Origin of the sequence: Phaeobacter sp. JH20_37, assembly GCF_048056015.1 — a bacterium.
In the GTDB taxonomy this organism is placed as follows: domain Bacteria; phylum Pseudomonadota; class Alphaproteobacteria; order Rhodobacterales; family Rhodobacteraceae; genus Phaeobacter; species Phaeobacter bryozoorum.
Genome location: NZ_JAYMWW010000011.1, coordinates 1 through 54,572, shown reverse-complemented (window position 1 = coordinate 54,572; position 54,572 = coordinate 1). Strand labels below are relative to the sequence as shown.

Here is a 54,572-nt window from a genome sequence, read left to right as displayed (position 1 = left end):
TACCCTGCCCACCTTGATTGCGCCGGTTTCGGCTTTGGTGATGGGGGCCTGGGTGCTTCAGGAACCTCTTAAAGTGGAGCATCTGGCGGGCATGGCTGCGATCTTGCTCGGGCTGGTGATGATCGACGGCCGTTTGGTTGGCAAAATCCGGCGCAAACCCGCGCTCTGAGGAAAATCAACCTTTTGGTTGAATATGAGTTTTCAGGGTGAGTTTCACGGGGCCGCTACGAAAAGTCATCCGCGGCCAAGAGGGGTTGTCTTTAATATTTATTATTTTCAGTATCTTGCGCGTCCTGCCGTAGTGCAATCTGCGTTGTTGACTCTGGACCTAGGACTCCTTAGCACCGCATCAGAATTCACGTGAGGATGGCGCCCGTGTCACAAGAGCCGGAAAAGCAGCGTTTGGCGCAGCTCGAGGCCAGGCTGGCAGAGGCGCGTAAGGCCCATGAGCCCAAGCCGCGTGTGGACGAACATTATTCGACGGCAAGCGATGCCTGGAGAATGGTGATTGAATTGGTGGCCGGTCTGATGATCGGCTTTGGCATCGGGTACGGTTTGGATCTTCTTTTTGGGACCATACCGATCTTTCTGGTGCTGTTCACAATGCTGGGTTTGGCGGCCGGGGTAAAGACAATGCTCCGCAGCGCGCAAGAGATCCAGGAAAAGAAACTGGCCGAAATGGCCGAACAAGATGCGCAAGACCGGGATTGATCCCCCGGCGACAGGAGAAACGGGACAATGGGCAAACTAATCTTTGGTGCAGCTTTTCTGCTGGTACTTGCGTCTGGGCTGTTCTTTGCGCCCGCTATTCCGGGGCTCCAGATTCACCCGACTGACCAGTTCCTGGTAAAGCCGCTGGGTGGCGCAGCAGAGCTGAACTTCTACACCCCGACCAACGTGACCCTGTGGATGGGGCTGGCGATTGTCGCAATCTTCGCTCTGATGGTACTGGGATCGTCCAAGCGCGCGATTGTTCCGTCGCGCATTCAGTCGGTTGCTGAACTTGCCTACGGGTTCATCTACAAGATGGTCGAAGACGTCACCGGTAAAGACGGTCTGAAGTTCTTCCCCTACATCATGACCCTGTTCATGTTCATCCTGACCGCGAACATGCTGGGCCTGATCCCCGGCAGCTTCACGACCACCTCGCATTTTGCCGTAACTGCGGTTCTGGCGATGCTGGTTTTTGTGACCGTGACCGTGACCGGCTTTGTGCTGCACGGCACCAAGTTCCTGGGCCTGTTTTGGGTCAGCTCCGCACCGCTGGCGCTGCGCCCGGTGCTCGCGATCATCGAACTGATTTCCTATTTTGTGCGCCCCGTCAGCCATTGCATTCGTCTTGCAGGTAACGTGATGGCTGGCCACGCGGTTTTGAAGGTATTCGCAGGTTTTGCAGGCGCATTGGGCCTGTTCAGCTTCCTGCCGATCTTTGCCATCACCGCGGTTTACGCACTCGAAGTTCTCGTGGCCTTCATTCAGGCCTACGTGTTCACAATTCTGACCTGCGTGTACCTGAAGGACGCGCTTCATCCGTCGCATTAAGTCGCGGTTAGGTCCGAACAACAAGATCCTCAACTTCCAATCGTAAGGAGATACACAATGGAAGGCGAACTCGCACACATCGGCGCTGGCCTGGCTGGCATGGGTACTGGTATTGCTGCACTGGGTGTTGGCAATGTTGCTGCTAACTTCCTGGCAGGCGCTCTGCGCAACCCCTCCGCGGCTGCTTCCCAGACCGCAACCCTCTTCATCGGCATCGCATTTGCAGAAGCTCTGGGCATCTTCTCGTTCCTGGTCGCTCTGCTGCTGATGTTCGCCGTCTAAGACCCTTCGGAACCATTTTCCTTACGGCCGGGCGGTGTGGACGACTGCGCCGCCCGGTGTAACGGCAAGTTCCCTAGGAGGACGACATGGCAACTCAGACGCAGGACGCAGGTCACGGTGCCGCAGAGGCTGCCCACGGTTCGGGCGGCATGCCGCAGCTGGACTTCTCGACCTATGCGAACCAGATCTTCTGGCTCGTGGTCACGCTCGTCGTGATCTATTTTATCCTGTCGCGCATCGCGCTGCCCCGCATTGCGGCAGTGTTGGCCGAGCGTCAGGGAACCATTACCAACGACCTCGCCGCGGCTGAAGACCTGAAGGCCAAAGCCGTTGAGGCCGAAACCGCTTACAATCAAGCTCTGGCGGATGCCCGTGCCGAGGCTCAGCGCATCGCTGCTGAGACCCGTGCGGAAATCCAGGCAGATCTGGATGAGGCCATTGCCAAGGCAGACGCACAGATATCGGCCAAAGCAACGGAATCAGAAGCCGTCATCGCCGAGATCAAGGCCGGTGCCATCGCCAGCGTCGAAGCCGTCGCTGTAGATACCGCCGCCGAAATCGTCGCCGCATTTGGTGGCAAGGCAGACGAAAAAGCCGTCGCAGCCGCGGTTGCCGACCGGATGAAAGGATAAGAACATGCGCTCAGTATTGGCTCTTGCTCTGACCTTTGGTGCCACCAGCCCCGCGTTTGCGGCGTCTGGCCCGTTCCTGTCGATGAGCAACACCGACTTTGTCGTGACGCTCGCGTTCCTGCTGTTCGTCGGTATTCTGCTCTATGCCAAGGTGCCCGGTCTGCTGGGGGGTCAGCTTGACGCCCGTGCGGAAGGCATCAAGAAGGACCTCGAAGAGGCCCGTGCCCTGCGTGAAGAAGCCCAGACCATTCTGGCGTCTTACGAACGTAAGCAGCAGGAAGTTCAGGCGCAGGCTGACCGGATCGTTGCTTCGGCACGTGAAGATGCTGCCAAGGCGGCTGAGCAGGCCAAGGCGGATCTGGAAGTCTCGATCGCCCGTCGTATGACGGCTGCCGAGGAGCAGATCAAGGCAGCGCAGGATTCTGCGGTGAAAGAAGTACGCGATCAGGCCATCCTCGTTGCTATCGCGGCGGCGGATGCTGTGATTTCGAAGCAGATGACAGCGACAGAAGCCAACAAGCTGATCGACGCTGCTATCGCTGACGTGGACGCCAAGCTGCACTAACCTGCACTTGTTATCGGCGCGTATTAAAAAACCCGGCTCATGTGGCCGGGTTTTTTTGTTCGCCCAGCTGTGGGCTTGGCCATTGGAGTGGCGCGATTGCTGACCTAAATGGTGGATCGGACGCGGGCCGAACGATAGAAGTGAACCAAGATCCCGAGCCGGAGCTCGGGCCTCTAAGTCCCGAAGGAGACTCACATGCGCGCCCACCCGACGGCCATTGTCAGCCCCAATGCCAAGATTCACCCAAGCGTGGAAATCGGTCCGTTCTCGATCATCCATGACAATGTCGAGATCGGTGAGGGCACAAGCATAGGAAGCAATTGCGAACTCGGCGTTGAAACCCGGCTTGGGGATGGGTCGCCGCTGCGGATCTCGGCACGCTCCAACATACGTTCACACAGTGTTTTCTATGAAAGCTCGACTTTTGGAGAGGGGCTGGTGACCGGTCATCGTGTCACCGTCCGTGAACTGACCTCGGCCGGACGCGGTTTCCAGATAGGCACTCTGGGCGATATTCAGGGTCATTGCACCGTTGGTGATTACGTCCGGCTGCACAGCAATGTCCATATCGGCCAAAAGAGCGTCATCGACGATTATGTCTGGATCTTTCCCTATGTTGTGCTGACCAATGACCCCCATCCGCCCAGCGAGGTATTGCTTGGCGCTCGGATCAAGTCATTTGCTGTGATTGCCACGATGACCACTGTCCTCCCCGGGGTGACTGTCGGCGAGGGTGCCCTGGTTGGAGCCTGTAGCGCAGTCACGAGAGATGTTGCAGATCATCGGATCGCGGTTGGGAACCCGGCGGTCGACAGGGGGGATGCGAATAAGGTCCGGCTGAAAGACGGCACCGATCGGCCAGCCTACCCGTGGAAGTCGCATTTCCACCGAGGATACCCCGAAGAGGTCGTGGCGGAGTGGCTCGCGTCCATGCCCGAAGCCTGATCCCGGCCGTGCTGAATGGGGGCGGCGCCTGGCTCAGGATTTGCTGATTTCGTGCTCAAGCCTCTGCTTGGCGATTTCCGCGTTGCGCAGGGTGCGCTGATGGTCGCTGAGCGCCTGTTTCACGTAATCCAGATGGGTTTCGACCGCCGCCCGCGCTGCATCCGGGTCGCGCGCCTGCAAAGCGGCGTTGATGGCGCTGTGCTGCGCGAGCAGGGCCTCGCGCGTGGTGTGCTGTTGGAACATGATCTGGCGGTTGTAGAAGACCCCCTCCCGCAGCAGGTCGAACATCGACCGCATCATATGCAGCATGACGACATTGTGGCTCGCATCCATGATCGCGGAATGGAACTGCGCGTCCAGAGCTGCCGCTTCCTCTGAAGTGGCAGGATCACCGGCCTGTTCCATCTTTTCAAAGATGGTCTGAATGACCTGAAGATCATAGTCGGAACCGTATTTGGCCGCGCGCTCCGCCGCGAGGCCTTCCATGTCCCGGCGAAAGCTGAGGTAGTCGAAGACGGCCTCATCATGGCTGGCAAAGAGCTGCACCAGGGCAGGCGAAAAGGCTGAGCCGAGCACATCGGCAACAAAAACACCGGCACCGGCCCGCGACGTGAGCAGGCCTCGGCTCTGCAATTCTGCCAGCGCGTCCCGTAGGGATGGCCGCGATACGCCCAGACGCTCCGCCAGTTCGCGTTCCGCAGGCAACCGCTCGCCCGGTGTCAGGATGCCTCGCAGAATGAACTGTTCGATCTGGCGCACCACTGAAGCAGAGAGTTTTTCGGGCTGAACTTTTTGAAAGGGCATGATGATTGCCTTCTGAGGTGCGTTTTTGGTCAAAACATATGACCACGCGGCAGGTGCGGCTGCAAGAGGGCGGCATCCATTCGGCAGACAACCTGCGCGTTCCATGCTAGCTGTGAGAGCAAGACCGAAGAATTTGTCACAACCGTCACGGTGATACGCATGTTCGACCCGGCCAGATCCACGGTTCTATTCCGCTCGATTTTTACATTCCTCCTTGTCGTATTACTTGCCGCCTGCGATACCGCAAGTCCGCATTTTCGGGGCCAGACCGTGCAGAGGATTGCCGTGGACGGCAGCGTTTTTGATGTCAGGATGCGCGGTCGGTTGGCAGAAGCCGTTCGCGTCAACCCACAGTATGCGCCGCGGCTTGGACCGATCAGAGGTCGGGCGGCCCGTGCCATGGAATTGGCCAGTGGGTGTAGCGTGGGCTATGTACTGGGCGATCAGGCCGTGCTGGTCGGGCGATTGGACTGTGTAGCCGGTTAAGCGGGAAATAGAAAGTTATCCACAATATATGGTGGCGATATCGCGCTGAGCTAGCGGATTTGGGGGGCGGCCACATTGACAGTGGTGTAACAAAGCCATGACACTTGGACCCCAATGAATCACAGGATATCGGCTTGCGCTTCTCGAAACTCAGACTGAATGGCTTCAAGAGCTTTGTGGACCCAACGGATCTGCTGATCGCGGATGGCCTGACTGGGGTTGTCGGGCCAAATGGCTGCGGCAAATCGAACCTGCTCGAGGCGCTGCGTTGGGTGATGGGCGAAAACCGCCCGAAGGCCATGCGCGGCGGTGGCATGGAGGACGTGATCTTTGCGGGGACAAGTTCCCGGCCTGCGCGTAACTTTGCTGAGGTCAGCCTGCAAATCGACAATAGCGAGCGGCTTGCGCCGTCCGGGTTCAACGAAAGTGACAATCTGGAAATTCTGCGCCGCATCACCCGTGATGTTGGCAGTGCCTACAAGACCAATGGTAAGGATGTGCGCGCCCGCGACGTGCAGATGCTGTTTGCTGATGCCTCGACCGGCGCACATTCGCCAGCGTTGGTTCGACAGGGACAGATTGCCGAACTGATCAATGCCAAACCGAAGGCCCGGCGGCGTATTCTGGAGGAGGCTGCAGGTATTTCGGGACTCTACCAGAGGCGGCATGAGGCTGAACTGAAGCTCAAGAACACCGAACAGAACCTGCTGCGCGTGGATGACGTGATCGAGCAACTGGCTGCTCAGCTTTCGCAACTGGCCCGTCAGGCCCGACAGGCGCAGCGCTATCGTGATATCGGTGAGCAGCTGCGCCGGGCGGAGGGGATGTTGCTGTATCGCCGCTGGCGCGAGGCCGATGACGCGCGGCTTGAGGCAGAAGATGTCCTACGCGCGCGTGAGACGCAGGCCGCCAAGGCCGAGGCGCTAGCCCGTGTCGCAGATGGGAAGCGACTAGAAGCAGAGGGCGCATTGCCGCCTCTGCGCGAGGAAGAAGCGATCGCAGCGGCGGTCCTGCAACGTCTGTTCGTGCAGCGCGATGCGCTGAGCGATCAAGAGTCACAGGCACGCCAGACAATCGAGACGCTGACCAACCGTGTGGCGCAGTTGGGCCTTGATATCGAACGTGAAAGCGGGCTGAACCGGGATGCCGGCGAGACAATCGAGCGGCTGGACTGGGAACAGCGCGAATTGGCGCGGGCGGCCATTGGCCATGATGACCGCATGGCCGAAGCCGTTGAGCGATCCCGCGAGGCCGGATCTGTTCTTCAGGCGCGCGAAGAGCATCTGACGAGTTTGACCGAAGATGTGGCACGGTTAGCCGCGCGCCACCAGTCCGCGCAGCGCCAGGTTGAGGATTGCCGTCGCGCACTGAGTCGTGCGGAAGAGGAAGGCGGCAGTTCCCGCGAGGCGATGGCGGCCGCCCGCGAAACACTGGCCGAAGCCGAGGCCGCATTTGAAGCGGCAGTCGGCGCTGAAGAAGAGACGCGCGCGGCTGCTGAACTGGCAGATGAAACCCTCGCGGCGGCGGATGAAGCCCGCAATGACACCCAATCGCGAGAAGCAGAGGCCCGTGCTCGCCGCTCCGAAGCCGAAGGAGAGCTGGGTGCGCTGCGTGCTGAGGTGACGGCCCTTGCGAAGCTGGTGGAACGTGACACTGCCGAGGGCGGGCATGTTCTGGATGAAATGCGTGTCGCCGCCGGTTATGAAAAGGCACTCGGGGCGGCGCTGGCAGATGATCTGCGTGCGCCTCTTGCAGAGATCGACGGGCCAAGTGGATGGGTTACCCTGCCGCCTTATGACGGCGATGCGGCTCTGCCTGCGGGCGCTGTGCCGCTGTCTCTGCATGTAAGCTGCCCGGCAGCGCTGCAGCGTCGGATTTCGCAGGTTGGTCTGGTCGACAGTGATGCCGCAAGAGACCTGCATTCGCGCTTGTTGCCGGGGCAGCGTCTTGTGACATTGGAGGGGGATCTGTGGCGCTGGGACGGGTTCCGCGCCTGGGCGGAGGATGCACCCAGTGCTGCAGCGCTGCGTTTGGAGCAGATGAACCGTCTCGAGACGCTGAAACAGGACATGGAGCATGTAGGAGCGCGTGCCGATGGCGCCAGGGCGGCACATGAGGTCCTGATGCGAAAGCTTGAGGAGGTGACCGCCGCTGATCAGGCCGCCCGTCAGGCGCGCCGGGTCGCGGATCAGCGCGTCGCCGATGCTGCGCGTGCGCTGAGCAGGGCCGAAAGCCATCGCAACCTCTCCGAAGGCAAACTCGAAACTCTCAGCATTGCAGTGACCCGCCATGACGAGGATGCAGCGGCGGCAAAGGCGCAGCTGGCTGAGGCTGAGACTGCGGTGGAGGGCCTTGAAGACCTCTCCGAAGCGCGCGCCAAGGTCGAGGATGTGAAGCAAGCGGTCGAAGCCGCGCGGATCACTATGCTGACGCATCGATCAACGCAGGATGAATTGCGTCGCGAAGGCGAGGCTCGGACCGCACGCGGACAGCAGGTGACCAAAGAGCTCTCCGGCTGGCGTCATCGTCTCGACAGCGCCGAGAGGCGCATTGCCGAGCTGACCGAGCGTCGCGCGGCAACAGAAGACGAGCTGGAAGAGGCCCATGCGGTTCCAGCTGAAATTGCGGAGAGACATGACGAACTGAATGCCGCGATTGAAGAGGCAGAGGCGCGCAAGGCTGCCGCGTCGGACGCGCTGATCGGCGCTGAAACCGTGTTGCGCGATGCCGTGCAGGCCGAGCGCGAGTGCGCGCGCCTTGCGTCAGAGGCACGTGAAGCACGAGCCCGCTCCGAAGCGCGTTGCGATGCCGCCCGTGAGGCGGTGGGACATGCGGAGGCGCGGATCCGTGAGGAACAGCAGACCGTGCCGGACGACCTGTTGGCCCGCCTTGATGCCACGCCTGAAGATATGCCCAATGCAGAGGAGCTGGAAGCGGAGGTCAACCGTCACAAGCGCCAGCGCGATGCGCTGGGAGCCGTCAATCTGCGCGCCGAAGAAGACGCCCGTGTGGTGCAGGAAGAGCATGACCAGCTGGTCACCGAGAAAGCCGATCTGGAAGAGGCGGTGAAGACGTTGCGCGCAGGGATCGCCAGCCTCAATCGTGAGGGACGTGAACGGCTTCTGACCGCCTTTGAGGAGGTGAACGCCAGCTTTACCATGCTGTTCACCCATCTGTTCGGCGGCGGCGAGGCCAATCTGGTTATGGTCGAAAGTGACGACCCGCTGGACGCCGGGCTTGAGATCATGTGCCAGCCACCGGGTAAGAAGCTGTCAACGCTCTCACTGTTGTCCGGCGGAGAACAGACTCTGACCGCTATGGCCTTGATTTTTGCGGTGTTTCTGTCGAACCCGGCACCGATCTGTGTGTTGGACGAAGTCGACGCACCTCTGGATGATGCCAATGTCACCCGTTTCTGTGATCTTCTGGATGAGATGTGCCGACAGACCGACACCCGTTTTCTGATCATCACGCACCACGCGGTGACCATGGCGCGGATGGATCGGTTGTTTGGCGTGACCATGCAGGAGAAAGGCGTGAGCCAGCTGGTGTCTGTCGATCTCAAGAAGGCCGAATCTCTGGTCGCCTGAACCCTTGTTCAACAAGGCCTCTGGTTCTATCGTCGCCGCGACAATGACAGGATTTGCAATGAAATTTCTTTCTCTACTGACAGCCGCAGCCCTGGTCGCCATTCCTGGTCTGGGGCACGCTGAAAATATCCTTGCAAAGGATGCAACCACGCTTGCAAATTTTTTTGAGACTGAAGGGGTCGATTTTGAGGTCACAACTGACGATGTGGGCGACCCCAAGCTAAAGGTCGACTATTACGGCAATGACTTCTCAATCTATTTCTATGGCTGCGAGAACAATAGGAACTGCGATGCGATACAGTTCTTTTCGGGCTACCAGACGGATGGCGGCGTGCGTGTGGCGAAGATCAACGAATGGAACACGGAGAACCGCTTTGGCCGTGCTTATATCTCGGACGAGGGATCCGCTCGGGTTGAGCTGGACGTCTATCTTGGCAAAAGCGGGATGAACCCGGACGATTTCGCCGAGCTCTTGAGCTACTGGTCCCGGATCATTCAGGAATTCGAAGAATTCATTGATTGGTGACCCAGAAGGTTTCGTCACCGAAACGTGACAGATCAGACTCTGAAATACCGCTAGGCTGGCTGCATGAGATACCCCATGTTGCTGGCCTTTTATGTTTTCCTTGCTGCAGTTGCCGGCTTCGGTACCGTGTCGGCCCAAGACGGTGCGATGCGCAGCGGAGACCGACCTTTTGATGCCGAGGCCTTGGCGGCGCTGCCCGGACGTTCCTTTGTCTTTTACGATGATGGCGAGGCGCTGTTCGGCTCGGATGGGGCCTACGCCTACACATATTCTGCGAAGAATGGCGGAGGTACGGCCTGGGGCAGCTACAGCGTCAAGCCGGACGGCCTCATATGCGTAACCTTTGTCAACGGCGCCTCACGCTGCGATCAATATGTGACAAACCGTGACCGCACGGTGGTAATCACCTCCGACGGTCAGAGGTTCCCGGTGCGCTCGATCCGGTGAATATCAGGGGTGCTGCACCAGCTGATCAGAGACGCGACAGCAGCGTTTCGGTCGGCCAGGCGTCGGCTGGTAAGCCCAGGCGCTCCTGCTCTTTTTGCACCGCGATCCGTGTCTTGGCGCCAAGGATGCCATCCACATTGCCGACGTCATGGCCCCGCGCGATGAGTTTGCGCTGAAGCTGTTCCATCTGCTTGGCCACAAGACCTGTATCAGGTGCGCCCGCATCATAGGGGGCGGCTCCTGACAGGCGGGTGGCGAAATATGCCGCCGTCAGCACATAGGTAAAGCTCTGGTTCCACTCGAAATAGACGTCGAAGTTCGGATAGGCCAAGAAAGCAGGCCCTTTGTGACCCTGTGGCAGAATGAGTGCAGCCTTGGTGCCGGTGGCTGCCAGCCGACCGGACCGGGACCGCACGCCCAAAGCCCGCCAATCGCCGACTGTCTGCTTGTGATGAACACCACTCAGGCGGAGGTCCAGATCTTCGGGGATTGTCACCTGCTGCAACCAGGGTTCGCCGGGCCGCCAGCCCAAATGCGACAACATCTTCGCCCCGGACATCAGCGCATCGGGAGCGGAGGTCTTGAGGCTGACGAGGCCGTCACCATCCGCATCGACCCCGTTTTCGAGGATATCGCCGGGCAGCATCTGCACCATTCCGATTTCGCCCGCCCAGGCGCCGGTGGTGCGGCGTGGATCAAAGTTGCCCTGACGAAACAGTTCCAGCGCCGCAAACACCTGCGGGCGGAACAGCTCCGGTCGGCGGCAGTCATGGGATAGGGTTACAAGGGCGTTCAGCGTGTTGAAATCCCCTTGAACGGCGCCATAGTCGGTTTCGAAGGCCCAGAACGCAAGCAGCACGCTGCGATCTATGCCATAGGTCGTCTCGATCCGGCGGAAGGTCGTATCATATTTGCGCGCCATCGCCAGACCCCGGTCCAGCCGGTTTTTGGAAATCAGGCGCCGCGAAAATTCGATGAACGGTTTTTGGAATACACCCTGCGCGCGGTCCGCTTTCAGGACCGACTGATCCTGCCGAACACCTTCGAAGAACCGGTTCACCGTAGCGCTATCATATCCGCCGGTCAGCGCTTCTTCTTTCATCAACTGGACGAAATTGCGAAATCCGCCGCCACATTGTGCTTGGGCCTGAAGAGGGAGCAGGAATGAGACGAGGGCGAGAAGGCTGGGGCGCAACACGGTTGGCGTGTCCTTTTTGAGAGTGCTGCCCCTTGTTAGCTACAATAGCGCGGCAATGGCAACCGTTAGCGCAAGCCCCAGCGCCCAAGACATCCAAAGCAGGCGAACGCAACGGGTGATACTATGGGCACTGGCGCTTTTGGAGCCGACAGCATTGACCCAAGGAAAATCCTGCATTTTTCCATCGTAGGAGCGGGGCCCGGCCAGCGCGACCTGAAGCGCGCGTGCCATCGCAGCCTCGGGCCAGCCTGCATTCGGGGAGCGATGGCGGCCTGCGTCCTGTGCAATTTCGGGCCAGCTTGGCAGCACGCGACCAACGGCTGCGATCATCAACGCTGACAGTCGCGCCGGTATCAGGTTCAGCGCGTCATCCAGCCGTGCAGCTGCCCAACCAAAATTTCTGTGGCGCGGTGTTTTATAGCCAATCATGCTGTCGGCTGTATTGGTGATCTTGTAGATCATCAGCCCGGGCAGGCCACCGACAAGAAACCAGAATGCGGGGGCGATCACCCCGTCGGAGAAATTTTCGGCACCGCTTTCGATGGCTGACCGCGCGATCTGCGGGGTTGTCATGCCGGTGGTATCGCGGCTGACGATCAAAGAAACCGCCGTACGACCCTCTGCGAGACCGTAGCGCAGGCCGTGGGCAACAGCTTCGACGTGTTCGCAAAGCGATCGTTGTGCCAGCAGAACCGCAGCTACCAGAAACTGCATGACCGGCCCAAACAGCGACAGAACCCAGCCAAGCCAGCCTGCCCCAAGAACCAGAAGGACGATGGCCAGAACACCTTTGGCCTTGCGTTGTTTGCCGGTGTTGAGCGACCGGTCGGTAAGCTCAACCGCACGCCCCATCAAAACCGCAGGGTGCGGCAGCCGCGTCCAGAGCCAGCGTGGTTCGCCAAAAACAGCATCCAGCAGCAAGGCCGGTATCAGCAGTTCCGCAGTTGTCACAGAGCCGCCTCAAGCCTCGCCCAGCCATCCCCTGTGGGCAGGCCGAGACGCAGATAGTTTATTGAATAGGGGAAAATACGCGTCCAGATATGTGCGCGTGCAAGCTGGGTCTGCCAGGCCGCAGCGTCGTCCACATCATATAGGCGGAACAAATCGGTGCCACCGACAATCTGGGCGCCCTTGGCGATGAGCATCTGATCCAGGCGCTCGGCATCCTGCCGCAGCCTCAGCCGTGTGGTGGTGGCCCAGTCCTCGTCCCGCAAGGCCTGCGCGCCGATGCGCAAGGCCGGACCGGAGACCGCCCAGGGGCCTTGCCAAGCCGCCAGACCGTCGAGCAGGCAGGGGTCGCCGATAGCAAAGCCAAGCCGCAGGCCCGCGAGGCCCCAGAATTTGCCGAAACTCTTTAGGATGATAACGCCCGGGCGATCTGCAAGATGAATAAGGCTGTCCTCAGGGCAGACATCGCAAAAACTCTCATCAATCACGACCAGCGGGGCCTGTGCATCCTCAGCACTCCACCGGCGTCCGTCGGGATTGTTTGGATGGACCAGAACCCGCGCCTCTGCCGGGCCCCCGGTGACGGTCTGCCACCCGTGAGTGGTAAAGGCAGCGGCATGTTCGTTATAGGTCGGTGGCGTGATCTGGACCCACCGTGGGTCAGCCAAGGCCGGAATGGCGGCAATCAGCGCCGAGGCGCCTGGGGCAGCGAGGATTTTTGCATCTTTCGGCACCTTCCAGAAGGCGCGCGCTGCGGCAACCAGATCGGCCTGTGCTGCCTGGTCGGGCAGGGCACCCCAATCCGCAGATGTCAGGCCAGTGATCGGATATGGCACGGGGTTGATCCCGGTCGAAATATCGACCCAATCTCTGGCTACACCACCATATTCCGAAATAGCGGCACTAAGGTTGCCGCCGTGGTCCCGCTGAGGGACCTCTGTCAGATCCAGCATGCCTGTCATCTTGGGCCTTAACAAATGAACCAGAACCGAGGGCCAAGAAAACCGCTGACCCAATACCGCCGTATGGAGCAGCAATGACGAGAAAGCAACCATAGCCCCATGCAATCAACAATTCGCTAATCTCGGGGAGATTGCGGCGCGGAAAATCTCGCTATGGGTGTGCTTGGCGAATACCCGACAATAGGGACGTAATATCTCGTTTGCCGGAAACCGGCTGTCCGGGAGCAACTGCCGATTCCTGCATCGACGGTTGTGATCGCCGATCACAGCGGCAAGGAACATCCATGGGCGACAATCCGTGAACCACGTGAGGATTGTAGCCCGCGCATTCGGCGTACCACGAATGCGCGGTTGCAGGCAGGCACGGCAGCAACCATGCGACAGTGGCAGGCTGACAGGTCAGTCGCGGCCGTGAGGCGCCATCCAGTCGATCTGCGGGTTGATCGGGATGATCCGATGCGGGTTGATGGTCTCATGGCTGTAATGATAGTGGCGCACGATGTGATCCATTCCGACGGTGCCAGCCACGCCCGGCCATTGATACAGCGCGCGAGTATAGGCCCAGAGATTCGGATAATCGATCAGCCGTCGCCGATTGCATTTGAAATGCAGGTGATAGACCGGATCAAAACGGACAAGGGTGGTGAACAGCCGCCAGTCTGCCTCGGTCAACACGTCGCCAAGCAGGAAACGATGTTCGGACAGGATGTCTTCCAGCCAGTCGAGGGTCTCGAACAGCGGCTCAACAGCGGCGTCATAGGCCTCCTGCGTGGTGGCAAACCCGCATTTGTAAACCCCATTGTTCAGGGTGGAATAGACCCGATTGTTCACGGCTTCGATCGGTTCGCGCAGTTCTTCGGGCCAGTAGTCATCATCATTGTGGCTGATGCCGTCGAAGGCGCTGTTGAACATGCGGATGATGTCGGCGCTTTCATTGGAAACGATGGTATTTTGCGTTTTGTCCCAGAGGATTGGCACGGTGACCCGACCGGAATACTGTGGGTCGGCGCGGGTGTATATCTGGTGGAGATGATCATTCCCGAACAGCGTGTCACCCGTCGCGCCGTGGTCGTCCTTGGCAAAACTCCACCCTGAGTTCAGCATATCCGGGTGTACGACCGAAACGCTGATATGATCTGCCAGCCCTTTGAGCTGGCGGAAGATGAGCGCACGATGCGCCCATGGGCAGGCCAGCGAGACATAGAGATGATAACGCCCGCTCTCCGCGGCAAAGCCTCCTTTGCCGGTTGGCCCGGCCAGACCATCTTTGGTGATCCAGTTTCGAAATTGCGCCTGCGAGCGTTTGAACGCGCCACCGGTTGATGCTGTGTCGTACCATTGGTCGTGCCAGACGCCATCAATCAAGAGGCCCATCACCGTCTCCTGTATGCTGTGAATACATATGTCGAGAGGTAACCTAGGTTGAGCGGGGGCGCGCGCCCATCGCAGTTTACGCGCATCATCCCTGCGCCAGTGCACAGCTGCGACAAGGGGCGTATCCAGCCTGCAACGCGCAGATCAAAAGTGGTGCTGCGCGCAAGATGTGGAAATGACTCAAAAAGTTCACTTGATTTTATCCTTTCCAAGTTCACACTTGTGGTGAACCGGGCAAAACGCCCGCTCGCGCTGGAACAATTATCGCCATGCGATGACGCCAGCGTTTGCCAGATCGAAAGGTCACTGCGATGACGACATTTGTTCCGAAGTCTGTGCTGGACGCGCTGGATGCCGCGCGGCTGGATGGAATGAAACGCAAGAGCCGCCTGCGCGTGGCTGTAGACGATCACATGTTTCCGGTCTTGCGCATGTGGAAAGACGGCTTTTCGATCGAGGCAGCAGATGCACCGCAGCTGCGGGGCCTGGTTGATCTGTTTGACGGCAGTCGGCATCTGTCCCAATGCCTGATCGTTGCCTCTGATGAGGAGGGCGGCGAAATGCGGTATGAGTTCAAACGCGCAACACCGGCCTCGGACAAGGCACCATTGGATTTCTACCGTGCTCCGGACGCGCCGGTGGGGCTGATTGCACAGGATGACCTGCGGCTCTAAGCCGGGCGAATTTGCTTGGGTATATTGATATTTGATTGGAAAACGGGGGTCTTAAATAGAGCCCCCGTTTTTTCTCCTCGGTCTCGCGTATCTGAGCGAGACCGATTTTCCACCCGGCATTATTGAAGGTCGGCGAATGCCCTGCGCAGACGCTCGCAGGCCTCTTCGACCCGTGCGCGCTGGGTGCCTAGGTTGAACCGCAGGAAGCTGCCGCCACCAGTTCCAAAACTGGGCCCGTGGTTGGCAGCAATCTTCGCGTCGTTTTCAACCCGTGCGGTGAACTCCTCGCGGCTCATGCCAGTGCCGGAGAAATCGACCCAGGCCAGATAGGTCGCTTCCAGCCGGGTTGAATGTAGACCGGGGATCTCGTTCACGGCGGCATCGAAGATCTGCCGGTTGCGGTCCAGATAGGGCACCAGTTCATCCACCCAGGCGGCGCCTTCCGGAGAGTAGGCGGCAGCCGTTGCACATTGGCCGGGAGAGTTCGGCGACAACGCCAGCGCCAGCATCCGGCGGGAGAATTTTGCGCGCAGATCGGGATCGGGAATGATGACCTGACCGGTGTGCATACCGGCAAAGTTGAACGTCTTGGACGGCGCGGTCAGCATCAACAGGCGATCGGTGATATCCGGTGCCGCGTTTTGCATCGGGATATGAGTTGCACCGTCGAATACCAGATCGTGATGAATTTCATCGGAGAGCAGGATCAGATCGTGCCGCTTGGCAAAATCGGCAACGCTGCGCAGTTCATCCTGGGTCCAGACACGGCCGACCGGGTTATGGGGAGAGCAGAGGATGACCATCTTTTCCGAACCGGTCATCTGCGCATCATAGGCCGCAAAATCCATTTCGTAGCGCCCATCGTTGACGGCAAGTTCGCATTCGACCACCTCACGTCCGGCGTTGCGAATGACCTTGGCGAAGGCGTGATAGACTGGCGTGAACAGCACAATGCCGTCACCCGGTTGCGTATAGGTATCCAGACACATACCGACGCCGTTCACTAGACCGGTTGTCGTGAAAATCGCGTCGGGGTCGACCGACCAACCGTGACGGTTCTGCATCCACCAGCAGATTGCGGACCGGTAGGGGCTGTCGCAATTCACATAGCCATAGACACCATGGTCGGCCATTTCCCGCATCTTGTCGGTCACGACCGATGGCACTGCGAAATCCATATCGGCCACCCACATCGACAGACCTTCGTCGCGTGGCACGCCATAGAGATCCTCCATCATGTCCCATTTGATGCAATGTGTATTCCGGCGGTCAATGATCTTGTCAAAATCCATGTCTGAACTCCCGTTGTTCAGGGGCGAAGCTAACGGCAATCCAGCGACACGCAAGGGGGCCGTTGCAGGGCGGGCGTCAATGGCCTAAATCAGCGGCATGAAACGACCGATCCTGATCCATCCTGATCCCCGCCTCAAGAAGGTATGTGCAGCTGTTCCCGACCTTTCGGACGCATTGCGCACGCTGGCCGACGACATGCTGGAAACCATGTATGCTGCGCCGGGTATCGGCCTTGCAGCGCCGCAGATCGGCGTGCTGGACCGCCTTATCGTGCTGGATTGTGTCAAGGAAGAGGATGGCCCGGCCCGCCCTCTGGTCATGTTCAACCCAGAAGTGGTTGCAGCATCGGATGACATCAATGTCTATGAGGAAGGCTGCCTGTCCATTCCCGATCAATACGCCGAGGTGACACGCCCCAAGGTGGTTGACGTCGAATGGATCGATCGCAACGGCAATCCCCAGCGGGAAACCTTTGATGGTCTTTGGGCGACCTGCGTCCAGCATGAGATCGACCATTTGAACGGCAAGCTGTTCATTGATTACCTGAAACCGCTGAAACGGCAGATGATCACACGGAAAATGCAGAAACTGAAGCGCGAGCGCGGACGCGGTAGCTGACGTTGGGCGGGTGGCTCCGTCTGTGGACGAGATGGCGTACGTCGGCTGCTTTGACCCGGAAAGGTGGACAAGATGACGGTTCTCCAGATCAGGGCTTGGCCCGACCCGGTGCTGAGCACCCCAGCTCCGCCGGCGACTGACCCATCAGAGGTTGCGGATCTGGTGCGCGATATGCTCGACACCATGTATGCCGCGCCGGGTCGTGGACTGGCCGCGCCCCAGGTCGGTGTTCTGGCACGGGTATTTGTTATGGATACGACCTGGAAGGAAGGCACGCGCGACCCGCTGGTCTGCCTGAACCCAGAGATCATCGCCCTTTCCGATGAGATGGCGACACGCACCGAGGGGTGCCTGTCGATCAGGGGCCTCAGTCTCGATGTGACGCGCCCAGCCTGGGTAGATCTCGGTTGGACCGACATGGAGGGCGTGCGCCATCAGCGCCGGTTTGACGGGTTTGCTGCGGCTTGCGTGCAGCATGAATACGATCATCTTGATGGTCGTGTCACTTTTGACCGGGTGGACCCAGAGGCGCGCGCTGCGGCCCTTGCCACCTATGAAACTAATCTGGAGACACCCCGATGACCGTGCGCCCCTGCCTGCCCTGGCCCGACAAGCATCTGCGCAGCCGCGCCGAGGACGTGAGCGAAATCACCGAGGATACGCTGACCCTCTGGCAGGATATGATCGACACGATGGAGGCAATGCCCGGTGTTGGCTTGGCCGCAAACCAGATCGGCGTCCTGCAGCGACTGGCAGTTGTCGACGGCTCCAGCGAACGAGGGCGCGCTGTCCGGCTGGCGAATCCCGAAATCCTGCACGCTTCGGTAGCGCTGCGGGAACATGAGGAGGCCAGTCCCAACCTCCCCGGCGTCTCGGCCAAAATCAAACGACCACGCGCGGTGACCGTGCGATATATGGATGAAACCGGCGCGGTGGTCGAACGGGATTTCGTCGGGATCGAGGCCACCAGCGTGCAACATCAGATCGATCACCTGAATGGCCGTATGTATTTTGACCGGCTGTCGAAGGTGAAACGCGATATGCTGATCCGCAAGGCGAAGAAGCTGAATGGCTGAGACACGTGCGGGGACAAACCCGCGGTTCGGGGCCTGTTTCAGGCGAATGGATTGAGAGTAAGGGGCAGCGGATGCGTATTATTTTCATGGGGACGCCGGAGTTTTCGGTTCCGGTACTGGATGCCCTGGTTGACGCGGGTCATGAGATTGCTGCGGTCTACTGCCAACCGCCCCGTCCGGCCGGGCGCGGCAAGAAGGATCGACCAACGCCGGTTCATGCCCGCGCGATTGAACTGGGTCTTGATGTCCGTCACCCGGTCAGCCTCAAAGGGGCCGAGCAGCAGGCCGAATTCGCGTATCTACGGGCGGATGTCGCGGTGGTCGTGGCCTATGGTTTGATCCTGCCACAGGCGGTGCTGGATGCGCCCAGACACGGCTGCCTCAATATCCACGCGAGCCTGCTGCCGCGTTGGCGCGGAGCGGCACCCATTCACCGCGCCATCATGGCGGGCGACAGTCAAACTGGCGTCTGCATCATGCAGATGGAGGCGGGGCTTGACACCGGCCCGGTCCTGCTGCGCGAAGCGACCGAGATTGGCCCGGAGGAAACCACCGCCCAGCTCCATGATCGGCTGTCGGAAATGGGGGCAGACCTGATCGTCCGTGCCCTGGACGGGCTGTCTGACCTGACACCTGAGGTGCAGCCGGACGCGGGCGTGACCTATGCCCATAAGATCGACAAGGCCGAAGCCCGCATCGACTGGCAACGCTCCGCGGTGGAGGTTGATCGGACGATCCGCGGGTTGTCTCCGTTTCCCGGTGCCTGGTCCGAGATCGAGGATCAGCGCGTAAAGCTGTTGGCATCCCGCGTTGTCGACGGGGCCGGCGTGGCGGGAATCGTTCTGGACGATGCGCTGCGGGTTGCCTGTGGTGAGGGCGCGGTTGAGCTGTTGCGATTGCAGCGGGCAGGCAAGGGAGCACAGGAACGCGAGATTTTCCTGCGTGGCTTTCCCGTAGCGCGCGGCACACAGCTTTAAGGGAGGCGGGTATGTTTCTGGCCCTGTTCGGCAGCGTCGTTATTGCCGGGATCGTCGGCTACCTGGCGGAGCGCACCGGTTTTACCCACAATGGGTATCTCTCGTCGATCATCATCTGCGTTGGCGGCGCGTTCCTGTTCCATTTTGTGGTGATCATGTTTGGCGTCGGCTTTCGCGCACCGGGTTGGAACGCCATTGCCGCATCCGTCGGCGCGTTGATCATCGTGCCGTTTCACTGGCGCCGCTGAACCTGCCTGCCGACTATTGCTCAGCTGCGCGGCGGGCGTGAACGATAAACTGGCAGATGCCAGCCAAACGCGATTGAGCCCGCCCGCAAAACCCAGCAGACCACCGCGCAGGCCACAAGCGCCCAGCGGGTCGGCAGGCCAAATGCCATGCTGACCACCGCCGTAATCGCGCCTGCCATGGCGCATGAGATATAGAGCTCGCCCTGTTTCAGCACCAGCGGCACTTCATTGCAGACCACATCACGCATCAACCCGCCCAGGGTGCCTGTTGCCATGCCCATCAGCACAACGATCACCGGCGTCTGGTCGGTTAGCAAGGCAGCGCCGGTGCCCGCCGAAACAGCGATTGCCAGTGCAAAACTGTCGAGCCAGACAATCCAGCGCAGCCGACTTTCCACCAAATGGGCAGTGAAGAAGACAATCACCGCAGTCACCGCCGCCAACAGGATTATCGTAGAATCGCCGATCCAGAACACTGGGTTGCGATCCAGCAAAAGATCCCGCACCGTCCCTCCGCCGACGGCGGTCAGGCAGGCCACGAAAGCAAAGCCGACAATGTCGAGCTGTGCCCGGCTGGCCACCAGGGCGCCGGAGGCCGCAAATACCAGAACGGACGCATAGTCCAGAAGGGTAAGGATGGTCATGCCTTGGCTTTGCCAGTCTTGAACGGGGCCATGCCTGCACGCGCAAGTTCATCGGCGCGTTCGTTCTCGGGATGGCCTGCGTGGCCTTTGACCCATTCCCACGTGACCGTGTGACGGCGCTGCGCCTCGTCCAGACGTTGCCACAGCTCAACGTTTTTCACGGGTTTCTTTGACGCGGTCTTCCAGCCATTTCGTTTCCAGCCGTGGATCCAGCCGGTCACACCGTTTTTGACGTAGGCTGAATCGGTCACAACGGTGAGGGTAGAGGGGCGCGCCAGGCTTTCCAGGGCATTGATCGCTGCCAGCAGTTCCATCCGGTTGTTGGTGGTCTCGGCTTCGCCGCCCTGCAGTTCCTTTTCCTTGACAACAGTGTCGCCGTCCATTGCGCGCAGCAAAACCCCCCAGCCACCCGGGCCAGGATTGCCGGAGCAGGCGCCATCCGTGTAGGCGAAGAGATCAGCCATGACAGGCCACCGAAATCCAGCGCGCCATGGCGCCGTCCAGCCCTGCGTTTTCGCCGGTGGTGCGGTTGTCCGGGGTGAACCCAGCAGTGCGCAATAGATCGATCAATTCGTCTTCCTCGTAGTAGGTATAATATCGCCCAAGGGCATCGCGGGCCTCGCCCTTACCGAGCTTTAGCGCGATGTAAAAGGGCCGACCTGACCGCAGCGCCTGCCGGATGGCCCTCAGGTGACGCGGAAAATCGGCACGCGGCGCATGTAGCAGACTGAAATTGGCCCAGATGCCATCATAGATGTCGCACCCCGACAGCTCATCAAAACTAGCGAGACACGTCTCAACACCCGGCATATGTTCCGCCAGTGCGATCATTTCCACGGAAGCATCCATCGCCACAGGGCGCAACCCGGCTGCGGCCATAACCGCGCTGGAGGTGCCGGGACCGCAGCCCAGATCCAGCACCCGTGCGTTCGGCGGGCAGGCAGCGATGAACTCGTGCAGGCGTGGGTCTTCTCGCAGGTGTGTCTGGTTCCGGTCAGCATAATCCGCTGCCTTGTTGTTGTAGATCTCCAGTGTCTCGCGGTCAGGCCCGCTCACAGGTAGACACCGACGGCGAGGCTGGCGACCACGATGCCGGTCAGCAGCAGGCGCAGCTGCATCCACCATGATGGGGTCAGACGCCAAACGTAAAAGGCATAATCCAGCAGCAACAGGCCGGCAAAGCCGTAGATCAGGTTTATGCCCGCGCTGGTCGGTCCTCCGCCGGTCATGAAAAATGCCCAAAGCGCTGGCAGCACCGACAGGGCATAACCAGTTACCGCCTGCATACCCGATGTCTTGGTCGCAAATCCCCAGAGCACGCCGGACATGAAGCTGAGGATCACAGAGCCATAGAACAGCTGCACATAGGGGCCGACAAACCGCGCGCCAAGATGGCTGGCACCCCAGACCTGCAACGCCGGGATCTGCGTGGTGAGTGCTCCCCAGACGAATGGGATCAGCCCGACCAGCCCCAAGACCAGCGGTGCCGGTGGTATCCTGCTCATGCCCGTTCCATCGCCAATCGGGTCGCCAGCGCGGCAAACAGCGCAGCAAAGCTACGGTTCAGCCATTTGACCACGGTGTCCGACCCCAGGATCAAGCTTCGCGCCTGCGCTGCAAAGAGCCCGTAGAGCACAAAGACACCAAAAGTCATGGCCATGAAAATCAAGCCAAGCACGACCATCTCCTGTGTCGCTGTTGCGGCCGCGCCTGACAGGAACGGCGGGAGAAGCGCCAGAAAAAACACCGAAAGTTTCGGGTTCAGGATGTTGATCAGGGCGCCGCGCTTGGCGATCCTTAGACCATGATCCGGAGCAGCAGGCGCGCCGGACAATGACAGCGCGCCGTCAGTTTTCAGCATTTGCCAGGCCAGATACAGAAGATACAGAACGCCCGCAATCTTCACCGCCTGAAACAGCACCGCCGAGGTGTGCAGAACCGCAGCCAGCCCCAGTGTCGCAGCCACAAGATGGGGCACGATGCCAAAGGTGCAGCCGACCGCTGCCCAAATCGCTGCACGCCGCCCCTGACCAAGACCAAGCGCCAGCGTGTAGAGCACACCGGTCCCTGGCGCGAGGACGACGACAAATGCGGTGACCAGAAATTGCAGTGAAATCAATTGACCAGCTCCTTATGATAGACAAGGTGGTTCAGGTCAAGGGTAATCGGCTGCCGGTCAGTTGCAAGACAAAGAAATCCGCAGACCGGCAAAGCGGCTGCGTCATTATCGTTTGCAGGGGACAAGCCGCCTCAGGCTGTTTCCCGCAGAACCCGGGGAACTTTGAACTCAACCCGTTCAATCGCGGTTTCCACCAGCTCGACTGTTACCTCGAACCGCTCGCGGAAGGCATCGATGACTTCGTTCACCAAGAGCTCGGGCGCAGAGGCACCAGCGGTGATCGCGACCGAGGAAATTCCCTCAAGCGCGCGCCAATCAATGTTTTCGGCCCGTTGTACCAGCTGTGCATATTGGCATCCCGCCTTGGCGCCAACTTCGACCAACCGTCGTGAGTTCGATGAATTGGGAGCGCCGACAACCAATAGGGCATCTGCCTTCGGGGCGACTTCCTTGACGGCCTCCTGGCGGTTGGTGGTGGCATAGCAGATGTCTTCCTTGTGAGGGCCGACAATATTCGGAAACCGAGCCTGAAGTGCTGCAACAATATCCTTGGTGTCATCGACCGACAGGGTTGTCTGGGTGACATATGCGAGATTGTCAGGGTCGCGAACCGTCACCGTGGTGACATCATCCGGGGTTTCCACCAGCAGCACTTCTCCCTCGGGCAGCTGTCCCATGGTGCCAATGGTTTCAGGATGCCCCTTGTGACCGATCATGATCATCTGGAGCCCGTTTTCCGCATGGCGCTGCGCCTCGATATGGACCTTCGACACCAACGGGCATGTGGCATCGACATAGATCATCTGGCGTCGGTCTGCCTCGGCCGGGATCGACTTCGGGACGCCATGCGCTGAAAAGATGACCGGCCGATCATCGGGGCATTCATCCAGCTCTTCAACGAAGACGGCCCCTTTGTCGCGCAGCCCGTCGACCACATATTTGTTGTGCACGATCTCATGGCGCACATAGACAGGCGCCCCCCATTTCTCGAGCGCCATTTCGACGATCTTGATCGCCCGGTCGACACCGGCACAAAAGCCGCGCGGCGCGGCGAGATATAGCGTGAGGGGGGGCTTGGTCATCGCGGTCTCCTTATCGCTCAGAGCTAGGGCTTTCTGTCGGCGAGGTCCAGCCCCGTGGCAATTGATTAAGCGGCGGTCCCTGGGACAAGGAAACCAAAAACAGCGCAAGCAAAAGCCCGCAAACAATGAATATCACTGCTGCGGGCCATGTCTGGGTCGTGGTGGCCTCCGGCAGGCCACAGATCTGTATCAGCCGGTGGCGGCTGATACGGAGCGCGGGTCACTTTGTTCGCGGGGAGGGCGGCCGATCACGTCTTTCAACTCTTCCAGCTCGATGAAATTATCGGCCTGTCGGCGCAGCTCGTCCGAGATCATTGGCGGCTGGCTGCGGATGGTGGAGACAACGGAGACGCGCACACCCTGCCGCTGCAGGCTGGCGATCAACGGGCGGAAATCACCATCACCGGAGAACAGCACGATATGGTCCACGCGGGGAGCAAGTTCCATGGCATCGACCGTCAGCTCGATATCCATATTCCCCTTCACCTTACGCCGACCCATGCTGTCGGTATATTCCTTGGCTGGTTTGGTCACCATGGTGAAACCGTTGTAATGCAACCAGTCAACCAATGGCCGGATCGGAGAGTACTCATCATTTTCCAGCAGAGCTGTGTAGTAAAACGCGCGCAACAACTTGCCCCGGCGCATGAATTCCTGCCTGAGCAACTTGTAATCGATGTCAAACCCAAGCGCCTTTGCTGCCGCATATAGGTTCGATCCATCGATGAACAGCGCGAGCCGTTCGTCCTTGTAAAACATCAAATATGTCCTTCCGGTAGGTCCGTCCCAGCAGTGAGGTTCCGTGAGTGAATGCTGAAATACGCTAAAACGGGTGGACTTAATGTAGGTTATTTGACATTTGCCGCAAGTGTATCGGGATTAAGAAACGAGGGCAAAAATGACCGAATTCCGGTCAGAGGCACTTATCGCCATGGGGGGAAACCTGCCTATCGGCGAACAGTCGGTTGAGCATACCCTCATAGGGGCTGTTCGGCAGTTGTCCGAATCAGACATCAGCCTGAGGGCAATCTCGCGCTTCTATCAAACGCCTTGCTTCCCGGCGGGCTCGGGTCCTGACTATGTGAACGCAGCGATTGCGATCGGCACAAACCTGCCCCCGCGTGAACTGTTGGAACTGTTGCATGAGGTGGAGGCGGATTTTGCCCGCCGACGTGTGCAGCGCTGGGGCATGCGGACACTGGATCTGGATCTGGTCGCTTATGACGATCTGGTCTGTCCGGATGTGGCGACCTTCGAACGGTGGAGGGATCTGCCACTGGATCTGCAGATGAAAGAGGCGCCGGGCCAGTTGCTGTTGCCGCATCCCAGGCTTCAGGATCGTGGCTTTGTGCTGGTGCCTCTGCGCGATGTTGCACCTGATTGGCGCCATCCGATTCTGGGTCAGACCGTGCGTCAACTCTGTGCGGCGCTGCCAATGTCCGATTTGACCGAGATTTCGCCGGTCTGAGCCGCCAATGCGCCCCATTCGGCGCTTGTCAAGAGAAAGCTTTGGTTTTAGAAGTCACCCTTCTGGACTTATTTTTGATTTGGAGAGTCGCCCATGGCCCGCGTGACGGTTGAAGACTGCGTAGACAAGGTTCCCAACCGCTTTGAGCTGGTGATGCTCGCAGCGCATCGCGCTCGTGAGATTGCCGCTGGTGCGCCGCTCACGGTTGAGCGTGACAACGACAAGAACCCCGTCGTGTCCCTGCGTGAGATCGCTGATGAAACGCAGAGCGCCGACTCCCTGCGTGAGCGTCTGATCGAAAGCAACCAGACCCAGATCGAGGTTGATGAGCCGGAGGATGACTCCATGGCCCTGCTGATGGGCGCGGAAAGCGACAAGCCTGCCACGGATGATATGTCGGAAGAGAAACTGCTGCGTGCGCTGATGGAGGCGCAAGGGCAGGGTTAAGACGTCGCAAGACATAATGAGCTGAGGCTGCGGACCGGAAATGATTTCACCAGAAGACCTGATTGCTCTGGTCCGCAACTACAATCCCAGGACCAATGCGGACAGGATCGCCGATGCCTATGCGTTCGGTGAGCAAATGCACGATGGGCAGTTTCGCCATTCGGGTGAGGCGTATTTCACCCATCCCGTGGCGGTTGCTGCCATCCTGACAGAGCAGCGGCTGGATGACGCCACGATCATCACGGCGCTGCTGCACGACACCATCGAAGATACCAAGGCGTCTTACGACGAAATCGCCAGCCGCTTTGGCAAGGAGGTGGCGATGCTGGTTGATGGTGTCACCAAGCTGACCAATCTCCAGCTTTCCAGCCGCGAAACCAAACAGGCAGAAAATTTCCGCAAGCTGTTCATGGCAATGTCCAAGGACCTGCGGGTTATCCTCGTGAAGCTTGCCGACCGTCTGCACAACATGCGCACCATCAAAGCGATGCGCCCGGAGAAACAGGCCCAGAAAGCCCGTGAAACCATGGATATCTATGCGCCACTGGCTGGTCGCATGGGGATGCAATGGATGCGCGAGGAGCTGGAGGATCTGGCCTTTCGCGTGCTCAATCCAGAAGGTCGCCAGTCAATTATCCGCCGCTTTGTCACGCTACAGCGGGAAACCGGCGATGTGATCCACCGGATCACCGGTGACATGCGGGCCGAACTGGAAAAGACCGGGATCGAAGCCGAAGTTTTTGGCCGTGCAAAGAAACCCTATTCCATCTGGCGCAAGATGCAGGAAAAGGATCAGGGCTTTTCGCGACTGTCCGATATCTACGGGTTCCGCATTATCACAACGAGCGAGGAAGACTGTTACCGGGCCCTGGGCGCCATACATCAGCGTTGGCGTGCTGTCCCTGGGCGGTTCAAGGATTACATCAGCCAGCCAAAGTCCAACGGCTATCGGTCGATCCATGCAACCGTCTCCGGGCGCGACGGCAAGCGGGTAGAGGTGCAGATCCGCACCCGGCAGATGCACGATGTGGCAGAAACCGGTGTGGCGGCCCATTGGTCCTACCGCGATGGCGTGCGCTCTGAGAACCCCTTTGCGGTTGATCCGGCCAAATGGATTGCGTCCCTGACGGAGCAGTTTGATGCGGAGGAGGATCACGATGAATTCCTCGAAGCCGTCAAACTGGAGATGTATTCCGACCAGGTGTTCTGCTTCACTCCCAAAGGCGATGTGATCAAGCTCCCAAAGGGCGCGACTCCGATCGACTACGCCTATGCCATTCACACCCGCATCGGCCACGCCTGTGTCGGGGCCAAGGTGGATTCGATCCGCGTGCCGCTTTGGACACGCCTGCGCAATGGCCAGTCGGTTGAGATCATCACTGCTGAGGGCCAGACCCCGCAGGTAAGCTGGCTGGATATTGCAACCACCGGCAAGGCGCGTACCGCGATCCGCCGTGCCCTGCGCGAGGCTGACCGCGCCCGGTTCGTGAAACTGGGCCACGAGTTGGCGCGATCCGCGTTTGAACATGTCGGGCGCAAGGCCACTGACAAGGCGTTGGAGACGGCGGCCCGCGCGCTTCGCGTCAGTACGGTCGATGAATTGCTGGCCCGTTTGGGGGCTGCGGTACTCACCGCGCATGATGTGGTTCAGGCGGTCTATCCGGAACTGGCCGCTGACAACAGCGATGAGGTTTCGCCGCGTCGTGCGGTGATTGGCCTTGAGCCGGGGCAGAGCTTCGAGCGGGCCCCCTGCTGCCAGCCACTGCCCGGCGAACGGATCATCGGCATCACCTATCGTGGCCGGGGTGTTGTGGTCCATGCTGCAGATTGCGACGCTTTGGGAGAGGTCGAGGATCAGCCCGAACGCTGGGTCGATCTGCACTGGCACAGTGGGACCCACCCCGCAGTCTACGGCGTGACGCTGGAGCTGACGATTGGCAATGACGCCGGTGTCCTGGGACGTATTTGCACATTGATTGGCGAAAAAAAGGCCAATATCTCCGACCTTGAATTTGTCGATCGGAAACCAGACTTTTACCGGCTGATGATTAATGTCGAACTGCGGGATGTAGAGCAGCTGCATTCGCTGATGTTGATGCTGGAAGCAGAGAGCGATGTCGCCGCCGTTGCACGGTACCGCGATGTGCCGGAAAGCCGCCCAAAGCTCGGGTAGCCGTTCAGTAGGATTTGGGAAGGACGCGAACCTTTGGTATTCAGGCGCCGTGATAGACGTCCGCCTCTGCGCGCGGTTGCCGATTTCCTGTGGCCGCGGGGCGGGTGGGGGCGCGCGTTTCACTATGTGAAGCATCGTGTGCGTCGTCTGCCCGATTCGCCGGAGCGGATCGCCCGCGGTGTCTGGGCGGGGGTATTCACCACCTTTACCCCATTCTACGGGATGCATTTCGTTGTGGCCGCGATTATCGCGCGGCTGATGAACGGCAATATCCTCGCCGCCCTCAGCGGCACGTTTTTTGGCAACCCGCTCACCTATGTGCCGATCGGCGTTGCCTCTCTGCAGACCGGCCACTGGATCCTTGGGACAGAGTTCGACGCCGATGTCGACAAGTCTTTGGTCGGGAAATTTCTGGCCGCCGGGAATGATCTTTTTGACAACCTGATCGCTTTGGTCACTGATCGACCGGCGGATTGGCAGGGGCTGACCCTGTTCTACCACGATGTGTTCTATCCTTATCTCGTCGGTGGCGTGATCCCCGGCCTCATCACCGCAACCGTCTGCTATGTGCTGAGTGTACCGGTCATCCGCGCCTATCAGCAGCGCCGCCGCACCAAGATCAAGGCTAAGTTCGACGTGATCAAGAAACGCGCCTCGCTGGACGCCGCAGACGACAGCAGCAGCTAAGCCGCTGCCAAACTGCGCGATTTGGCGGTTTCCGGGCTTGCCCTTGCCAGCGCAACCCCTAGTGTCAGGCAAAAGGCACTCAATTGGGAACTGCGATCCATGGCACAGACTTCCTCGCACAACACAGACCTGCGGCTTGGCGTGAACATTGACCACGTGGCCACCGTTCGCAATGCACGCGGCGGCCAGGTACCTGATCCGGTGCGCGCTGCCAAGCTGGCCGAGGAAGCCGGAGCCGACGGGATCACCGCCCATCTTCGCGAAGACCGCCGTCACATCACCGATCGCGATATCGACGGGCTGATGGAAGCGTTGAGCGTGCCTCTGAATTTTGAGATGGCCGCGACCGAAGAAATGCACAAGATCGCCCTGCGCCACAAACCCCATGCGGTTTGTATCGTGCCGGAAAAGCGGGAAGAACGCACGACCGAGGGGGGGCTGGAAGTGGCCCGCGAGGAAAACAAACTCGCCCACTACATCGCGCCGTTGCGCGATGCCGGGTGCAGGGTGTCGATCTTCATTGCTGCTGACCAGCGGCAGATCGAGGCGGCACATCGCATCGGTGCTGAGGTGATCGAGCTGCATACGGGTGCCTATTGTGAGGCTCATGCCGAGGGCGATTTTGCCAAGCGCGATGCCGAGCTGGCAGCCCTGCGCGAAATGTCCAGCTTTGCCCATTCCCTGGGGCTGGAGGTTCACGCGGGCCATGGTCTGACCTATGATTGTGTGCAACCGATCGCAGCCTTTCCAGAGGTGCGCGAACTGAACATCGGCCATTTCCTGATCGGCGAGGCCATCTTCAGAGGGTTGACCCCGGCCATCGCCGAAATGCGCCGCCTGATGGATGAGGCGCGCGTCTAGGACAGCCCCCGACGCCCACGGGTCTTGCCAGTTCCGGTCAGATCGCCTTTGATCGGGGCATGATATTGGGCGTTGGCACTGACTTGGCAAATATCGAGCGTATTCAGCGCACTTTGGACCGGTTTGGTGACCGGTTCAAAAACCGTGTTTTCACAGAAATCGAACAGCGCAAGGCCGAGCAGCGCATGGATGTCGCCGGAACCTATGCCAAACGCTGGGCTGCCAAGGAGGCCTGCTCCAAGGCACTCGGCACCGGGTTGCGGATGGGAATCGCCTGGAAAGACATGGCCGTTTCCAATCTGCGCAGCGGCCAGCCGGTCATGCATGTCACCGGCTGGGCCGCAGATCGGCTGGCAAAGATGACTCCCCCGGGTCACGAGGCCATCATCCATGTCACATTGACTGATGATCATCCCTGGGCGCAGGCTTTTGTCGTCATCGAAGCGCGCCTAATCACCAGTGAACCGCTTGCGACGCCGGGCGATGCTTGACTTACCCGGAGCGGCCCCGCATGTAGCGCCGGACCCTTGTTTACAGTTAGACCGGAGAGCCTGATGACGGCCAAAGCAACAGTCGGAAGTTCGATCCTTGAGACGGTCAAGACCATTGTCTACGCCCTGCTGATCGCAGGTGTATTCCGCACCCTGTTCTTTCAGCCGTTCTGGATCCCTTCGGGCTCGATGAAGGAAACCCTGCTGATCGGCGACTTTCTGTTCGTGAACAAAATGGCTTACGGCTACTCTTCGGCGTCCTGCCCCAGCCTGAAATTCCCCAGCGTCGGCATCGACATCGACAGCAGTGATATCTGTGGCTTCCTTGACGGTGATAACTCGCGCATCTGGGCCGATGAACCCGAACGCGGCGATGTCGTTGTCTTTCGCCACCCGGTAAACCAGAACGATTTCATCAAGCGGCTGGTTGGCTTGCCGGGGGACAAGATCCAGGTCAAAAACGGCATCCTGCATATCAATGGCGCGGCTGTTGCCCTGCAGGATGCAGGCGAGTTCGAGGAGCTGATGGCGCCGCAGGGACCTGCCGGATCTTATCCTCTTTGTGAAAACGCCCCTGTGGGTGAAGGGGCAACCTGCACGAAATCCCGCCAGATCGAAACTCTGCCGGGCGGCAGTCAGCACGTTGTGCTCAACATCGGCAATCAGGGTATGGATCACACAGGCATTTATCAGGTGCCTGCTGGTCACTATTTCTTCATGGGTGACAATCGCGACAATTCCTCCGACAGCCGACTGCCGCAATCGGCCGGTGGTGTCGGCTATGTGCCTTTCGAAAATCTCATTGGTCGCGCAGATCGGATCATGTTCTCCTCGGCTGGCCGGTCGATGCTGTTTTTCTGGACCTGGCGCGCGGATCGCTTCTTCAAGGGGATCGAGTGAAACTCTCTAAAGAAATGCGCGCGTTTGAGACGCGGATCGGCTATCATTTCTCCCAGCCGGCACTCTTGGTGCGCGCCCTCACACATGCCTCGGTCTCGTCTCCGAACCGGCAGGACAACCAGCGGCTTGAATTTCTGGGCGACCGGGTTCTGGGGTTGGTGATGGCGACGGCGTTGTTGGATACGGACAAGACCGCAACCGAGGGCCAGCTGGCGCCACGGTTCAACGCCTTGGTGCGCAAGGAAACCTGTGCCGATGTGGCGCGGGAGATTGATCTGGGGGCCGTGCTGAAACTGGGCCGCTCCGAGACCATGTCAGGCGGTCGACGCAAACTGGCCTTGCTGGGGGATGCAATGGAGGCGGTCATCGCCGCAGTCTACAAGGACGGTGGTTTTGAGGCCGCGCAGCAGTTGATCCTGCGGCTCTGGGGCCATCGAATTGGCCGAGTCGAGGCGGATGCGCGCGATCCCAAGACCACATTGCAGGAATTTGCTCAGGCGCGCGGAGAGCAGCCGCCCACCTATGTACTGGTTGAGCGCAAGGGGCCCGACCACCAGCCGGAATTTACCATCTCCGTGCAGCTGCAGGACGGCACCGAAGGCCGCGCAACCGCCGGATCAAAACGTCAGGCCGAACAGGCCGCAGCCAAATCTCTGTTGGCTCGATTGGAGCAGGAAAAATGACCACACGCGCCGGCTTTGTTGCCCTGATTGGTGAGCCCAACGCGGGCAAATCCACCCTTCTCAACCGTATGGTTGGGGCAAAGGTGTCGATTGTAACCCATAAGGTGCAGACCACTCGCGCCCGCATCCGCGGTGTCGCCATGGAGGGGGAGAGCCAGATCGTCTTTGTCGACACGCCTGGTCTGTTCCAGCCGCGGCGGCGTCTGGACCGCGCGATGGTTGCTGCCGCCTGGGGTGGAGCTGCGGACGCTGATGTGGTTGTACTGATGGTTGAGGCGCATCGTGGCATCACCGAAGGGGTAGAGCGCATCCTGGAAGGTTTGGAGAACATCGGCGAGGGGCGCAAGATTGCCCTCGCAATCAACAAGATCGACCGTGTTCAATCCGAAGTGCTTCTTGGCCTGACCAAGGAACTCAACGACCGCTACCCCTTTGCTGACACATTTATGATCTCGGCCGAGAAGGGCCACGGTGTCGACCATCTGCGCAGCTGGCTGGCGGAGCAGCTGCCAGAGGGCCCGTGGCTCTACCCTGAGGACCAGATCGCCGATCTGCCAATGCGGATGATCGCCGCAGAGATGACCCGCGAGAAACTGACCCTGCGCCTGCACCAGGAACTGCCCTACCAACTGACGGTGGAAACCGAAAACTGGGAAGAGCGCAAAGATGGCTCCGCCAAGATCGACCAGATCATCTATGTCGTGCGCGATGGTCACAAGGGCATCATTCTGGGCAAGCGTGGCGAGACCATCAAGGCTGTGAGCCAGGCGGCGCGCGCTGAGCTGGAAGAGTTCCTGGACCGCAAGGTGCATCTCTTCCTGCAGGTGAAGGTCCGCCCGAACTGGCTGGAAGAATCCGAGCGCTATTCCGAGATGGGCCTCGATTTCAAGGACGGGAACTGATCCCATATGGCGCGGCTGACCGCCAGTTTCTGGGTGCAGGCCTATCTCACCCGATTGCGGCTCGCCGATATCCCTGCCTTTGTGACCTCTCATGGTGATGACACAGCGGGGGCCGTATTGGTGAAGCTGAACACGCTGGACCGTCGGGCGCAGGCTCTGCACCGCTCCTATGATCTGATGAGCGGCTTGCGCAGCTGGGTCACTCTGGCCGAGGGGGATGAGGCGGATGTCGATGCCGCCATCGCCAAACAGCGCAGTTTCGACCCTGACCTCTGGGTAATCGAGGTCGAAGATCGCGATGGGCGGCATTTGCTGGACGAGCCGGGGCTGGATTGATCATGGAGTGGCGCGACGAAGGCATATTGCTGACGATGCGCCGCCATGGGGAAAGTGCTGCCATCGTGGATGCGTTTACCGTCGAACACGGGCGTCACTACGGGATCGTCCGCGGTGGCGCGGGGCGCCGGATGGCGCCGGTGTTGCAGCCGGGTGCCCAACTGGGCCTGACCTGGCGCGCGCGGCTCGAAGACCATCTTGGCAGCTATCAGGCTGAGCTGATCCGCAGCCGCGCCGCCACGGCAATGTCCAGCCGATTGGCGCTTGCCGGGCTGAACGCGGTGACGGCGCTGCTCGCCTTCTGCCTGCCTGAACGCGAACCGCACCCGGACCTGTATCTGCGCAGCGCGCAGCTTCTGGACCTTCTGGGGCGTGACGATATCTGGCCGCTGGCCTATCTGCGCTGGGAAGTTGCGCTGCTGGAGGAGATGGGCTTCGGCTTGGATCTCGATCACTGCGCCGTCACTGGCAGTCGACATGAGCTGATCTATGTCTCCCCCAAAAGCGGGCGAGCGGTGTCGCGCGCTGGGGCGGGGGAATGGGCCGACCGCATGTTGCACTTGCCGGACGTGTTACTGGGACGTGGAGGGGCCGAGACGCAGGACATCGTGGCGGCTTTGTCCACCACGGGTTTCTTTCTGGAACACAGGCTTGCACCATCGCTGGGCAACATCCCGCTGCCAGAGGCGCGGGGGCGCTTTTTGGATGTGCTCAGTCGGCAGCCTTGAAAACCATCTCGCGCCCGGTGTCATTTGACAGGATCATGACGTCGCCCTTGATCTCCACGATCTGCATCTGCTGCAAGGCGTCGAGAACCGCCACCTCTTCTCCGAGAGCCGGACAGACACGGCGCGTGGTCGCCATCTGCGCTAGGTCAAACCACGGGTAGGGGACGTCCAGCCGTGCGGTGAAACGATTGCAGGGCAGGGCGCCGGACACGTTCTCCCCGCGATCAAAGGACAGGGTTGTGGCGTCTTTCACAATATGGCCGTCGATCTCCTGCAGCTGCCATAGCACGCCACGGCCGCCGTAGCCGCGCAGGGTTTCATCGCCGAAACAGCCCGTTAGGGGCAAAGCGCAAGTCAGGGTGACGAGAGAGAAAAACTTGGTCCGCATCGCCGCACGCTACTCGATGAGGGGGCGAGGTCAACCAACCAGGGAGGCGCAAAGATAAAAAAGACCCGGCGCGAAACGCACCGGGTCAGAGGAGTGTCCAGGGGAGTTAATGACTGAACTCAGGCCAAGAGGCGTCTCGCGATGACTTGCGCCTGAATTTCTGCAGCGCCTTCAAAGATGTTGAGAATGCGGGCATCGCAGAGCACGCGGCTGATCTTGTATTCCAAGGCAAACCCATTGCCTCCGTGGATCTGCAGGCCGTTGTCGGCAGCCGCCCAGGCAACACGTGCGCCAAGCAGTTTTGCCATGCCCGCCTCTAGGTCACAGCGATGGCCGTTGTCCTTTTCCCAGGCGGAGAAATAGGTTAGCTGACGCGCGATCATGATCTCTACCGCCATCATCGCCAGCTTCGATGCCACACGCGGGAAGGCGATCAGCGGCTTGCCGAACTGCTTGCGGTCCTGGGCATATTGCATAGCGATATCGAGAGCCGATTGCGCAACACCGATGGCGCGGGCGGCGGTCTGGATCCGGGCGGATTCAAACGTTTCCATCAGCTGTTTGAAACCTTTGCCCTCTTCACCACCGAGGAGGTTCTCACGCTTCACGTGAAACCCGTCAAAGCCCAGCTCGTATTCCTTCATGCCGCGATAGCCCAGAACCTCGATCTCGCCACCGGTCATACCGTCGGTTGGGAACGGGTTTTCATCGGTGCCCGGTGTTTTTTCCGCAAGGAACATCGACAGGCCACGGTGATCTGTGCTGTCGGGGTTGGTCCGCGCGAGGAGGGTCATCACATGGGTCCGGGCGGCATGGGTGATCCATGTCTTGTTGCCGGTAATCTTGTAGTCACCATTATCACCCTTCACCGCGCGGGTGCGAAGAGATCCAAGATCAGAGCCTGTATTCGGCTCGGTGAATACCGCCGTCGGCAGGATTTCCGCGCTGGCAATCTTGGGCAGCCAATTGGCTTTCTGTTCTTCAGTGCCGCCGGCAATGATCAGCTCGGCGGCAATCTCGGAGCGGGTGCCAAGGCTGCCAACACCGATATAGCCGCGCGACAGCTCTTCGGAGACAACACACATCGACGCCTTGGAGAGACCAAAGCCGCCGTATTCTTCGGGGATGGTCAGACCAAAGACGCCCATCTCGGCCAGTTCCTCGATGATCTCCATCGGAATCAGCTCATCCTTCAGATGCCAGTCATGGGCGTTTGGCTCGACCTTTTCGACCGCGTAGCGACGGAACTGGTCGCGGATCATCTCCAGTTCTTCGTCCAGACCCGAGGCGCCGAACATCACCGATCCGGCCTGTTCCTGCATCAGCTCAACCAGCCGGACGCGCGCAGCCTGCGTGTTGCCGCTGTCACAGAGCGTCATGACAGCAGGGGCCATCAGCATCCGCTGGCTCTCTTGCGACAGGCCCAGATCCTGCAAACGCAGGATTTCGCCCTGGTTCATCTGGATGCCGCCGTGGATCTGCCAGAGGTATTCGCCAAAACCGATTTGTAGCAGCAGGTGCTCCATCTCGCCAAACTTGCCATTTGAGTGCAGGTCGCTGGCCCAGCGGTGCATCTGGCGCAGGCTGTAGGCGTAGGTCGCGAGCCAGGCGAGGCCATGGGCGGCGGTCTGGTTGGCCTCGACCAGCGCGCCAGAGACCCGGCCGCCTTCGCTGACCTGATCGCGGACGGTGCTACGGGCCGCCTCCAGCAGCTGGTCAACCGGTTCCAGCGCAGCAGCGGTCAGCGCCAGCAAATCAGGAATAAGCGTTGGTTGCATTTGCGGGTCCTGTCCGTCGTGAGCCATGAATCACATCCTTTTCAGCTGGCTCAGTGGTAAATCATTTTGCAGTTGCAGCGCAACAAAAATACCCTGTGGCATTATGATTGGATCAAAAATTACGTAACGATTTTGTGCGCGCGGCGATGGAAACCTGTGCTAAGGGTTTGATCATGTCCGATAATTCGATCCTTACCGTTTTCCTCTCTGCGGGTCTTACCTTGGAAAACTTGATCTTTGCGTTTGCGATTGCAGCACTTGCCGGCACGGTCAAGGGGATGGTTGGTTTTGCCATGCCGATGATCCTTGTTTCAGGACTTAGCCTGTTCTTACCGCCCGATATTGCGCTTGCCGGATTGATCCTGCCCACGCTGGTGACCAATGGGATGCAGGCCCTGCGGCAAGGGGTAATGGCGGCCTGGGAGTCGATTCGGCGGTTCAGGGTCTTTCTGCTTGTGGGTTTGATCTTTCTGCTGGGCAGTGCGCAGCTGGTCCGCGTATTGCCACAGGACGTCATGCTGATCCTGATAGGCGGGCCGGTCACCCTGTTTGCTTTGTTGCAGCTGTTTGGGATTCCAATCCCCATTTCCAGCGCCACACCGCGTATTGAGGCAACGGTCGCTGCTGTCGCCGGCTTCATCGGTGGTTTCTCCGGTATCTGGGGGCCGCCCACGGTGGCCTATCTGACGGCGCTTGGAACCGAAAAGCGCGAGCAGATGCGGGTACAGGGAGTCATTTACGGGCTGGGCGCCGTGGCGCTGCTGGTGGCGCATATCGGGTCCGGTGTCATGAGGGCCGAGACCGCGCCCTTTTCAATGTTGCTGATCCCTCCGGCGATTCTGGGAATGTGGATCGGCGGACGGTTGCAGGATCGGATCAATCAGGTCACCTTTCGGCGGGTAACTCTGGTTGTATTGCTGCTGGCGGGGGCAAATCTGCTGCGGCGGGGCCTCATCTCATAGGCTCTAACACCATCACTAGAGCCTGTATGATCCGAACGGGCAGACGAAGGACGGCATATGGTGAAGAGATTTGGCGCGGAACAGTTGGCCACTGCATCTATTGTCGTTGCGCTGCTGGTGCTGGCGCTGAAGGCGCTGGCCTGGTGGATGACCGGATCAATTGCCCTGTTTTCCGATGCGATGGAGTCTCTGGTCAATATCGGTGGTGCTATCATGGCGTGGTTCGCGGTTCGCTACGCCAATCGCCCGCCTGATGCTGGTCACCCCTTTGGCCATCACAAGGCCGAGTATTTCTCGGCGGTGCTGGAAGGGATCATGATTATCGTCGCGGCCCTGCTGATCCTGCATGAGGCGATAGAGGCGCTGCGCACCCCGGCGCCATTGGTGTGGAGCCCGTTGGGGCTGCTGGTGAATGCCGTGGCGATGCTGGTCAATCTCTGGTGGGCGCGGGTTCTGATCGGGCGTGGTACGGCCTTGGCCTCGCCTGCCTTATCTGCCGGTGGGCGCCACCTGATGAGCGACGTCTGGACCTCTGCCGGGGTTCTTTGCGGCCTTGGTCTTGCGCTTGCGACAGGCTGGCCATGGCTGGATCCGCTTCTGGCGCTGCTTGTGGCAGTCAATATCCTGCGCGAAGGGTACCGCGTCGTAGCCAGTTCTGTTGGCGGGTTGATGGATCAGGCCGCGCCATCCCACGAACGCGAGGAGATTGCCGAGATCATCCACCGGACCGCGCAGGGGGCCTTGCAGGTGCACGGTCTGAAAACCCGGCGCGCCGGGCAGGCGGTTTTTGTCGAGTTCCATATGGTTGTCGCAGGCGAGATGACCGTGCGGGCGTCGCACGCGATCTGTGATCGTATCGAAGAGGCGATCCGCGTCTCCCTGCCTACAGCGCAGGTTACGATCCACGTGGAACCGGAACACAAACTGGAAGATGGCGGGATCAAACCGGGGCAGTAAATCGGTCATTGCCAGACACGAAAAAGCCCCGGCCATGGACCGGGGCTTTTCTGATCTGACTGTGGTCGGCTTAGCTGATCGCGGCTGCCTTCACATCATCGTCGATGTAGGGCAGGTACTGCTCGAAGTTGTCGGAGAACATCTGAACCAGCTTCGCAGCCTGCGCGTCATATGCGGCCTGATCGTCCCAGGTCCGGCGCGGATCCAGCAGAACCTCGGCCACGCCCGGAACGGTCACAGGTACGTCAAAGCCAAAGTTGCCATCCTTGCGGAACTCAGCCTCGGCCAGCGAACCATCCAGGGCGGCGGTCAGCAGAGCGCGGGTTGCGCGGATCGGCATCCGTGAACCGATACCATAGGCGCCGCCGGTCCAGCCGGTGTTTACCAGCCAGCAGGTGGCGCCATGCTGGGCGATCTTCTCACGCAGCAGGTTGCCGTAAACCTCCGGGCGGCGCGGCATGAAGGGCGCGCCAAAGCAGGTGGAGAAGGTCGGCTCCGGCTCGGTCACGCCGCGCTCGGTGCCCGCCACCTTGGAGGTGAAGCCGGACAGGAAGTGGTACATCGCCTGCGCTGGGGTCAGCCGCGCGATCGGAGGCAGCACTCCGAAGGCATCGCAGGTCAGCATGATGATATTTTTCGGGTGGCCGCCGCGGGCGCTTTCTGAGGCGTTGGAGATATAGTGCAGCGGGTAGGCGCAGCGCATATTGGCCGTCAGGCTGTCGTCGTTGAAATCCAGCTTCTTGGTCTCCGGGTCGAACACCATGTTCTCGATCACGGTGCCGAACTTGGAAGTAGTGGCGTAGATTTCCGGCTCTGCCTCGGCATTCAGGTTGATGGTCTTGGCATAGCAGCCGCCTTCAAAGTTGAAGGTGCCGTTGTCGGCCCAGCCATGTTCGTCGTCGCCGATCAGCACCCGGTCGGGGTCTGCGGAGAGAGTGGTCTTGCCGGTGCCGGAGAGGCCAAAGAACACGGCGGTGTCCACAGGGTTGCCCTTGGCGTGGTTGGCGGAGCAGTGCATCGGCATGATGCCTTTTTCCGGCAGCAGGTAGTTCAGCAGCGAGAAGACGGATTTCTTGTTCTCACCGGCATATTCCGTACCGCCAATCAGGATCATCTTGCGATCGAAGTTCATCGCAATCACGGTCTCACTGCGACAGTTGTGGCGCTCAGGGTTCGCCTGGAAGCTCGGGCAGTTGATCACGGTGAAGTCGGCGATGAAATCATCCAGATCCTCACGATCCGGGCGGCGCAACATTGTACGGATGAACAGCCCGTGCCAGGCCAGTTCGGTGACCATGCGCACATTGATCGCATGGACAGGGTCGGCCCCGCCGACCAGATCTTGCACGTAATAATCCTTGCCCTGCATATGGACGAGCATGTCCTCGTAGAGCGCATCAAAGCCCTCTGGGCTCATCTCGGCGTTGTTTTCCCACCAGATGGTATCAGCGACGCTGTCGGTTTTCACCACGTGCTTGTCCTTGGGGGAGCGGCCGGTGAACTTGCCGGTGGTCACCAGGAAGGCGCCGCCGTTGCCAAGAGTACCTTCGTCGCGCTTCAGAGCTGCCTCGATCAGAGCTGGCTCCATGAGGTTGTAATAGACGTTCCCCAGTCCTTCGATACCTTGATCTTCGAGGCGGAATTGCGGGTTAACCCGTCCAGATGCCATGTGTTCTTTCTCCTGTGTCGACCATCGAAGGCCGCAAACAATAAAAGCCGCGCCCTGGGGCAGAGATCGGCACAACCGGCCGATGTGGGTGGTCTTAACATGAGGTTTTACTGGCTGAACAGAACGGTTTGACGCAGTTAGCGCCATCAAGGCGATGTTTAGCGCAACCATTTTTTTTAAAGACAATTTGCGAGGGTAGATGCCGGAATGTTCAGCGCCTGCTAAGGTATTTTTGTCTCAATTGAGGCGAAACTGTGTCGAGATTCCTCAATTGGCATTGATTCGCCGAGGTAGAACGGCGATGAACGTCTAAAAAACGCAAAAAAGAGCAGATTAGGGGCCAATCAGATGTCTAAGATTGCTTTAGTCGATGATGATCGGAATATCCTGACTTCGGTCTCGATGACCCTTGAGGCTGAAGGCTTCGAGGTTGAGACCTATAATGACGGGCAGGCTGCGTTGGACGCGTTCAACAAGAAGCTGCCCGATATGGCCGTCCTTGATATCAAGATGCCACGGATGGACGGCATGGACCTGTTGCAGCGACTGCGCCAGAAAACCCAGATGCCGGTGATCTTCCTCACCTCCAAGGATGATGAGATCGACGAGGTTCTGGGCCTGCGTATGGGCGCTGATGACTACGTCAAGAAACCGTTTTCGCAGCGGCTGCTGGTCGAACGCATCCGCGCATTGCTCCGCCGTCAGGAGGCGATCAGCGGCGATGCAGTGGCCACCACCACCGAAAACAAGGTGATGGAGCGTGGCAACCTGCGGATGGATCCCCTGCGCCATTCGGTCAGCTGGAAGGGGCAGGATGTATCGCTCACGGTGACTGAATTCCTGCTCCTGCAGGCACTGGCACAGCGACCGGGTTTCGTCAAAAGCCGCGACCAGCTGATGGATGTCGCCTATGACGATCAGGTCTATGTGGACGACCGGACCATCGACAGCCACATCAAACGCTTGCGCAAGAAAATGCGCAATGCGGACCCTGAATTCTCGGCGATTGAGACGCTTTATGGTATCGGGTACCGTTACAATGAAGAGTAAGCCCTGCTCAGGGTCAGGCGGAGTACAACGCCGATGCGCGATTCTGGCATAACCCGTCCACGGCGGGATAGTGATGTTGTTCTGGGCGATGATTGGGTCGCGCCGGAGCAGAACGTCGCGCGTGAACTCCAGGACCGGCGGGCCCGTCGCGGCGTCCTGACGCTGCGGGCGTCGCCGCTCACACGCAGGATCATCACGCTGAACCTGATTGCGCTGATCATTCTGGTGTCGGGTATCCTCTATCTCAATTCCTCGCGTCAGAGCCTTGTGCTTCAGCGCGCAGGTGCCCTGGCGGCCGAAGCGATGCTGATCTCGGATGTGTTTGAGGCACAGCTGCCTGAACTGGGCACCGTGAGCCTTGCGGTCGGCGACGGGATAGATCCGGTAACGACCCTTCAGAACATCAGCCTGCGGGCTGGTGCGGAAGTGTTTGTCTTTGACACCGCAGGGACGCTGATTGCCCAGACCAAGGGGGTCGAACAGGGCGGCGCGCTGGACCTTCTCAATGACGCCAGCCCATCAGAAACCCTGATCAGCGATGCTCTGGCGGCTGTTTGGTCCTTTGTGGGCGGACTGTTGAAGTCGGACACGCCGGAGAGCCCCGCCCAGCCTCTTGAGGACCAGCTGCGCGCTATGGTGCAACAGGCGCTGGTAGGCGGGACAGAGGTAAAGGCCGTTGTTGATACCAGCGGCGGCACGGTCTTCTCCGCTGCCACGCCGATCCTGTTTCAGGGAGAAGCGATCGGCGTTGTCACACTGGCCTCACCAACCGGCGAAATCGACGCATTGGTTCGCGGCGAGCAGGAGCGCGTCCTGCAGATGTTTGTGGTTGCGCTGGTGGTATCCATCGGGTTGAGCTTGGTGCTGGCCTCCACGATCGCAAACCCGCTCGCAGACCTCGCAGAAGCCGCAGAGCTGGGTCGCGATGGCGACTCCCGAAAATCAAAGCCTGGGCGCATTCGCATTCCCGATCTGAGCGCCCGCCCGGATGAAATTGGCCGTCTCAGCCGCGCCCTGCGTGGTATGGTCAAGGCGCTCTATAATCGCATCGACAGCAATGAACAGTTTGCCGCAGATGTGGCTCATGAGATCAAGAATCCGCTGGCCAGCCTGCAATCGGCGGTCGGTACGCTACGGATGGTCAAACGCGAAGATCAGCGTGACAAGCTGCTGGATGTCATCGAACACGACGTGCGGCGTCTGGACCGGTTGGTCAGCGATATCTCCAATGCCTCGCGGCTGGACGCTGAGCTGGTGAAAGAGGAGGAGGAGAGCTTTGATCTCCTCCATATGCTTGGCAACCTCAATCAATTCCTTGGCGAGGATGCGCGCGGCAAGGGGATCGACTACATCACCGACCTGCCAAAGACACCGATAACAATTCAGGGGCTGGAGGCCCGGCTGGCGCAGGTCTTCGTCAACCTGATCACCAACGCGATTTCCTTCTGCGAGGACGGCGATGCCATCCGCGTCTGGGCGCGCCGTCGCGACAACCGCGTTCTGGTCGTGGTTGAAGATACCGGTCCCGGTATCCCCGATCAGGCCCTGAGCAAGGTGTTCAAACGCTTCTATTCACAACGGCCCGTTGAGCATTTTGGCAATAACTCGGGCCTTGGTCTGGCGATTTCCAAACAGATCGTCGAAGCACACGGTGGTGTGATCTGGGCCGAGAATATCCGCCCGACCGAAGCTGACATCACCTCGGAACCTCTGGGGGCTCGGTTTGTCGTCGGCCTCCCGGTCTGACCCATGGCCGCGACGCCGACCTGTCGGCTTCACGCCAGCTGTGTCGCGGTGGCGGGGCAGGGTCTGTTGATCACGGGCGGCTCCGGCAGTGGAAAATCGACACTAGCCTTGCAAATGATGGCGCTCGGGGCGGAGCTGATCGCGGATGATCAGGTGATCATAACTGCCAGCGATGACGCTCTGGTGGTCAGCGCGCCGGAACCATTGCGCAATATGATCGAGGCGCGCGGGTTGGGCCTGCTGTTCGCCCGGGCAGCAGACCAGGCGCATTTGGCTGGTGTCGTCGATCTGGATCATGTTGAAACCGAACGTCTGCCGCCCCAGATTGAAACCACGATCCTCAACCGGCCAATCCGCCAGCTGCGTCGTGTCGACGGCCCGCATTTCGCCCCTGCGCTGCTGCAGTTTCTCAAACACGGAGCCTTGAATCCCGATGCCTGACCCGGATGCTGTCCCTGATCCAACGGCGGTGCCGATCGTTCTGGTGACAGGCCCGTCCGGTGCCGGGCGCACCACGGCCATCAACGTGCTGGAGGACCTCGGTTTTGAGGCGATTGACAATCTGCCTTTGCGCCTGCTGCCCGGTCTGGTGGAGACCAACAGCCTGACCCGACCGATGGCGCTGGGCCTGGACAGTCGCAACCGGGATTTCTCCCCCGCCGCCTTGCTTGATGTTATCGACATGCTGGCTGCGCGCCGGGATCTGCATCTGACCGTGCTCTACCTCGATGCCGACCCCGATGTCCTGCTGCGACGCTACTCGGAGACCCGGCGCCGGCATCCGCTTGCCCCGGCCGAGGATCCTGAGGTCGGGGTGCTTCGCGAGATTGATCTGATGCTGCCGATCCGCGACCGTTCCGACCTGTTGCTTGATACCTCGGAGATGAACATCCACCAGCTGAAGGCGGATATCGAACGCCGCTTTGCCCCCGAAGGGCGGGCGCTGGCGGTTTCCTTGCAGAGCTTTTCCTACAAACGCGGCGTGCCACGCAGCATTGATATGGTGTTCGACTGCCGGTTCCTGCGCAATCCCTATTGGGAGAAAGACTTGCGAAGCCTAGACGGGAGGGATCCGAAGGTGCAGAGCTATGTCCAGGAGGACAGCCGCTATCAGCCGTTCTTTGACCGGGTGCTTGATCTGATCCGCTTGCTGTTGCCTGCGTATCGAGAAGAGGGTAAATCGCATCTCTCTATAGCATTTGGATGCACCGGAGGGCAGCACCGCTCGGTCACGATGGCAGAAACCCTGGCCAAGGACCTTGCGGAAAACGGGCAGCAGGTGTCAATTAGACACCGCGAGCTGCACGGCCAGCGACAGAAGTGAGGGACCGGCTTGATCGGAATCGTGATCGTTGCACATGGGGGGCTGGCCAGAGAATATCTGGCCGCCGTGGAACATGTTGTGGGTCCTCAGGTCTGCCTGGAGGCGATCAGCATAGGCCCAGAAGACGACCGGGATGAGAAGCAGCGCGAGATCTGCCGTGCTGCCGATGCCGTCGACAGCGGCGGCGGTGTCGTTGTGGTCACGGACCTGTTTGGCGGTTCTCCGTCGAACCTCAGCCTCTTGGCCTGTACGCCACCAGATCGCCGGATCCTCTACGGGGCCAATCTGCCGATGCTCATCAAACTGGCAAAATCCCGCCATCTGCCTGTTGCGGATGCGGTCAGGCATGCCATGGAGGCGGGCCGCAAGTACATTAACGCCCAAAATATCAACCCCGAAGGGGAGCAAGCGCACTAAATGGTTCGTAAAACGCTGAAAATCGTCAATGAAAAAGGACTGCACGCGCGCGCCTCAGCGAAGCTGGTCGAGGTGGTCGAGGGCTTTGATGCTACGGCCGAAGTCTCGCGGGACGGGCTGTCGGCCTCCGGGGACAGCATCATGGGGCTTTTGATGTTGGCAGCCTCAAAAGGAACGACTATTGACATCGAGACCTCGGGCCCGGATGCAGAGGCGCTTGCCTCGGCGTTGGACACGCTTGTTGCTGACAAGTTCGGCGAAGGCTACTGAGGCTCATTCAAAGCTACGGAACAGGACAAGGCACTTGGCGGATACTGCGCATGATCGCGACGCTGGCGCGACGCCAGGGACCGAAGAGACCGGCGAGATCTATGACCGCCGGACTCTCACCTATGCCAATTCCTTTGACGACCGCTGGACGTCTTTTGCGATCCGCGCCATCGAATGGTGCACGGGCAAGCTGACGATCCTCAGGATGGTGCGCCGGTTCGAGCGCAGCAACGCCGAATACCGGGGCCAGAAATTCTGGCGCGGTGCCCTCAATGTCATGGGAATCGATCTGGAAACACCGCAGGAGCAAATCCTGCGCATCCCGCGAGAGGGGCCGGTGGTGGTGGTTGCAAATCACCCGCATGGGATGGTCGATGGGATGATCTTTGCGGATCTCATTGGCAGGGTGCGTCAGGATTATCGCATCCTGACCCGCTCCGTGCTGACCGGCCTGGACGAGGCGGCAACCTCTTTTATGATCCCGGTCCCGTTTCCCCATGACCCCGAAGCACAAAGCAAGATGGTCGAAATGCGGGCCAAAACGATGGCGCATCTGAAAGAGGGGGGCGTGGTCGCGCTGTTTCCCTCCGGTGTGGTGATGTCCTCGGACAGCTGGTTCGGCCCCGCAATCGAGCGGGAATGGAACGTGTTCACCGCCCAGCTCATTCGCCGCTCCGGCGCGCGTGTGGTGCCCATCTTTTTTCCGGGCAGCAATTCTCGCTGGTACCAGATCGCCAATCAGGTCTCGCCGATCCTGCGTCAGGGGTTGTTGCTGCATGAGATCGTGCGATCCTGCAACAAGCCGCAGAGCCCGGTTGTCGGTGAACCCCTTAGCGATGCGCAGATGGAAAAGCTGCAGAGCGATCCGCGCGGCTTTATGGCCTGGCTGCGCGAACATACGCTGTCGCTCGGCAAGCAGGGCTAGAGCCGCCGCGCGTCATCTTCTGGCTGGAAATATCCCCGTGGGATGAGCAGGCTTCCCGGAAACCGTCTGGCAGACGGTTTCGCCTGCGAAGGGGGCAGCGCCCCCTTTCTGAGATATCCGCCTATCGCGTCGGCACTGGGATCTCGCCCCGGTAATCATAGAACCCGCGTTGCGTTTTCCGGCCCAGCCAGCCTGCTTCGACATATTTCGTCAGCAGCGGGCAGGGGCGGTATTTGGTGTCCGCCAGACCATCATGCAGTACATTCATGATGGCAAGGCAGGTATCCAGACCGATGAAATCAGCCAGCTCCAATGGTCCCATCGGATGATTGGCGCCCAGCTTCATCGACTCATCAATGGATTTCACGGATCCCACGCCTTCATACAGGGTGTAGACCGCCTCATTGATCATCGGCATCAGGATCCGATTGACGATAAAGGCGGGGAAATCCTCCGCGCTTGCTGCGGTCTTGCCCAGTTTTTCCACCACCGCGTGACAGGCCGAGAAAGTGGCCTCATCTGTGGCGATGCCGCGGATCAGTTCGACCAGCTGCATGACCGGCACCGGGTTCATGAAGTGAAACCCCATGAAACGCTCCGGCCGGTCGGTCCGGCTGGCCAGTCGGGTGATCGAGATCGACGAGGTGTTGGAGGTGAGAATCGTGTGCGGCAGCAGATGCGGCAGCAGATCCTCGAAAATGGCCTGCTTCACCGTTTCGCGTTCTGTCGCCGCTTCGATGACCAGATCAGTCTTGCCGACATCCGCCAGCGTTAGCGTTGTCGAAATGCGCCCTAGTGCAGCGTCAACATCCGCCTGCTCAATCTTGCCCTTGCTGGCCTGCCGGGTCAGGTTCTTCTTCACCGCATTCACGGCACTGTCCAAGGCCTGTTGGCTTATGTCATTCAAAACAACATCATAGCCTGCCAGCGCCATCACATGTGCGATGCCATTGCCCATCTGGCCTGCACCAATCACGCCTATTTTCTGGATGTCCATCGCTCATGCCTCTTGGGAGTTTTCCGGCGGATCATACTGGCGGGTCCGTGGGCGGCACAAGGCCGATTGGCCGGGTTTTTAGGCAAAGTTGAGCATTAGCAATTCGTCAACGGATCTCGGATTAAGTGAGTCTCGGGTGAAATTTGGTGGGTATTATGAGCTATGAACTCAAGAGCGCGACAGCGCTTGCGGGCGAGCCTTGCAGCTATGCGGGCTCGAAATTATTGGTCCGCGGGCCGGCGCGTAATCTGACTGAACCATATTTGGCATTTATTGGCGGCACAGAGGTCTTTGGACGGTTTGTCGAACGTCCCTTCGTGGCCGAAGCAGAAACGATTCTACAGCGCCCCTGCGTAAACCTTGGCAGCGTGAATGCCGGGGTCGACAGCTTTTTGAGCGATCCGGATATTCTGGATATTGCCCGCAAGGCCGAAGCATCTCTTGTCCAGGTGCTGGGGGCACAGAATATCTCCAACGGCTATTACAAGGTTCATCCCCGGCGCAATGACAGGTTCTTATGCGCTCATGAGCCGCTGCGGGATCTGTATCCGGAAATGGATTTCACGGAGTATCACTTTAACAAGCACCTGCTGAGCGCGCTCCGATCTTGTTGCAGAACCCGTTACGAAACCGTTCGTGATCATCTGCAAGAGACCTGGGTTGACCGTATGGGAGAGCTGATCGCGGCGCTCAATGGGGAGGTGACTTTGCTCTGGATCCATTACGACGTCGATCATCAGGCCCTGTTTGGGCATGAGCCTGCGCTGGTTGACCGGCCGATGGTGGATGCACTGCGTGCGCGTGTGCTCGGGGTTGTTGAGATCCCTGTCCATACCGCGCGGGATGCCGCAGACATTGACGGCATGTTCTACGGACAGCTTGACCTGCCGTCGGCCCAGCGAATGGTCGGCCCGAAGGAGCATGTTAGAATTGCGGCGCAGGTGGCGCAGTATCTGCAACCCCGCCTCAGGAACTGATCGCGACCCGAAAGGTTGTTTGAAACAAAAAAAGCCCGCGACAGATGTCGCGGGCTTTTCACATGTTTACGCGACGCGCTTACAGTTTTTCGATCAGCTCGGGTACGGCCTGGAACAGGTCGGCCACCAGGCCGTAATCGGCAACCTGGAAGATCGGAGCCTCTTCGTCCTTGTTGATCGCAACGATGATCTTGGAGTCCTTCATGCCTGCCAGGTGCTGAATTGCGCCGGAGATCCCAACCGCAACATAAAGCTCAGGCGCCACGACCTTGCCGGTTTGACCCACCTGCCAGTCGTTCGGTGCATAGCCCGAATCCACGGCCGCGCGGGAGGCGCCAACCGCCGCACCCAGCTTGTCGGCCAGGTTTTCGATCAGTTTGAAGTCCTCTTCGGACCCAACACCACGACCACCGGACACAACAACACCGGCCGAGGTCAGCTCGGGGCGATCGCTGGCGGCGACTTTGTCCTCTACCCATTCGGACAGGCCGGGGTTTTCGGCAGCGGAAATGGTGTCAACGGAGGCGGAGCCGCCGTCACCAGCCGCGTCGAAGGTGGATGTCCGGAACGAGATCACCTTTTTGGCGTCGCGCGACTTTACGGTCTGAACCGCGTTGCCTGCGTAGATCGGACGCTCGAATGTGTCGCCATCGACAACACCGGATACGTCCGAAATGACCATCACGTCCAGCAGGGCTGCAACGCGGGGCAGGACGTTCTTGGCGTCAGTGGTCGCAGGCGCCACGATGTGCTCGTAGTCGGATGCCAGCGAGGCGATCAGCGCAGCAGTCGGTTCCGCCAGACGGTGGCCGAGCGAGGCGTCTTCAGCAACCAGAACCTTCGACACGCCTGCAATCTTGGCGGCTTCTGCACCGGCTGCTGCCGCAGAGGCGCCAGCGGCCAGAACGGTCACGTCGCCCAGCTTGCTTGCCGCGGTCACGGCTTTTGCGGTTGCGTCCAGCGCCAGGGCGCCATCGGTCACTTCGGCAAGGAGAAGAACAGCCATTACACAGCCCCCGCTTCTTTGAGTTTACCGACCAGCTCATCCACGGAGCCCACGATGATGCCTGCGGCACGGGCTGCGGGTTCGGTGGTGGAGATGATTTCCAGACGCGGGGAGACATCGACGCCGTAGTCGGCGGCGGTTTTCTCGTCCAGCGGCTTTTTCTTGGCCTTCATGATGTTCGGCAGCGAAGCGTAACGCGGCTCGTTCAGGCGCAGGTCAACGGTGACGATGGCGGGCATCTTCACTTTGATGGTCTGCAGGCCGCCGTCCACTTCGCGGGTCACAACGGCGCTATCGCCATCAATGTCCAGCTCAGAGGCAAAGGTGCCCTGCGACCAGCCCAGAAGCGCCGACAGCATCTGACCGGTGGCGTTCATGTCGTTGTCGATCGCCTGCTTGCCTGCCAGAACCAGACCGGGCTGCTCTTCCTCGACCACTTTGGCGAGGATTTTGGCAACGGCCAGCGGCTCGATGTCGGTATGCACGTCATCTGCTGCAACAACCAGGATCGCGCGGTCGGCACCCATGGCGAGCGCGGTCCGCAGGGTTTCCTGCGCTTGCTTCACACCGATGGAGACAACGACGATCTCATCAGCTTTGCCGGCTTCCTTGAGGCGGATCGCCTCTTCGACGGCGATTTCGTCAAACGGGTTCATCGACATTTTGACGTTGGCGAGATCGACACCGCTGCCGTCCGCTTTGACGCGGACCTTCACGTTGTAGTCAATCACGCGCTTGACAGGCACAAGTACCTTCATTTTGCGTTCTCTCCTTAACAAACGGTAAGCCGCCGGGGCGACTCTCCTCCATGCTCTCGCGATGTTGATAGCGGCTTAGATTGCGCCGCAACAGGGCAAAATCGTCACGTTACCGCCCTCCGACGTCGCGTCTGACGGTTTGCATCAGCAGTTTTGCAGGAATGTTTCGCCGATAATGCTGCACTGCCGCAGCGGCAGCTATACCGGTGCTTGATCTCGATGGGACAGGTTGCCGCAGCGCTATGCGATCACCGACCAGCTCTGCCACGCGCCGCTCGGCCGGGCGCGTGAGGTATTGTCATTGCGGCGCTTACCGATTGGCGCCGGGCACCCAGAGCACATCGCGCGCGCCGTTGTCATTGGCAGCACGCGACGCAACAAAGAACCAGTCGGACAGCCGGTTGAGATATTTCACCGCTGCCGGATTGATGTCCTCCTGCGTGGCAAGCTCGGTTGCCAGACGTTCGGCGCGGCGCGCCACGGTACGACATACATGGAGATGTGCGGAGAGAGCTGCGCCGCCGGGCAGCACAAAGCTGCGCAGAGGCGCGAGATTGGCGTTCATGACATCAATTTCCGCCTCCAGACGCGCAACCTGTGCATCGGCAACACGCAGTGGCGGGTAGTCGGCATTGGCATCTTTGTCCATTTCAGGTCGGCAGAGGTCCGCGCCCAGGTCAAACAGGTCATTCTGGATACGCGCCAGCGCCGCGTCCATCTCACCATCGGCCTCCAGTCGCGCCACCCCGACGAAGGCATTCAGCTCGTCCGAGGTGCCATAGGCATTGACCCGCGCGGAATGTTTGGCAACGCGGTCTCCATTGCCAAGAGCGGTGTCGCCCTTGTCGCCGGTACGGGTGTAGATCTTGTTCAATACGACCATGATTTACTGACCTCCCTGAGCGCGAAGATAGACATATCCGAGTATGAACACCACGGCGAGGAACTGAAACAGGATGCGCAGGCGCATCATCTTGTTGGCATTTCTGGCATTGAAGGCGCCGCCGGCGCCGAAGCCACCAATGCCGATTACCAGCACGATGACGGTTGCGGCGATCGCAGCAATCGCCAGGATGTAGAGCGGATCGCCCATCTTCTCATATTCCTTGTTTCTTGCCGCGACAGCCGCTGCCTTCATGGCAGGGCCCGCCGCGCATCAGCTATCTAAGCCGCGCGAGGATACGGTCAATCGCGCGTGTGGTCAGGATGCGTTTTAGCACACCTCCGATATGGGTCGGCACGGTGACATAGTAACGCGGACGTGGCCGTCGGCTCTCGCAGGCATGGATCAGTTTGGCCGTGACTGAGGATGCCGGGAGTTCGAACCTGTCTGGTCCATTGCTTTCATAGAGCCGCTTCAGGAGGCTGGCCTCATAGCGGTCGCGCAGGGCGGAGTTCTCCCAATCGACGTATTTCTCGAAATGGGGAATGGCCTTTTCGCGGATCTTCGACGTCACAGGGCCGGGCTCGATCAGAACGATCTTGATGCCGCTGTCGCGCAGCTCAACCCGCATGGTATCGGTCAGCCCTTCGATGGCGTGTTTGGTCGCCACATAGGCGCCGCGCCAGGGGAAGCTCACAAAACCGAGGATCGACGAATTCTGCACGATCCGCCCATGCCCCTGTGCGCGCATCACCGGGATGACGTTGCGGGTCAGCTCGTGCCAGCCAAAGACATTGCTTTCAAAGATGCTGCGCAGCCCTTCGGTCGAGACGTCCTCAACAGCGCCGGGCAGCCCGTGCGCACCATTGTTGAACAATACGTCCAGCGTGCCGCCGGTGCGCTCCAGCACTTCTGCCAGACCGCTGCGCAGACTTTCTGCATCTGTGTAATCCATCAGCGGGCTGACAAATCCCTGCGCGCGCAGCCTGTCGCAGTCGACCGGTTTGCGGCAGGAGGCGAACACGGTCCAGCCACGTTCGCGCATACCATGCGCAGCATCCAGGCCGATCCCGGAGGAACAGCCTGTGATCAGGATCGTTTTTTGCATAAAACTCCTCGCGCGGTCACCTGTACCGGCGCTTTATGGGCGTTTCTTGCTCACCAGGGAAGCCGCAATCCAGCCAACCTTGCCGTCTTTTACGGTGCGCAGGTGCAGCCAGCCGGTGCCAATGTCCTCAACAACCGTGACTTTCTCGCCGTTGCTGAGTCGATCCAGGATCGGGTAAACCGTGCCGGGGCCTGTCCGCATGTTGACGCGGGTTGCAGTGATGGTGCGGATGTCTTCTGCGGGTTCGGCCGGGTTCAATCCGGCGGCATCCGCTTCGAGCGCGGCCTGAACCAGGGGTTGCCCCGACAGCCCATCCGACAGCGAGGCCAGCTGCACCGTTGCCGTATCGCCCGAACCCGGTATCCGCGCAGAGGCGGGCGCCGAAGCTTGGGCCACGGAAAATGCTGCGTCACTGTTGCTCAGCCCCTCACCAACAGCGGCGATCTGCGCCATCGCGACACGCGAACGCAGATTGGGGTCTGCGGAGGGGCGCGGCGATTTTGCGTTCATTGAGGTTGTAGCTGCGGTCTGTGGCACGCGCAGGGCCACCTTGCTGACCAGCGATTCTGCGGTCACCGCGGTGCGGCGCGCTGCGGTGTCGCTGGTGTCGACATCACTGCCAAAAGCAGCCTTGGCGATGTCGATGGCAGCAGAGGGGCCTTTGGGCGGCTCAAAATCAGCGCCGCCACTGGCTTCGTAAAAACCCCAGCCCAAAAACAGAAATGATGCGATAACAAAGCGTGACATATACAAATCCCCCCCAGGATCAGCCTGAAAACCTGTGCAAATTCATGATTATCGAGCATTCGCTCGGCTGCAGGTAATACGCACCCGCTGCACAGATTGTTCCGGCTTAACTTAGATCTTACAGCAGTTTTTCGAGTCGTAGTAGGGGAGAGGTGGCGACTTTCTCCCCCAAGCCAGCTTTGTCGGTCGTACGGGAGGTGGTCGGGCGACGGGCAGGCCCTGCCGGTTGTGGCCGGGTCGATATATGGGGGTAACTCCGCATTTTCGCACGGCCCCGCTTTACCAAGACCGGAGGGGGCAGTATCACCAGTGCATGACCGACCTGGTAGATGATCAAGACACCCCCGATTCCCCCGCAACCGGAGAAATACTGGAGCCGCTGCGCCGTGCGATTGGCGAGCGGTACCTGACTTATGCTCTCAGCACCATCATGCACCGGGCGCTGCCCGATGCCCGCGATGGCCTGAAACCGGTGCACCGCCGCATTCTCTACGCGATGAGCCGCCTGCGTCTCACCTCGACGGGCGGCTTTTTGAAATCGGCCAAGATCTCCGGCGACACCATGGGTGATTTCCATCCCCACGGCGACGCGGCGATCTACGACGCGATGGCGCGTCTGGCGCAGGATTTCAACGTCCGCTATCCGCTGGTCGACGGGCAGGGCAACTTCGGCAATATCGACGGCGATAACCCGGCGGCCTCTCGTTACACCGAGGCACGGATGACCTTTGTAGCCGAGGCGATGCTGGACGGGCTGAGCGAGAACGCCGTTGATTTCCGTGACAATTACGACGGGCGTTTGACCGAACCGGTTGTTTTGCCCGCAACCTTCCCGAATATCCTGGCCAATGGTGCGGCCGGTATCGCGGTGGGCATGGCGACCAATATCCCGCCGCATAATATCGGCGAACTGATCGATGCCTGCCTGCATCTGATCAAGACCCCGGATGCCCGTGATGATACGCTGTTGAACTACGTGCCGGGACCGGACTTTCCCACCGGCGGCGTGATTGTCGAGCCACGCGAAAATATCGCCAAGGCCTATAACACCGGGCGCGGATCCTTCCGTCTGCGCTGTACCCATGAGGTTGAGGATCTGGGCCGTGGCCAGTGGCAGATCGTCATTACCGAAATCCCCTATCAGGTCCAGAAATCCAAGCTGATCGAAAAGATCGCCGAGCTGATCCAGACCAAGAAGATTCCGATCCTGGCCGATGTTCGGGACGAATCAGCCGAGGATATCCGCATCATTCTTGAGCCGAAGTCCAAGAATGTGGATCCCGAAGTGCTGATGAACATGATGTTCCGCAATTCGGATCTGGAAATCCGCTTCAGCCTGAACATGAACGTGCTGATCGACGGCGTGACCCCCAAGGTCTGTTCGATGAAGGAGGTGCTGCGCGCCTTCCTTGATCATCGTCGCGACGTGTTGCAGCGCCGGTCGCAGCACCGGATGGACAAGATCGACCACCGGCTCGAGGTTCTGGAAGGGTTCATTATCGCCTTCCTCAATCTGGATCGCGTGATTGATATCATCCGTTATGACGATGATCCCAAGGCCGCGTTGATGCGCGAGAACTGGGCGCTGGATCACCCGCGCGCCTATACCGAAGCCGATTATATCTCGCCCGCCGCCGGGCCTGGAGAGCTGAGCGAAGTCCAGGCCGAAGCGATCCTGAACATGCGGTTGCGCAGCCTGCGTCGCCTGGAAGAGATCGAACTGGTGCGCGAACGCGATGCCCTGCAGGAAGAACGCGCCGGGCTGGTCGAATTGCTGGCCTCCGAAGAGCTCCAGTGGAGCCGCATCGCCGAACAGCTGAAGGACACCAAGAAGCAGTTTGGCAAATCCTATGAGGGCGGTCCGCGTCGCACCCGCTTTGCCGAGGCGGGCGAAGTCGAAGATGTGCCGCTCGAAGCGATGATCGACCGCGAACCGATCACCGTGGTCTGCTCGCAGATGGGCTGGATCCGTGCCATGACCGGCCATATCGACCTGGGCCGGGAATTGAAGTTCAAGGATGGCGATGGCCCTCGCTTCATCTTCCATGCCGAAACCACGGACCGGCTTCTGGTCTTTGCGTCCAACGGGCGGTTTTATACGATTTCCGCGTCCAACCTGCCCGGCGGGCGCGGCATGGGTGAACCCCTGCGCCTGATGGTGGATCTGCCGAATGAGGTCGAGATTGTCGATATTCTGATCCACAATCCAGACGGTCGCCTGCTGGTCGCCTCGGATGCGGGCAACGGCTTTATCTGCGCCGAGAAAGATATCGTTGCCCAGACACGCGGCGGCAAGCAGGTGCTGAACGTCAAGGATGACGACCGTGCCAAGATCTGCATCCCCGTGATTGGCGATCACGTTGCAGTGGTGTCTGAGAATGGCAAATTCCTGGTCTTCGCGGTTGAGGAGATGCCCGAGCTGTCCCGTGGCAAGGGCGTGCGGTTGCAGAAATACAATATGGCCCGTGGCAAGCAGGGGTCGCTGGAGCTGGATGGCGGTTTGAGCGATGTCACCACGTTCAACTGGGATGACGGTCTCAGCTGGGAAATGGGCGGTGGCAAGACCCGTCATGAAACCGATCTGGGCCAGTGGTTGGGCAAGCGCGCAGGTGTCGGCAAACGGCCGCCCTACGGGTTCCCGCGCAACTACAAGTTCAAATAGGATCAGATGTGGCTGCCCTGTACCTGTGACCTCAGCGCCACCCGGTGGAACCGTAGGGCCATGACGGCTTTACCGGTTCCGTACCGGGCGGCTATCTGGGGGTGTCTTCTAACTGAAATGAGACTGCTATGATCCGGATCTTTACCCTCCTGGCCGCCATGGTCGCTGTCGCCGCCTGTACCGCCGCTGCGCCGGACGAACCGCTGGAGGAACTCGGGAACTTCAAGCTGGGTCATAACATCGTTATCGCATCCAAGGTTCAGATGGTGCCGGGGTCGCGGAAAGTCTCAAAAGAGGAATGGGTCGATATCCTCACCAATGAGGTCAATGCCCGCTTCAGCCAGTATCAGGGCGACAAGATCTATCATTTCGGGATCAGCGTTGAAGGGTATTTTGTCGCCCCCGGCGGCGTACCCCTCGTGCTCAGCCCGAAATCGGTTCTGGCGGTCAATGTGACCGTTTGGGACGACGCCGCAGGTGCCAAACTGAACAAGGTCGTCAAGAAATTCACCGTCTTTGAGACAACAACGGCAGACAGTTTCCTGGTGGGATCCGGTCATGCCCGGACCCGCGAAGAACAGATGCGGGGACTGGCGCGCAACGCCGTGGGCCAGATCGAGGATTGGCTGGTCGAGCAGCGCAAGGAAGAGGGCTGGTTCGGGCCCGAACAGACCTCCGGACAGGTTGACCAACCGCGCACCACCGGGGTGACAGAACCACCGGTAGCCGCGGCGGGCTGATTCCGCCTCACGCGCGCGGTGGATCCAGATCCGTTTCCGCCAGGCTCTGACCGGTCGGACCCCTGACACCGACATGGCCGATCATGCTCGATGCAATGAACCCTGTTGCCATTCCCCTGTGGCGGCAACTCTGTGGCCTATGGTTCATGATCTGGCGGTGATTTGCGACAGGACGCACAGGAACGGGTTGATTTTCACCTATAAACCAAATAAGCCGCGCGCGCAGAGGAAATTCGGGTCGGGTTTCGACCCCCAATTCAAAAGGGCGCCTACAGAATGGCTAAGGAAAAGTTTGAACGTACAAAACCGCACGTCAACATCGGCACCATCGGCCACGTTGACCACGGCAAGACCACGCTGACCGCAGCGATCACCAAGTATTTCGGTGACTTCAAAGCCTACGACCAGATCGACGGCGCACCTGAAGAGAAAGCCCGCGGCATCACCATCTCGACCGCGCACGTGGAATATGAGACCGAAGGCCGTCACTACGCCCACGT

General features: G+C 59.8%; 63 protein-coding genes (1 of these 63 running past the window's edge). 40 read left to right on the top strand and 23 right to left on the bottom strand.

The features are described 5' to 3' along the window. The 7 genes from VWZ87_RS04010 to VWZ87_RS03980 form a co-directional block, all read left to right on the top strand. A protein-coding gene (locus VWZ87_RS04010; RefSeq protein WP_340546512.1) for a DMT family transporter crosses the window boundary here: on the top strand, positions 1–169 show its end. 725 nt of this gene lie to the left of the window's left edge; only the last 169 of its 894 coding nucleotides appear in the window; its start codon lies off the left edge, out of view; its stop codon occupies positions 167–169. A gap of 197 nt (positions 170–366) precedes the next feature. Next, positions 367–711 (top strand): AtpZ/AtpI family protein, encoded by a 345-nt coding sequence (locus tag VWZ87_RS04005; RefSeq protein ID WP_374015478.1) that lies wholly within the window; start codon positions 367–369, stop codon positions 709–711. Positions 712–738: 27 nt separating this feature from the next. After that, entirely contained in the window at positions 739–1,542 is an 804-nt protein-coding gene (locus VWZ87_RS04000) for a F0F1 ATP synthase subunit A (protein ID WP_340546514.1), read from the top strand. 57 nt (positions 1,543–1,599) lie between these two features. After that, positions 1,600–1,824, top strand: coding sequence for a F0F1 ATP synthase subunit C (locus tag VWZ87_RS03995; protein ID WP_008562443.1), 225 nt, complete (start codon positions 1,600–1,602; stop codon positions 1,822–1,824). 86 nt (positions 1,825–1,910) lie between these two features. Further along, positions 1,911–2,456: a F0F1 ATP synthase subunit B' gene (locus VWZ87_RS03990; RefSeq protein ID WP_260112726.1), complete on the top strand. Its 546-nt coding sequence runs from the start codon at positions 1,911–1,913 to the stop codon at positions 2,454–2,456. Positions 2,457–2,460: 4 nt separating this feature from the next. Next, complete coding sequence (locus tag VWZ87_RS03985; RefSeq protein WP_260082157.1) at positions 2,461–3,021, top strand: F0F1 ATP synthase subunit B; 561 nt, start codon at positions 2,461–2,463, stop codon at positions 3,019–3,021. Positions 3,022–3,216: 195 nt separating this feature from the next. Then, positions 3,217–3,966 carry an acyltransferase gene (locus VWZ87_RS03980; RefSeq protein WP_340546516.1) on the top strand — a complete coding sequence of 250 codons (750 nt, stop codon included), beginning with the start codon at positions 3,217–3,219 and terminating at the stop codon, positions 3,964–3,966. A gap of 33 nt (positions 3,967–3,999) precedes the next feature. Here the strand turns inward: VWZ87_RS03980 and VWZ87_RS03975 are convergent, their stop codons facing one another. After that, positions 4,000–4,770 (bottom strand): FadR/GntR family transcriptional regulator, encoded by a 771-nt coding sequence (locus tag VWZ87_RS03975; protein WP_340546517.1) that lies wholly within the window; start codon positions 4,768–4,770, stop codon positions 4,000–4,002. 620 nt (positions 4,771–5,390) lie between these two features. Between VWZ87_RS03975 and VWZ87_RS03970 the strand changes: the two genes are divergently transcribed. From VWZ87_RS03970 to VWZ87_RS03960, 3 genes are all read left to right on the top strand, one after another. Continuing rightward, positions 5,391–8,846, top strand: coding sequence for a chromosome segregation SMC family protein (locus VWZ87_RS03970; protein ID WP_416534659.1), 3,456 nt, complete (start codon positions 5,391–5,393; stop codon positions 8,844–8,846). 58 nt (positions 8,847–8,904) lie between these two features. Continuing rightward, entirely contained in the window at positions 8,905–9,372 is a 468-nt protein-coding gene (locus VWZ87_RS03965; protein WP_416534658.1) for a YbjN domain-containing protein, read from the top strand. A 75-nt stretch (positions 9,373–9,447) separates the two neighbouring features. Beyond that, positions 9,448–9,819, top strand: a complete 372-nt coding sequence (locus tag VWZ87_RS03960) for a hypothetical protein (protein WP_340546520.1) — start codon at positions 9,448–9,450, stop codon at positions 9,817–9,819. A 25-nt stretch (positions 9,820–9,844) separates the two neighbouring features. Here the strand turns inward: VWZ87_RS03960 and VWZ87_RS03955 are convergent, their stop codons facing one another. The 4 genes from VWZ87_RS03955 to VWZ87_RS03940 all read right to left on the bottom strand — a co-directional run bounded on the left by VWZ87_RS03955 (position 9,845) and on the right by VWZ87_RS03940 (position 14,301). Beyond that, complete coding sequence (locus VWZ87_RS03955) at positions 9,845–11,017, bottom strand: lytic murein transglycosylase (RefSeq protein ID WP_340546521.1); 1,173 nt, start codon at positions 11,015–11,017, stop codon at positions 9,845–9,847. A 39-nt stretch (positions 11,018–11,056) separates the two neighbouring features. Then, the gene (cbiB, locus tag VWZ87_RS03950) at positions 11,057–11,968 is read right to left on the bottom strand and encodes an adenosylcobinamide-phosphate synthase CbiB (protein ID WP_416534657.1); all 912 of its coding nucleotides are present in this window, start codon (positions 11,966–11,968) and stop codon (positions 11,057–11,059) included. Beyond that, positions 11,965–12,918, bottom strand: coding sequence for a threonine-phosphate decarboxylase (locus VWZ87_RS03945; RefSeq protein ID WP_416534656.1), 954 nt, complete (start codon positions 12,916–12,918; stop codon positions 11,965–11,967). The genes cbiB and VWZ87_RS03945 overlap by 4 nt, the downstream gene beginning before the upstream one ends. A gap of 408 nt (positions 12,919–13,326) precedes the next feature. Further along, a complete protein-coding gene (locus tag VWZ87_RS03940; RefSeq protein WP_416534655.1) occupies positions 13,327–14,301 on the bottom strand; it encodes a glutathione S-transferase family protein in 975 nt (324 codons plus the stop codon). Positions 14,302–14,612: 311 nt separating this feature from the next. Here VWZ87_RS03940 and VWZ87_RS03935 point away from each other — a divergent pair, with 311 nt between their 5' ends. Further along, positions 14,613–14,975, top strand: a complete 363-nt coding sequence (locus VWZ87_RS03935; RefSeq protein WP_340546525.1) for a hypothetical protein — start codon at positions 14,613–14,615, stop codon at positions 14,973–14,975. 119 nt (positions 14,976–15,094) lie between these two features. Here VWZ87_RS03935 and VWZ87_RS03930 read toward each other — a convergent pair whose 3' ends face one another. Further along, complete coding sequence (locus VWZ87_RS03930) at positions 15,095–16,267, bottom strand: MalY/PatB family protein (protein ID WP_416534654.1); 1,173 nt, start codon at positions 16,265–16,267, stop codon at positions 15,095–15,097. A gap of 97 nt (positions 16,268–16,364) precedes the next feature. Here VWZ87_RS03930 and def (VWZ87_RS03925) point away from each other — a divergent pair, with 97 nt between their 5' ends. The 5 genes from def (VWZ87_RS03925) (at position 16,365) to VWZ87_RS03905 (ending at position 19,187) form a co-directional block, all read left to right on the top strand. Next, entirely contained in the window at positions 16,365–16,886 is a 522-nt protein-coding gene (gene def / locus VWZ87_RS03925; RefSeq protein WP_416534653.1) for a peptide deformylase, read from the top strand. A 72-nt stretch (positions 16,887–16,958) separates the two neighbouring features. After that, positions 16,959–17,468 carry a peptide deformylase gene (def, locus tag VWZ87_RS03920; RefSeq protein ID WP_416534652.1) on the top strand — a complete coding sequence of 170 codons (510 nt, stop codon included), beginning with the start codon at positions 16,959–16,961 and terminating at the stop codon, positions 17,466–17,468. Then, positions 17,465–17,962, top strand: coding sequence for a peptide deformylase (gene def / locus VWZ87_RS03915; RefSeq protein WP_340546529.1), 498 nt, complete (start codon positions 17,465–17,467; stop codon positions 17,960–17,962). Before def (VWZ87_RS03920) ends, def (VWZ87_RS03915) begins: the two co-directional genes overlap by 4 nt. A 71-nt stretch (positions 17,963–18,033) precedes the next feature. Further along, positions 18,034–18,939: a methionyl-tRNA formyltransferase gene (gene fmt / locus VWZ87_RS03910; RefSeq protein WP_416534651.1), complete on the top strand. Its 906-nt coding sequence runs from the start codon at positions 18,034–18,036 to the stop codon at positions 18,937–18,939. A gap of 11 nt (positions 18,940–18,950) precedes the next feature. After that, positions 18,951–19,187, top strand: coding sequence for a hypothetical protein (locus VWZ87_RS03905; RefSeq protein ID WP_416534650.1), 237 nt, complete (start codon positions 18,951–18,953; stop codon positions 19,185–19,187). A 20-nt stretch (positions 19,188–19,207) separates the two neighbouring features. On the opposite strand, the gene VWZ87_RS03900 is transcribed toward VWZ87_RS03905, so the two are convergent. From VWZ87_RS03900 to VWZ87_RS03870, 7 genes are all read right to left on the bottom strand, one after another. Continuing rightward, positions 19,208–19,831, bottom strand: coding sequence for a trimeric intracellular cation channel family protein (locus VWZ87_RS03900; RefSeq protein WP_416534649.1), 624 nt, complete (start codon positions 19,829–19,831; stop codon positions 19,208–19,210). Beyond that, a complete protein-coding gene (gene rnhA, locus VWZ87_RS03895) occupies positions 19,828–20,295 on the bottom strand; it encodes a ribonuclease HI (RefSeq protein ID WP_340546533.1) in 468 nt (155 codons plus the stop codon). Before rnhA ends, VWZ87_RS03900 begins: the two co-directional genes overlap by 4 nt. Next, positions 20,288–20,887, bottom strand: a complete 600-nt coding sequence (locus VWZ87_RS03890; protein WP_416534648.1) for a class I SAM-dependent methyltransferase — start codon at positions 20,885–20,887, stop codon at positions 20,288–20,290. The genes rnhA and VWZ87_RS03890 overlap by 8 nt, the downstream gene beginning before the upstream one ends. Next, positions 20,884–21,336 (bottom strand): DUF3429 domain-containing protein, encoded by a 453-nt coding sequence (locus VWZ87_RS03885; protein ID WP_416534647.1) that lies wholly within the window; start codon positions 21,334–21,336, stop codon positions 20,884–20,886. The genes VWZ87_RS03890 and VWZ87_RS03885 overlap by 4 nt, the downstream gene beginning before the upstream one ends. After that, the gene (locus VWZ87_RS03880; protein ID WP_416534646.1) at positions 21,333–21,950 is read right to left on the bottom strand and encodes a LysE family translocator; all 618 of its coding nucleotides are present in this window, start codon (positions 21,948–21,950) and stop codon (positions 21,333–21,335) included. Before VWZ87_RS03880 ends, VWZ87_RS03885 begins: the two co-directional genes overlap by 4 nt. A 131-nt stretch (positions 21,951–22,081) precedes the next feature. Then, complete coding sequence (ispH, locus tag VWZ87_RS03875; RefSeq protein WP_416534645.1) at positions 22,082–23,032, bottom strand: 4-hydroxy-3-methylbut-2-enyl diphosphate reductase; 951 nt, start codon at positions 23,030–23,032, stop codon at positions 22,082–22,084. Between the two features lie 189 nt (positions 23,033–23,221). Next, a complete protein-coding gene (locus VWZ87_RS03870; protein ID WP_340546538.1) occupies positions 23,222–23,791 on the bottom strand; it encodes an NYN domain-containing protein in 570 nt (189 codons plus the stop codon). Positions 23,792–23,930: 139 nt separating this feature from the next. Between VWZ87_RS03870 and folK the strand changes: the two genes are divergently transcribed. The 11 genes from folK to recO all read left to right on the top strand — a co-directional run bounded on the left by folK (position 23,931) and on the right by recO (position 32,708). Further along, complete coding sequence (gene folK / locus VWZ87_RS03865; protein ID WP_416534644.1) at positions 23,931–24,500, top strand: 2-amino-4-hydroxy-6-hydroxymethyldihydropteridine diphosphokinase; 570 nt, start codon at positions 23,931–23,933, stop codon at positions 24,498–24,500. A gap of 93 nt (positions 24,501–24,593) precedes the next feature. Further along, positions 24,594–24,947, top strand: a complete 354-nt coding sequence (gene rpoZ, locus VWZ87_RS03860) for a DNA-directed RNA polymerase subunit omega (RefSeq protein ID WP_061049565.1) — start codon at positions 24,594–24,596, stop codon at positions 24,945–24,947. Between the two features lie 40 nt (positions 24,948–24,987). After that, positions 24,988–27,120: a RelA/SpoT family protein gene (locus VWZ87_RS03855; protein WP_340546540.1), complete on the top strand. Its 2,133-nt coding sequence runs from the start codon at positions 24,988–24,990 to the stop codon at positions 27,118–27,120. Positions 27,121–27,153: 33 nt separating this feature from the next. Then, positions 27,154–27,807, top strand: coding sequence for a DUF2062 domain-containing protein (locus VWZ87_RS03850; protein WP_340546541.1), 654 nt, complete (start codon positions 27,154–27,156; stop codon positions 27,805–27,807). Positions 27,808–27,906: 99 nt separating this feature from the next. Beyond that, a complete protein-coding gene (locus VWZ87_RS03845) occupies positions 27,907–28,668 on the top strand; it encodes a pyridoxine 5'-phosphate synthase (RefSeq protein ID WP_416534643.1) in 762 nt (253 codons plus the stop codon). Between the two features lie 59 nt (positions 28,669–28,727). Continuing rightward, positions 28,728–29,159 carry a holo-ACP synthase gene (gene acpS, locus VWZ87_RS03840; RefSeq protein ID WP_416534642.1) on the top strand — a complete coding sequence of 144 codons (432 nt, stop codon included), beginning with the start codon at positions 28,728–28,730 and terminating at the stop codon, positions 29,157–29,159. 63 nt (positions 29,160–29,222) lie between these two features. Beyond that, the gene (lepB, locus tag VWZ87_RS03835) at positions 29,223–30,059 is read left to right on the top strand and encodes a signal peptidase I (RefSeq protein ID WP_416534641.1); all 837 of its coding nucleotides are present in this window, start codon (positions 29,223–29,225) and stop codon (positions 30,057–30,059) included. Further along, positions 30,056–30,742 (top strand): ribonuclease III, encoded by a 687-nt coding sequence (gene rnc / locus VWZ87_RS03830; RefSeq protein ID WP_340546545.1) that lies wholly within the window; start codon positions 30,056–30,058, stop codon positions 30,740–30,742. The genes lepB and rnc overlap by 4 nt, the downstream gene beginning before the upstream one ends. Further along, a complete protein-coding gene (gene era / locus VWZ87_RS03825; protein ID WP_340546546.1) occupies positions 30,739–31,644 on the top strand; it encodes a GTPase Era in 906 nt (301 codons plus the stop codon). The genes rnc and era overlap by 4 nt, the downstream gene beginning before the upstream one ends. A gap of 6 nt (positions 31,645–31,650) precedes the next feature. Beyond that, positions 31,651–31,980: a DUF1491 family protein gene (locus tag VWZ87_RS03820; RefSeq protein WP_416534640.1), complete on the top strand. Its 330-nt coding sequence runs from the start codon at positions 31,651–31,653 to the stop codon at positions 31,978–31,980. A 2-nt stretch (positions 31,981–31,982) separates the two neighbouring features. Continuing rightward, positions 31,983–32,708 carry a DNA repair protein RecO gene (gene recO, locus VWZ87_RS03815; RefSeq protein WP_416534639.1) on the top strand — a complete coding sequence of 242 codons (726 nt, stop codon included), beginning with the start codon at positions 31,983–31,985 and terminating at the stop codon, positions 32,706–32,708. Here the strand turns inward: recO and VWZ87_RS03810 are convergent. Together VWZ87_RS03810 and VWZ87_RS03805 are read right to left on the bottom strand one after the other, a co-directional pair. Continuing rightward, a complete protein-coding gene (locus tag VWZ87_RS03810; protein ID WP_340546549.1) occupies positions 32,692–33,096 on the bottom strand; it encodes an META domain-containing protein in 405 nt (134 codons plus the stop codon). The two genes, recO and VWZ87_RS03810, sit on opposite strands and share 17 nt — an antisense overlap. Positions 33,097–33,215: 119 nt before the next feature. After that, positions 33,216–34,901: an acyl-CoA dehydrogenase family protein gene (locus VWZ87_RS03805; protein WP_416534638.1), complete on the bottom strand. Its 1,686-nt coding sequence runs from the start codon at positions 34,899–34,901 to the stop codon at positions 33,216–33,218. Positions 34,902–35,047: 146 nt separating this feature from the next. Here VWZ87_RS03805 and VWZ87_RS03800 point away from each other — a divergent pair, with 146 nt between their 5' ends. Both VWZ87_RS03800 and VWZ87_RS03795 read left to right on the top strand, forming a co-directional pair. Next, positions 35,048–35,836: a sulfite exporter TauE/SafE family protein gene (locus VWZ87_RS03800; RefSeq protein WP_416534637.1), complete on the top strand. Its 789-nt coding sequence runs from the start codon at positions 35,048–35,050 to the stop codon at positions 35,834–35,836. A gap of 57 nt (positions 35,837–35,893) precedes the next feature. Then, positions 35,894–36,793 (top strand): cation diffusion facilitator family transporter, encoded by a 900-nt coding sequence (locus VWZ87_RS03795; RefSeq protein WP_416534636.1) that lies wholly within the window; start codon positions 35,894–35,896, stop codon positions 36,791–36,793. 70 nt (positions 36,794–36,863) lie between these two features. Here the strand turns inward: VWZ87_RS03795 and VWZ87_RS03790 are convergent, their stop codons facing one another. Further along, entirely contained in the window at positions 36,864–38,462 is a 1,599-nt protein-coding gene (locus tag VWZ87_RS03790; RefSeq protein WP_340546553.1) for a phosphoenolpyruvate carboxykinase, read from the bottom strand. A 348-nt stretch (positions 38,463–38,810) separates the two neighbouring features. Here VWZ87_RS03790 and VWZ87_RS03785 point away from each other — a divergent pair, with 348 nt between their 5' ends. From VWZ87_RS03785 to VWZ87_RS03755, 7 genes are read left to right on the top strand one after another with little or no spacing between them, the layout of a single operon-like run. Further along, complete coding sequence (locus tag VWZ87_RS03785) at positions 38,811–39,512, top strand: response regulator transcription factor (protein ID WP_340546554.1); 702 nt, start codon at positions 38,811–38,813, stop codon at positions 39,510–39,512. A 33-nt stretch (positions 39,513–39,545) separates the two neighbouring features. After that, a complete protein-coding gene (locus tag VWZ87_RS03780; RefSeq protein ID WP_416534635.1) occupies positions 39,546–41,258 on the top strand; it encodes a sensor histidine kinase in 1,713 nt (570 codons plus the stop codon). Positions 41,259–41,261: 3 nt separating this feature from the next. After that, positions 41,262–41,699 carry an HPr kinase/phosphorylase gene (locus VWZ87_RS03775; protein WP_340546556.1) on the top strand — a complete coding sequence of 146 codons (438 nt, stop codon included), beginning with the start codon at positions 41,262–41,264 and terminating at the stop codon, positions 41,697–41,699. Beyond that, positions 41,692–42,582, top strand: a complete 891-nt coding sequence (gene rapZ / locus VWZ87_RS03770; protein WP_340546557.1) for an RNase adapter RapZ — start codon at positions 41,692–41,694, stop codon at positions 42,580–42,582. The genes VWZ87_RS03775 and rapZ overlap by 8 nt, the downstream gene beginning before the upstream one ends. 9 nt (positions 42,583–42,591) lie before the next feature. Then, on the top strand, positions 42,592–42,999 hold the full coding sequence (locus tag VWZ87_RS03765) for a PTS sugar transporter subunit IIA (RefSeq protein WP_340546558.1): 408 nt from the start codon (positions 42,592–42,594) through the stop codon (positions 42,997–42,999). Then, on the top strand, positions 43,000–43,269 hold the full coding sequence (locus VWZ87_RS03760) for an HPr family phosphocarrier protein (protein WP_340546559.1): 270 nt from the start codon (positions 43,000–43,002) through the stop codon (positions 43,267–43,269). Positions 43,270–43,303: 34 nt separating this feature from the next. Further along, the gene (locus tag VWZ87_RS03755) at positions 43,304–44,194 is read left to right on the top strand and encodes a lysophospholipid acyltransferase family protein (RefSeq protein ID WP_416534634.1); all 891 of its coding nucleotides are present in this window, start codon (positions 43,304–43,306) and stop codon (positions 44,192–44,194) included. 121 nt (positions 44,195–44,315) lie between these two features. On the opposite strand, the gene VWZ87_RS03750 is transcribed toward VWZ87_RS03755, so the two are convergent. Then, complete coding sequence (locus VWZ87_RS03750) at positions 44,316–45,191, bottom strand: 3-hydroxybutyryl-CoA dehydrogenase (RefSeq protein WP_340546561.1); 876 nt, start codon at positions 45,189–45,191, stop codon at positions 44,316–44,318. A 155-nt stretch (positions 45,192–45,346) separates the two neighbouring features. Between VWZ87_RS03750 and VWZ87_RS03745 the strand changes: the two genes are divergently transcribed. After that, on the top strand, positions 45,347–46,168 hold the full coding sequence (locus tag VWZ87_RS03745) for a DUF6473 family protein (protein ID WP_340546562.1): 822 nt from the start codon (positions 45,347–45,349) through the stop codon (positions 46,166–46,168). 79 nt (positions 46,169–46,247) lie between these two features. Here VWZ87_RS03745 and VWZ87_RS03740 read toward each other — a convergent pair whose 3' ends face one another. From VWZ87_RS03740 to VWZ87_RS03715, 6 genes are all read right to left on the bottom strand, one after another. Next, on the bottom strand, positions 46,248–47,174 hold the full coding sequence (locus tag VWZ87_RS03740; protein ID WP_340546563.1) for an electron transfer flavoprotein subunit alpha/FixB family protein: 927 nt from the start codon (positions 47,172–47,174) through the stop codon (positions 46,248–46,250). After that, complete coding sequence (locus tag VWZ87_RS03735) at positions 47,174–47,932, bottom strand: electron transfer flavoprotein subunit beta/FixA family protein (RefSeq protein ID WP_340546564.1); 759 nt, start codon at positions 47,930–47,932, stop codon at positions 47,174–47,176. The genes VWZ87_RS03740 and VWZ87_RS03735 overlap by 1 nt, the downstream gene beginning before the upstream one ends. Positions 47,933–48,242: 310 nt before the next feature. Further along, positions 48,243–48,815, bottom strand: a complete 573-nt coding sequence (locus VWZ87_RS03730) for a cob(I)yrinic acid a,c-diamide adenosyltransferase (RefSeq protein ID WP_416534633.1) — start codon at positions 48,813–48,815, stop codon at positions 48,243–48,245. 3 nt (positions 48,816–48,818) lie between these two features. After that, positions 48,819–49,025 carry a twin transmembrane helix small protein gene (locus VWZ87_RS03725; protein WP_040176068.1) on the bottom strand — a complete coding sequence of 69 codons (207 nt, stop codon included), beginning with the start codon at positions 49,023–49,025 and terminating at the stop codon, positions 48,819–48,821. A 67-nt stretch (positions 49,026–49,092) separates the two neighbouring features. After that, positions 49,093–49,923 (bottom strand): SDR family NAD(P)-dependent oxidoreductase, encoded by an 831-nt coding sequence (locus VWZ87_RS03720; protein ID WP_416534632.1) that lies wholly within the window; start codon positions 49,921–49,923, stop codon positions 49,093–49,095. A gap of 33 nt (positions 49,924–49,956) precedes the next feature. Next, positions 49,957–50,670 carry an SH3 domain-containing protein gene (locus VWZ87_RS03715; protein WP_416534631.1) on the bottom strand — a complete coding sequence of 238 codons (714 nt, stop codon included), beginning with the start codon at positions 50,668–50,670 and terminating at the stop codon, positions 49,957–49,959. A gap of 313 nt (positions 50,671–50,983) precedes the next feature. Between VWZ87_RS03715 and VWZ87_RS03710 the strand changes: the two genes are divergently transcribed. The 3 genes from VWZ87_RS03710 to VWZ87_RS03700 all read left to right on the top strand — a co-directional run. Beyond that, entirely contained in the window at positions 50,984–53,332 is a 2,349-nt protein-coding gene (locus VWZ87_RS03710) for a DNA topoisomerase IV subunit A (RefSeq protein ID WP_340546568.1), read from the top strand. Between the two features lie 128 nt (positions 53,333–53,460). Next, positions 53,461–54,072, top strand: coding sequence for a hypothetical protein (locus VWZ87_RS03705; protein WP_416534630.1), 612 nt, complete (start codon positions 53,461–53,463; stop codon positions 54,070–54,072). A gap of 276 nt (positions 54,073–54,348) precedes the next feature. Further along, a partial coding sequence (locus VWZ87_RS03700) for a GTP-binding protein (RefSeq protein WP_416534629.1) occupies positions 54,349–54,572 on the top strand: 224 nt, incomplete at its 3' end.

Excerpts from the sequence above, each read along its gene's own strand:
- VWZ87_RS03795 (WP_416534636.1), top strand. The coding sequence starts at position 35,894 with ATGGTGAAGAGATTTGGCGCGGAACAGTTGGCCACTGCATCTATTGTC.
- VWZ87_RS03715 (WP_416534631.1), bottom strand. The coding sequence starts at position 50,670 with ATGTCACGCTTTGTTATCGCATCATTTCTGTTTTTGGGCTGGGGTTTT.
- VWZ87_RS03805 (WP_416534638.1), bottom strand. The coding sequence starts at position 34,901 with ATGGCTCACGACGGACAGGACCCGCAAATGCAACCAACGCTTATTCCT.
- VWZ87_RS03750 (WP_340546561.1), bottom strand. The coding sequence starts at position 45,191 with ATGGACATCCAGAAAATAGGCGTGATTGGTGCAGGCCAGATGGGCAAT.
- era (WP_340546546.1), top strand. The coding sequence starts at position 30,739 with ATGACCACACGCGCCGGCTTTGTTGCCCTGATTGGTGAGCCCAACGCG.
- def (WP_416534652.1), top strand. The coding sequence starts at position 16,959 with ATGACGGTTCTCCAGATCAGGGCTTGGCCCGACCCGGTGCTGAGCACC.
- rpoZ (WP_061049565.1), top strand. The coding sequence starts at position 24,594 with ATGGCCCGCGTGACGGTTGAAGACTGCGTAGACAAGGTTCCCAACCGC.
- VWZ87_RS03725 (WP_040176068.1), bottom strand. The coding sequence starts at position 49,025 with ATGGGCGATCCGCTCTACATCCTGGCGATTGCTGCGATCGCCGCAACC.
- VWZ87_RS03745 (WP_340546562.1), top strand. The coding sequence starts at position 45,347 with ATGAGCTATGAACTCAAGAGCGCGACAGCGCTTGCGGGCGAGCCTTGC.
- VWZ87_RS03720 (WP_416534632.1), bottom strand. The coding sequence starts at position 49,923 with ATGCAAAAAACGATCCTGATCACAGGCTGTTCCTCCGGGATCGGCCTG.
- VWZ87_RS03985 (WP_260082157.1), top strand. The coding sequence starts at position 2,461 with ATGCGCTCAGTATTGGCTCTTGCTCTGACCTTTGGTGCCACCAGCCCC.
- VWZ87_RS03995 (WP_008562443.1), top strand. The coding sequence starts at position 1,600 with ATGGAAGGCGAACTCGCACACATCGGCGCTGGCCTGGCTGGCATGGGT.
- VWZ87_RS03845 (WP_416534643.1), top strand. The coding sequence starts at position 27,907 with ATGGCACAGACTTCCTCGCACAACACAGACCTGCGGCTTGGCGTGAAC.
- VWZ87_RS03790 (WP_340546553.1), bottom strand. The coding sequence starts at position 38,462 with ATGGCATCTGGACGGGTTAACCCGCAATTCCGCCTCGAAGATCAAGGT.
- VWZ87_RS03710 (WP_340546568.1), top strand. The coding sequence starts at position 50,984 with ATGACCGACCTGGTAGATGATCAAGACACCCCCGATTCCCCCGCAACC.
- VWZ87_RS04005 (WP_374015478.1), top strand. The coding sequence starts at position 367 with ATGGCGCCCGTGTCACAAGAGCCGGAAAAGCAGCGTTTGGCGCAGCTC.
- VWZ87_RS03945 (WP_416534656.1), bottom strand. The coding sequence starts at position 12,918 with ATGCTGGATCTGACAGAGGTCCCTCAGCGGGACCACGGCGGCAACCTT.
- VWZ87_RS04000 (WP_340546514.1), top strand. The coding sequence starts at position 739 with ATGGGCAAACTAATCTTTGGTGCAGCTTTTCTGCTGGTACTTGCGTCT.
- lepB (WP_416534641.1), top strand. The coding sequence starts at position 29,223 with ATGACGGCCAAAGCAACAGTCGGAAGTTCGATCCTTGAGACGGTCAAG.
- def (WP_340546529.1), top strand. The coding sequence starts at position 17,465 with ATGACCGTGCGCCCCTGCCTGCCCTGGCCCGACAAGCATCTGCGCAGC.
- VWZ87_RS03785 (WP_340546554.1), top strand. The coding sequence starts at position 38,811 with ATGTCTAAGATTGCTTTAGTCGATGATGATCGGAATATCCTGACTTCG.
- VWZ87_RS03885 (WP_416534647.1), bottom strand. The coding sequence starts at position 21,336 with ATGAGCAGGATACCACCGGCACCGCTGGTCTTGGGGCTGGTCGGGCTG.
- VWZ87_RS03820 (WP_416534640.1), top strand. The coding sequence starts at position 31,651 with ATGGCGCGGCTGACCGCCAGTTTCTGGGTGCAGGCCTATCTCACCCGA.
- VWZ87_RS03800 (WP_416534637.1), top strand. The coding sequence starts at position 35,048 with ATGTCCGATAATTCGATCCTTACCGTTTTCCTCTCTGCGGGTCTTACC.
- VWZ87_RS03730 (WP_416534633.1), bottom strand. The coding sequence starts at position 48,815 with ATGGTCGTATTGAACAAGATCTACACCCGTACCGGCGACAAGGGCGAC.
- def (WP_416534653.1), top strand. The coding sequence starts at position 16,365 with ATGAAACGACCGATCCTGATCCATCCTGATCCCCGCCTCAAGAAGGTA.
- VWZ87_RS03740 (WP_340546563.1), bottom strand. The coding sequence starts at position 47,174 with ATGGCTGTTCTTCTCCTTGCCGAAGTGACCGATGGCGCCCTGGCGCTG.
- folK (WP_416534644.1), top strand. The coding sequence starts at position 23,931 with ATGACCGAATTCCGGTCAGAGGCACTTATCGCCATGGGGGGAAACCTG.
- VWZ87_RS03775 (WP_340546556.1), top strand. The coding sequence starts at position 41,262 with ATGGCCGCGACGCCGACCTGTCGGCTTCACGCCAGCTGTGTCGCGGTG.
- VWZ87_RS03965 (WP_416534658.1), top strand. The coding sequence starts at position 8,905 with ATGAAATTTCTTTCTCTACTGACAGCCGCAGCCCTGGTCGCCATTCCT.
- acpS (WP_416534642.1), top strand. The coding sequence starts at position 28,728 with ATGATATTGGGCGTTGGCACTGACTTGGCAAATATCGAGCGTATTCAG.
- VWZ87_RS03940 (WP_416534655.1), bottom strand. The coding sequence starts at position 14,301 with ATGGGCCTCTTGATTGATGGCGTCTGGCACGACCAATGGTACGACACA.
- VWZ87_RS03760 (WP_340546559.1), top strand. The coding sequence starts at position 43,000 with ATGGTTCGTAAAACGCTGAAAATCGTCAATGAAAAAGGACTGCACGCG.
- VWZ87_RS03905 (WP_416534650.1), top strand. The coding sequence starts at position 18,951 with ATGTTTCTGGCCCTGTTCGGCAGCGTCGTTATTGCCGGGATCGTCGGC.
- VWZ87_RS03935 (WP_340546525.1), top strand. The coding sequence starts at position 14,613 with ATGACGACATTTGTTCCGAAGTCTGTGCTGGACGCGCTGGATGCCGCG.
- VWZ87_RS03780 (WP_416534635.1), top strand. The coding sequence starts at position 39,546 with ATGCGCGATTCTGGCATAACCCGTCCACGGCGGGATAGTGATGTTGTT.
- VWZ87_RS03810 (WP_340546549.1), bottom strand. The coding sequence starts at position 33,096 with ATGCGGACCAAGTTTTTCTCTCTCGTCACCCTGACTTGCGCTTTGCCC.
- VWZ87_RS03960 (WP_340546520.1), top strand. The coding sequence starts at position 9,448 with ATGTTGCTGGCCTTTTATGTTTTCCTTGCTGCAGTTGCCGGCTTCGGT.
- VWZ87_RS03980 (WP_340546516.1), top strand. The coding sequence starts at position 3,217 with ATGCGCGCCCACCCGACGGCCATTGTCAGCCCCAATGCCAAGATTCAC.
- rnhA (WP_340546533.1), bottom strand. The coding sequence starts at position 20,295 with ATGGCTGATCTCTTCGCCTACACGGATGGCGCCTGCTCCGGCAATCCT.
- VWZ87_RS03870 (WP_340546538.1), bottom strand. The coding sequence starts at position 23,791 with ATGTTTTACAAGGACGAACGGCTCGCGCTGTTCATCGATGGATCGAAC.
- fmt (WP_416534651.1), top strand. The coding sequence starts at position 18,034 with ATGCGTATTATTTTCATGGGGACGCCGGAGTTTTCGGTTCCGGTACTG.
- VWZ87_RS03900 (WP_416534649.1), bottom strand. The coding sequence starts at position 19,831 with ATGACCATCCTTACCCTTCTGGACTATGCGTCCGTTCTGGTATTTGCG.
- VWZ87_RS03990 (WP_260112726.1), top strand. The coding sequence starts at position 1,911 with ATGGCAACTCAGACGCAGGACGCAGGTCACGGTGCCGCAGAGGCTGCC.
- VWZ87_RS03735 (WP_340546564.1), bottom strand. The coding sequence starts at position 47,932 with ATGAAGGTACTTGTGCCTGTCAAGCGCGTGATTGACTACAACGTGAAG.
- VWZ87_RS03855 (WP_340546540.1), top strand. The coding sequence starts at position 24,988 with ATGATTTCACCAGAAGACCTGATTGCTCTGGTCCGCAACTACAATCCC.
- VWZ87_RS03930 (WP_416534654.1), bottom strand. The coding sequence starts at position 16,267 with ATGGATTTTGACAAGATCATTGACCGCCGGAATACACATTGCATCAAA.
- ispH (WP_416534645.1), bottom strand. The coding sequence starts at position 23,032 with ATGACCAAGCCCCCCCTCACGCTATATCTCGCCGCGCCGCGCGGCTTT.
- rapZ (WP_340546557.1), top strand. The coding sequence starts at position 41,692 with ATGCCTGACCCGGATGCTGTCCCTGATCCAACGGCGGTGCCGATCGTT.
- VWZ87_RS03705 (WP_416534630.1), top strand. The coding sequence starts at position 53,461 with ATGATCCGGATCTTTACCCTCCTGGCCGCCATGGTCGCTGTCGCCGCC.
- recO (WP_416534639.1), top strand. The coding sequence starts at position 31,983 with ATGGAGTGGCGCGACGAAGGCATATTGCTGACGATGCGCCGCCATGGG.
- VWZ87_RS03975 (WP_340546517.1), bottom strand. The coding sequence starts at position 4,770 with ATGCCCTTTCAAAAAGTTCAGCCCGAAAAACTCTCTGCTTCAGTGGTG.